This is a genomic window from Mycobacteroides sp. H003 (genome assembly GCF_001440135.1).
In the GTDB taxonomy this organism is placed as follows: Bacteria; Actinomycetota; Actinomycetes; order Mycobacteriales; family Mycobacteriaceae; genus Mycobacterium; species Mycobacterium gwanakae.
Window position 1 is genome coordinate 57,672 of record NZ_LJYL01000022.1, and the last position, 51,696, is coordinate 109,367.

Here is a 51,696-nt window from a genome sequence, read left to right on the forward strand (position 1 = left end):
CAATTTCGAGTGGTTGCGCGACGAAGGCTATCACCAGTTGCTGTCGCGAACAGTGTTGGTGATCAACCACATTCGCCCGGCGCGCAATCGGAAGGATCGTAAGGAGGCGGCCAAACTGGTCGCCACACTCAGGGAGCATTTCGGGAGCTGGGTCAAAAACGATCGCATTATCGAGGTACCCTTTGACCCCCACATCGCCTCGGCGGGCGAGTTGGACCTTCGAAGGGTCAACCCTAAGACCGCCAGGGCGGTGCTTAAGACCGCCGCCGCATTGGCGGCAGGGTTCTCGACAGCGGCCGATGCCCGATGACCACCGCCAATTCCGCACAACAGGCGCCGGAAGTCCCTCGGCTGTGCAAGGTTCATTTGCTGGTCGGGGATGACACGCTCATCGATTACGTCCTGCCTGCTGGGGTGGCGTTGATTGCGGTGATCGAGGACCTCATCCCGCGGGTCAATGCGATTCTCAAAGATCGCGGGCGGGCACCTCTTGATGACACGTTGACCTTTCAACTGTGCCGTGCAGACGCCACTCCGCTCGATCCGCAGCGATCCCTTGATGACAGCCGTGTCTACGACGGGGACTTGTTGTGTCTCTTGCCTACTGACGCCACCGAACGCTTCGCACCTGTCATTGAGGAGGTGTCGACGGCGCTGGCTCGTTCAGCACGCCAGCAGTTCGCCACAGTCGATGTCACGGTCGCGCGTCGGGTAGCCGGGGGGCTTTTCGCAGCGCTGGTCGCGTGGGCCGAGGTGATGTTGGCGCAGTTGTGGTGGCAACAGCACGGCTGGCTGCCCGCGGCGGTGTCGTGGGGATTAGCCGCCGTTTTCTTGGTGTCGGCGAGGGCGGCGACGCGGGCACGAGATGAGCAGCGACGCCGATCGGCGGACTTCCTGGTGTGGTCGGCGCTGATTTGCGCCGGTGCAGGCGCGGCGATGTCGGTGCCGGGACCACCCGGTGGCTGGCATGTGGTGGCCGCGACGGCCACCGTGTTGGCCGGCGTGGCGGCATTGACGATGCTGACCGGCCGCTATCTGACTGTGTTTGCGGGGATGGCTGTGGTCGGGTTATCTGCGGGCGCGGTGGCGGCGATCCACGCCAGCGGTTGGCGAGTGCTGCCAGCGCATCTGGCGGTCGTCTTCTTGGTAGCGGACCTGGTGCTAGTGACGTTTGCAACCAGCATCGGGATCGTGGGGGCCGGAGTGCCCGGGCCATGGTTTCCTTCGGTCACTAACCGGGGGGTGTTTGAGACTCGAGAAGGCGCTGCCCTAAACACGGTGTCGCCGGTGGAGCGTCCGGGCAATGAAACCGTTGAGCAGATCGCGACGTGGGCTCGGCGCGGCACCGCCATCGTGACGGGTCTGCTGGCTGGCGGCGCTGTGGTGTTGGTGGCGGCCGCGCGCTATGCAGTGATGCCCGAAACTGGCGGCGGGTGGCGGTTTTTGGCATTCACGTTGGGGATTTGCGCAATCTTTCTGCTCCGGGCGCGCTCGTTTGTTGATCGCAATCAATCGGTGATGCTGGCCGTTGGTGCGGTCGTCGCGGTAGCGGTGGTGATCGGACGATACGCAAGCGCTCCCAACCCGGCTTCGCCGGTTGTCACCCTGATATGTGTTGGCGCAGCGCTAATGTTGGCCGGGGCGGGCCTGCTTGGAGCGCTGGTGGTGCCCAATGCGCGGATCAGCGCACCGGTAAACCGCGCCGTCGAAGTCAGCGAGTACATTCTGCTGATTTTCGTTGTGCCATGGGCGATCTGGCTGCTGAATCTGCTGTGGGTGGTACGAAATGCGGTCCACGGCTGATGATTAAAGCCGTGAGTACGCTGGGCGCGATCGGGCTCGCCGCAGCACTGGTTGCCGTATCTGGCGGCGTGGCCGGCGCGATTGATCCCCCGGTGGTGCCGCCTGGGCCACCCCCGCCCGATCCCGCACCCGGGCCGGATCAGCCGATGCGCCAGATCGCGGCGTGCACAACAACCGGCGTGTTGCCCGGCAGTGATTTGCGTGAGTTGCCCGCGGCGCTGCAGCTGATGAACATGCCAGAAGCGTGGAAAGAATCCACCGGTGTTGGCGTGGTCGTCGGGGTTATCGATACCGGCGTGGCTGCACAACCTCGGCTGCCGCACCTAGTTTCTGGCGGGGACTATGTCATGGGCCCGTTTGGCGACGGCTTATCGGATTGCGACGGGCACGGCACAGTAGTGGCTTCACTGATTGGGGCGGCGCCTTCAGGGCTCGCACTGGTCCCCAAGCCGGCGTGGGCGGCGCCTGCGGCCCCGCCGGCCGGGGCTCCGCCGCCGCGCGCGATTCCACCGCCACCGCCTCCGCCGACGGTCACGGTGACCCAAACGGTGGCGCCGCCGCCGCCACCACCGCCGCCGCCGCCGCCGCCCGACGAGCCATCATGGGTGGGTATGCCGCCGTCTCCGGTTACTCTCGGCCACGCTCGCGGGCCGGCGCCGCTGGAACCGTCGCCCGGTGGTGGTCCAGACGGGCTGATCGGCATCGCCCCAGACGCGGTGCTGCTGTCGATTCGCCAGACCGCGCAGACTTTCGGCCTGGTTGATCCCGGCGTGGTCGACAACCCCGAGGATGTTCGCCGCGCCGGTGACATCAATTCGTTGGCTCGCGCGATCGTGCACGCGGCGAATCTGGGCGTCAAAGTGATCAACATCAGTGTGGTGTCGTGCATCTCGACAGCCAAGCCCCAGGATCAAAGCGCCTTGGCCGACGCGGTCCACTATGCCGCGGTTGACCGCGACGTGGTGATCGTGACCGCGGCGGGCAACGTTCATGCCCAGGGCTGCAATGGGCAAAACCCGGACCCATTACCGGGTGATCCCACTCGGGGGTGGTCGTCAGTCAAAACGATCGCCACCCCAGCATGGTTTAGCGACTACGCGTTGGCGGTGTCGGCCACCGATTCGACCGGCGTTCCCGCCAGCGGCGACGCCGCCTCATTGCACGGCCCGTGGGTAGGACTGGCTGCGCCGGGAGCCGACATCGTGGGGCTGTCGACGAGCGGGCAGGTGATCAACGGTTCAGTCGATGACGACAAGCTGCACCCTATCGCTGGTAGCTCGTTTAGCTCGGCGTTCGTCGGGGGAGTGGCGGCTTTGGTGCGGGCCAAATTTCCCAACCTGACAGCCCATCAAGTGATCCACCGGTTAGAGGCCACCGCGCACCCTCCCGCTGGTGGACGTGACAACGTGGTCGGTTATGGAACTGTGGACCCCGTTGCGGCGCTGACCTGGGATGTGCCGCCGGGTGAGACGTTTGCCCCCGGGGTTCAGCGCGCCCAGTTGAAAGTGCCGGCCCCGCCCCCGCCACGCGACGCACGTCCGGGCTGGGTCGCGATGGCCATCACCGGTCTCGCCGTCGTCAGCGTATTGGGACTTGCTGTGGGCCTGACCGTCTCGCGTCGCAGGGAGCGAATCTGATGAAGCAACGGTTTGTCTCGGCCCGTATCGCACCCCGCGCCGTGGTCACCGGCGAAGTGGTCGCAGGTCTGGTTGCGCTGGCACTGAGCGCCACGCTGGATTCGTGGCCGATCGCCGTCGCCAGCGGCGCCGCGACCGGACTGGTGATCTGTGTGCTGACCTTCCGGGAGCGCACCGTGTGGCAGTGGGCGTGGCGGGCCATGTCCTGGACGCGCCGCCGGGTGCGCAGACTCCAGCTGCCTCAACCGGTCGATGTCACCCTCAACGAGCACACAGTCGGTGTTGTGATCGACGGGCACACCGTGTCCACGATGATCACTGTGCTGGGCAAGCCTTACATCCCCACCCTATTGCACGCCGACCACACCAAAACACTTAATACCGTGCCGATTAGCGTAATCGCACAAGAGATGCAGCGCTGCGGGTTGAGTGTTGATGTCGACATCATCTGCGAGGGCAGCCGCACAGCCAGAGACAACTATGCCGAACTGTATGAAGCGGCGCTACGGGGGCTGCCGGCGGCCGGTCAGCGTAGCGTGACGTTGGTAGTCCGCTTCGATACGCGCAGCGACCGCATTCTGCCTGGACTGCTGTGGCGGCGAGACACGATCGGCGCGGCGGTGGCGGCTTCTCAGCGCATCACCAGAGCGCTGTGCCAAACAAACTGTCGTGCAAGGCTTTTGACCGCAGCGCAGATGAACGACGCGGTAGCGGCCAGCCTGGGTGGGCCCGAAAACGCGACAGCTTCTTACCAGGACCGCTGGACGAATCTGCAGCGCGGCGGGAAGGCCTATGTCACAGCGTATTTCTTCAGCGCCAGTGACGTGCGCTCTGCTCAACTCGACGACGTGTGGGCCTACCAGAGCGACCACACGACCCTGGTGATCGCGTTGCGCAGCGATCCTGCCGGCGTGCGGGCTTCAGCCCTCGTCCGGTTGACCACCGTGCAACCGCTTGCCAGCTCGCCGCGGCTGGTGCTCAACCCGATGGCGGGCCGACAGTGGGAAGCGTTGGCGCTGACCTTGCCTGGGTGCAGGCGGCTGAGGTTGCCATCAACGCCAGTAACTACCGAACTCAACACAGCTGTCGTAGCCGGCGCATCGGGTGTTCTGCTGGGTGAACTGCGAGACGCTATGCTGTTGATGCCGATATCAGATCCCGCGGCCCCCACCCGAATTGCTCTGCACGCCGATGATGACCAGGCGGTGAAACGGCTGATTCGCCGGGCGGCCGCAGCAGGCGAACAGGTCGCCGTTTACGACCCCACTGGGCGTTGGACAATGACGTCTGCTTCCCCACGGATCTGGACGACGCGCGACGTCACAGCCCAGCCGCCACGTCCTCCGACGATGGTGGTACACAATGGTCGCGTCAACAACTACCCACCCGCGCGCACATCGATCACGGTCGGCGATGTGCCCGCCAGCGCTGCACCCGATATCCGTATCGAACAGCGGGGCGAGCGAATCACCGTGAAAACACAGCGTTTTCGCACCACGTTGAGGTCTGTGACATTCCGCAACGAGGATGCTTATCTGCGGTAATCGATCCTCCCAATGTGGCTGACTTTGGTAGACGAATACCGGGGTGGGAGTGCACGATTGCGGGTATGGCTTGCGATAGCGCCCGCAGCACTCCCGCCGATACCGATCCGAAAACCCACCGGCGCGCAGTGCGTTTCTTTTGGGTGGTGTTGATAGGAGCAAGCGCGGCCTCGATCGCTGGCAACGCGTTACACGCGATCGTGCAGGCCGATCACGTCGCCCCGGCGCTGGCGGCCGCGGTGGCCACGGCCCCACCTCTGGTATTGCTCGGGTCCACGGAAGGGCTCTCGCTGCTCATCAAGGTGCACCGCCGGCCCACCTTGACGTTCTGGGCGGCGGTGATCATGACGCTGTTACTGGGGGCCGGTGCGTTTCGCCTGTCATTTGATGCGTTGTGCAGCTTGGCTATCCGGTGCGGTATCCGCCCAAGCTTGGCATGGTTGTGGCCGCTGATCATTGACGTCACGACCGCGCAGGCCACCGTTGCGCTGGTAGCCCTGACCCGGCTCCTACACAGCCGCGCCGAGGCGCCGCCGGCCCTCGTCGAGGAGGACGTCCCGGTGTCCCTGTCGGCGACACCTCTGCCAGTCGCTGGGTCCTCAGCAGGTGAGCGTGATAGGGCCATGGTGGCGGTCGAGCCGGACCGGTCGCTGTCATCGGTTCCAAGAGTGGACGCCGCTGTGCCCCCGCGAGAGCGTCATGAACACGCCGTACGCACAGTGATGGCATCGAAAAGAACCAAGCAGCCTGCAGAAATCATTGACGCTGTGCTGCGCCGCCACGCTGACGGGCAAAAGCCGGGTGAAATCTCAGAGGAACTCAAGCTGCACCACACAACGGTGAACCGGATACTGGCGACGGCGCTCCACTCGGCAGCGGCGGTGTAAACCCGAAGCTTCCGCCGCAGTGACCTACGTCCGGCGATCGCGAATGTCGCTGCTTTGATAGACGTTCGCGGCCAGTGGCGCCCATGATGACGTAGTGGTCAACGAACCGTACACCCCGTACTGCGGCCTCACCTACAATCGCCAAAACGTTGCCGTGCGTGCGGAGACAGCACCTCACATTCTGGTAAGCGCACCAACACGTACGGGTAAAACACGCAGGATTTTGGCCCCGGCGGCGCTCGTGCATCCTGGGCCGGAAGTTTTGGTGTCGTCGAAACCCGACCTGGCAGAGCTTGTTCTAACACGACGCAATATCGGGATTACCGGTGTGATTGATCTGCGGCCTGAGCACACTGAGGTATGGCCGGCCGGGGTTAGGCGTATGGTCACCGACCCGACCCGCACGATCGCCAGCGCCCATGAAGCACTGACCGTTGCTGAGACCATGCTCGCGACCTCGGGCGTGGGTTTCAGTGGCGCATCGGGCGGCAACGCTGTTGCTGCGGGCGGGCTTTGGGAAAGTCAGGCCGCACCGCCGTTGGCATGCCTGCTGTACGCGGCCAGCCCGCAGGGCAACAGTTTGGGAATGCCCTGGGTGCTCGATGCCGTGCAGGATTTCGGTATCGACGAAACCGGCGGCGACCAACCCATCCCCGAGCTCGGACGCCCGTCGTGGCTGACCGCTTACGGGCTTTGCGAACAACCGAAACTCGCGGCCCCGCTGTATTCTGTTATCGCCGGGATGGATTCCCGGCTGCGTGACAGCATCAAGATCACGGTGTCCAAGGCCGTAACACCGTGGCTGCGCTTGGGTTTGAGCGCCGACGAGGGAGCACCGTACTTGAGCGCGGTCGAACGTGTCGCTGTGGAGTCATTCGACGTCCACATGCTTGATGAGCCGGACGCCACATTGTTTGTGATCGCCCCGAACACCGGCTCGGTCGCCGGAGCCGCGGTGGCTCTGATCGATTCCATCGTGCGTCATTTCCGCCGCAAGATGGCCAATCATCAACTGACGCATCCGCTGCTGCTGGAACTCGACGAGGTATGTAACTCATGTCCGTTGCCGGATCTGTTGACCTACGTGGGGGAGTCAGCGGGACTGGGTGTCAACATCTTGGCGACGGTGCAGGCGTCGGCGCATTTCGACGTTGTATTTGGGTCCAAGTACGCTGAAGCGCTGCGGGAGATGTTTCCGGGCACGCTGATCATGTATGGAGCTCACGAGCGCCATTTGCTCGAACAGGCCTCACATTGGCTGGGAGAGACAACCCGACGTACCGAAGCCTATGAGCCCACAGGGGGGAGTCGGGGCCAATCGTCGCAATTCGGCCAGGCGATCGGTTGGCAGGAACTGCTTCCCCAAAGCCGGGAAGAAGCCCAGCTGTTGCAGCGCGGCACGGCTGGCGAGCGAGTTCATATTCCAGACTGGACCGAGTTCCTGGCTCTGTTCGACCAGGCGGTTCAGCGGCGAATCAAAAAGGCGCAGTGGGGTTGACGGGCGGTTGCCGCGACGGGCGCAATCTATGACTGACGCATTGGTCTCGGTGCTCGCGTCCAGCTTCCCAAGTGCGACCGCTGGGCAGCTCCGGGTAGCTGCACCGTGTAATCTGCCTGTGCTGCAACTAATTTGCTGTCGACGCGATCAAGCGTTTCTCGACGCTGGCCGTGTCCGCAGTAGCACTCCAGCTGCGGACCTACCGACGAATGTTGCCCTCACATGACCCTGGGTCCTGACGCGTGTTTTTCACGATATCGCTTGCGTCTGAGGCGATTTGACGCAGGATCTTCAAGAACAGCACTTGCCCGGCCGAGGTGTTGAGATACCACGGCGGATCGCTGAGCATGGCAATGATCTGTTGCCGCATCGCCTCGAGCGACTGCGAACCCGGCGGCGTGTCACAAACCTGGCCAGCTCGCTCGAGCGCGGCTAACACCCGATGCACAACTGCGTCTACGGTCGTACCCCGATCCATACCTTGAACCGTATCTGTGCCGCCACCCCCCGCTCACACCCCAATTTTTGCAAAGCGGTGTAGGCATCAGCGCGCCAGAGTTGGCCCCGAGCAGCGAACTCAGTTCGCGAATAGCTGCATCGAGGTTGACCGGGAGCTGACCGTGTCGAGGTGCTGGTTGGTGGAGCCGAACAGGACGCTGATTGCGCAAATGAGACACCAGATGGAGATCGCTGCGATGACCGCAGTCCCGCCAAGGATGGGGACCCAGTGGATAGGTGGTGGGGTTCGCCGGCGCGCGTGCAGGGATGGCGGTATGCGGCGGGCGGAGCCCGGTTCGGGGAGTGGATCTAAGACGGTGGTGATGGGCAGCGTCGGCCCGAGAATGAGGTCGTCGTCAACCTCGACAGCTTGGGGTGTCAGTGGCCACCAGTCGCTGGATCCTTCCACGGCTAGCCAGCCTTCGAGGACCCCGCAGACGGCTGCGGTGAGCAGGGTTGCGGGCAGTTGTGTTAGAAGCCAGGGGATGATCAGCTCGCCCCAGAGACTAGGGGAGGGGTTATAGAACGGCAAGGGCAGCGCTGCGAGCGCGGCGCCCCAGAGCAGTGCCGGTATCGGGTAAGCGCGGAGCCGCTCGGGGATGAGCGTGACGATTAGTCCGTAGGCGAGTTTGCCGGCCAACCAGCCCAGCGGCGCGATGGCCGCACAGGTTAGCACCAGTGCGACTTCAAATGATCCGCTGGCTGAGGTGGCGGAGCGCATCGGTAGTGGCAGGGCGACGACGTCGTCGTGTGGGTCGGGTCGGGCACCAACATGGCTGCGTGTGCGAGCGCGAATCTTTTTGGCGAGCAGCTCGGCGCGACGCTTTTGGAAGACAAATATCCCAGCGTGTGCGGCTATCCATGCTCGGCGTTGGTCGTCGAAAATGTCAGCGGGCATGCTCGGCCGGGTCCCGGCTTGTCAGGAGTTCGGTGAGCAGCTGACGGGCGTCGGCCAAGATTGAGTGGCATTGCTCGACGAGGCCTTCGACGGCGTGCAAAACGGTGTGTACGTGGGTGTCTTGGGGCGGTGGTGTGGCTGGGACCCCGCCGTCAAGGATCGCCCTTGACGACCCGTGGGCCCACCCGAGCGCCTCATCGAGTCGGGCCAGCGTGGCCAGCGACATGGTGCGTGAGCCGTTACTGGATTTGTGCAGTGTCGAGCGGTTGGGTCCGCCGCGGCGGGCCAGTTCGACACGGGACATGTGCAGGACCGCCAGCCGTTCAGAGACGAAGTAGTCGAGTCGCGCTGGCCCATCATTAGGTGCAATCACGCCCACAAAACTACCTAAACGCAACCATTATCGTCTAACCATGTGGACAACCTTGCCTATTACCGCTTACGGTTGCGTGCATAGGCGCCCACCCGATTTAGCGGCGCCGAGACGACGAAGGGACACCGCGATGAAGGGGCTTGTGGCGACGGCCGCAGTGCTGATGACAGTCATCGCCGCGATCGTGTTGGCGATCGTCGAACTGCTCATCAAACTCGCTCCGTTGCTGGTCGCGGCGGCGTGCTTGTGGGGAGCGGCCAAGCTAATAGGCGCACACCGCGCCCGAGGGGCGGCCGACGAGGAGCGTCTTAAGCAGGACTGGAGCCGGACCGCTCCCCAAGGCCCACCGCAGGCGGCGCCATCCACACCGCTGCCGCCGGTAATTGCTCATCGCGAACGCATGTATGTGGTGCGCGGTGAGGACACCGGCTTGGCCTCTGACCGCGACGACGGCTATGTCAAGGTTTCGGCGACGGCATTGCCGCGTGTGCAGCGTTTGCCGGCCACCTACCATCACCGGCGCAAATTCACGCCGCGCCGGGCTAGCGGGCACCGTTCGGGGCGGCGGCGGCCGTGAGCTCGGTTTCTGATCAGCAATGGCTGCGTCAGATTGGGGTGAATCTCGACGCCGATGCAGAACACGACCAAGACACCCTCGACAGCGGCGCGGCCGGGGAGTCAGCCGACGAGCATCCCGATGATGATGGCGCGATCAGCGACAACGACGCCGCACCCTTCGGCGAGGATCAAAGTGCCGACGCCTTTGCGGGTGCGTTCGTTTCCGACGGCGACGACCACACCGACTCGGCAGAAAACGAAAGCCCCGGTGCCGACGCTGATTTAGATCACGAGGCGGAGCGGCGTACGCGCCGATTTACGCCGTGGGTACTCGGCGCGTTCGCTGGCGTCGTGTTGTTGGCAACGGTGATAACCACGCTGGGCGTCACACTCTCAGGTCCCGACAACCCTTCGCCGAGTCTGCGCCAGCACGCAGTCAAATCGGGCCCCGCACCGACAATGGCGGCAGCACCAGCGCCGACTCCTGCTGATGGCGGCGATCACCCACTGCCGTTTACCGCCTCAGCCGACTGCCCGGCGGGCGCCTCAACTTCGGCGAAATCGATTGCCGATCCCGACAAGCCATCGCCGTGGATCTGCGTGCGGCATACGGATGGACAACCGCTCTATATCACGCTCGGGCCCGCCGGAATCGAACGCGCTTACGTGATCACGGCGGTCAGTATCGTGCCGGGGGATACTGCTGCGGCCCAGGGGTCCGGCGGTGACCCATGGCTACAGCATCGGGTGGTCACGTTGCTGCAGTGGCAGTTCAATGACACTGCGCACACGGTCGTCGACCAGGACACCGGCAATGCTCACGGCGAAGCGGTCAAACTGATTCCCGGGATCAGCGCCTCAAAAATCACTGTGATCATTCGGCACACCAGCCGTCCGGTCGCAGCCCCCCAGCCCAGCGTGTCGGCCCCAGACGGCGGACCGTTCGGCGGAATCCTGGGTGGGCCCACCCCGGCCACCGGCCCGGAACCGACCAACGGGCCTGACCCGACCGGCTTTGGGTCGGGACACGACACCGATCCCAGTGATGGAACCTTCGCGGTGTCGAGCATCAAAGTCATTGGGCACCAGGCGACATGAGGACGATGTGGTGAGAATCAGCAACGTATGGAAGAAGCGCATCACGGTGCTGGGCCACAGCGCCGGCCGGGTCGCTCTTGTGATTCTTGTGGCCAGTTCGTCCATCAACGGTATCGCCCTGCTGTGGGGGTTTGTCTTTCCCCCTGAACCAGCACCAGTGGCGGCGGTGGCCCGCGACGTGATCAACGAGACCGATCCCGTGAAGGCTTTCGCCGTGAATTGCGTGAAAGGGCTACTTGTCGGAACCACCTCGGGTGCTTCGAATTTGACACGCTGCTTTCCCGGGGGACAAAAGTACGAGTTGCCCACGACATCGTCGATGACGGTGTCGAACCCGGCGGCGTGGGCATCTAAGCGCAAGACCTCTTCCAACGACATCGTGCTCTATAGCGTGAAGGTTCAAATCGACGAACTGCCCTACCCGTCGGCGCCGCCGACGACGGCTTTCTACCAGCTGCCGGTGGCGGTATACCGGGATATGGGCATTCAGGCTCTTGATCGGATCAGCAGAGTCGATATGCCGCCTCCGGGAGCCTATGTGCCGCTGGGCTATTCAGCACCAATCGCTGCCAACAGCCCACTTTTTACGATGCTGTCTGGGTTTGCGACGTCGTTTTTAACCACCTCGGGTGGACTGGAACGGTTTATCACCACCGACTCGGGCATCACAGCCGTAGGGTCGTACTCCTCGGCCACAGTGACTGCTGCTCAGGCCGACAACACTCCACCCGATGCTCCCTCCGATAACAACGAATTAGCCACGCACATCGATGTTTCGGCGCGCCGATCCGATTACACCCTCGTATCGCTGTCTTATTCCCTGACGCTGCGTTCGGTGGGCGGCACCTGGTTTGTTGCCCAGATCGACGCGATCCCGCTGTTGGCTGACGCGACACCGACACCGGTGCCCACCACGGCGGTAGCACCGCACTGACCATCACTCACGTTGAGAGAAAGAGGGATTGATCATGATTAGACAGCTAACATTACAGACGTTGGCTACCCACACGACAAATGTGGCTGCCGGGGCCGGCGTGATCAACATGAGCCACGAAGTGCTTTACATCATCGTCGCAGTCGGCGGCACATACTTCCTGGGCAGCGGCATCGTGCGCGGTATGAGAGACCATTGGAAGCGCGGCACCGGTGCCGGATTGTCGGCAATCGCCGGCGGGGTGGCTCTTGCAGTTGTCGTAGCCCACATCGTCGGGCTGTATCAGCGCGGTAACCAGGAATTTGAGCACCTGCCCGGCAGCGTTGGCCACTCCAATACCCGCGGATGGTGACCACCGGCCCAGTTGCCCCACCACGGCCCGTCGACAAGGCCGAAGCGTGGTCGGGCATCCGCGACATCGACATCCAGATCGGGGAAGCCGCTCCCGGGCAGGAATGGCCCGGCGGGCCCTACCGCGGGGTGGAATGGGTGGCCATTGCCGCGATCGCGGGTCCCACGCTGCTATGGGTCGACAGCCAGCCCGCCGGAACCACGCTTCCGGTCCTCGCCGGCGGGGTGGTGCTCTGTGTGGTGACCGTTGGGCTGATGCGGCTACTTTTGCCCAAGGGACGTCCATCTCTTTCAGCACGTCTCGTTTTTGCCCGCAACACTATTCGGCCACCTCACCTGATCACCTCGCAGCCTCGTGCCGCTGAGAGGAAGCTGCGTGTTGACTCCAGTTTTGACCCTCCTGAACGTGTCGAGGACAATCTGGTCTTCACCGGCGGAGGCGTCTATGCCGAATTCTTGATCGATGGTTTGTCGGTCAATATGCGCTCGCTTGACGTCCACCGGCGAGCCGCCAGGCTGACGCGGAACTTGGGGCGCTACCTGCCCTCAGGCTCGCAAGTGCGCGGGTTGCTGGTCGCCGAGGACCAAAACGCCATCATGCGGGCAATGGTGGGTCCGCACACCAACAAGTCGACATGGATTGGGCAGTGCAAGCACTGGGTCCCAACTATCGCCCAAGCGAACAAGTGGATCACCAAGGGATATCGCGGTCCCGTGCGCCCACGGTTTTGGCTAACGGTGCCAGTCGATGCTGGCACCGCGGGACGCACACCGCTCGGACAGGGCAGGCGGGCTTGGGACTGGGTCAGCGGGCGTGACAAAGACTCAAGCACATCGATTCAGCACTACGCCAGTGTTGCCCGCCAGATCTGTGGTGCCCTACCTGATGAGTTTCACGTTCGCGCGGCTAGTCCAGCGCAAATCCATTGGTATCGGCGACATCGCGCCATGCTCGGCGTCATCCATGAGCCGATGCCAGCGGCCAGCACGGGGCCGTCCTCACTGAGCGCTCACGATTTCCCTACCATCGCTTTCGATGAAGGCGACAACGCCGGGCGGCCATGGTGGCGACCCAGTTTCAAAGCCTTGGTTCGCGTCTATGATCCCCACGAGCCCACCTGCAGATCGAGCTACCAGTCGTTTTTGACCGTCGAGCACTTCCCGGAGACAGGCCTGGCCTTTCCACGCGCTTCGTATCTGAATGCGCTGCTCAACGTGAACACCCAGGCCAGTATTGAGTGGACCCAACATATTTACATTCGCACACCCCAGGATGCGCAAGCCCGCAATTTCCGCTACACCAAAAACATCAAAGACCAGATGCGTCAGCGTGGTCACCGCGGAGCTGAAAACGACGAATTGCCAAGGAAGCTAGCGCGCACGCGGGCCTACACATCGCATCTGAACGGCAATCCCGCCGAACGCGAGCTTGACCACACGGTGATGATTGCGGTCGGTGCCGACTCACCGCGGGTCTTGGAGGATGCGGTCAAACAGGTCCGCCAGGAGCTTGACACAGTCGGCATCGCTGTCAAACGCCACCGTGGCGCCCAGGCGTTGCTGTGGAAGGCATTCAATACCGGAAGTGAAAACACCTGCCCGCTCGATGAATTTCGCAATCCCACCAGCGCACATAAGTGGTCGCTGTTCTTGCCGCTGATTTCGGGCCGCGTGGGCAACGTCAAGGGCAGTGCGCTGGCCATCGACCAGACCACGATGCGACCGGCGATCATCCTTCACGATCCCGAGGGAACTGCGCGCCGAAACAAGAACACCGGGCTGGCCGTCGTCGGCGATCCCGGCGGCGGGAAGTCCAACCGCACCAAACTCTCGGCGTATGAACTGATCCTGCGTGGCGGACGCGTTGTGGTGTTCGAGCCAGACACAATCGCTGAATGGAAGCAGGCCCTCACACCCATCGAGGGTGTACGGTTCATCGACCCGACAACGCCGCAGTACTTGTATGACCCGCTGGTGATCTTCCCAGCGCACCTGGCAGGGCGCATCGCGGCCTCGCACATCCTGCCCTGGATTGGGCTGTCTTATGACAGCCTGCTTGCCAAGCGTTACCGACGTTTGGTGCGACCGGAAACCCGGGCCAGGCAAGGGATTACGAGCCACCGCACACTGCTGGACTATCTGCGTTCACAGCCGGACGCCGACAACGACGAGTTGCTGCTGCGCTTAGAAACAGCCCAGGAGGATTTTCCCGGGCTTTTCGATGACCACTTGCCGCCCTACCGGCCAGAAGACTCCCCGGCCACGGTCTACCTGACCGGCAACCTGGGCTTGCCCAGCACCGAGGATCTCACCAACGCCGATCTCTACGCGAAACTGTCGGGGACCCAGCGCGCCGGAATGGCTATCTATGGCCTGCTCATTGAGCTAGAGCAGCGATACATGTTCGACCGCCTCGACGTATTCGACGTCATGATCTTCGAGGAGTGCGCCGAACTGCTTGCCTTTCCCACCACGGCACGCATTGCGCACAAATTCACTCGGCGGGGCCGTAAGCACGCGAGTGGAATCTGGTTCATCACACAGGATTTCAGGGACCTTGCCCGCATGGGGGATGAGTTTGTCACACAAAAATGGATCTTTCGTGTTCAAGACCCTGAACTGGCCTACGCGACACTGAAGTGGGCGCGCATCGACCCAGAAATGTATCCAGAGCTTGTCAGCGCACTAAGCGAGGACACCAGTCCTGGCTCCACCGCTGATGAAGACGTGTTCTCTGATCGCGGGGAATGGGGCGGCTACGCCACCGAGGCCGGGGCGGTCGATCGTGCCCGACTCGGCGAGGGATTCTTAGTCGACGAACTTGGACGTCCCGCACGCGTTCAATTTTTCGGCGCGCCAACCGAAGAGCAGGCACGCGCATTCGATAGCACCGCATCGGTGATCGCATGACTGCCAGCGATTCCCTCGCAGTCTGGCTAGTTGAGCACCCACGGTTGCGCCGCGTGATCGGCGCGATGACAGGTGTCTACGTGCTGTGTCTGTGGGCGGTGGTGGCCGCACCTAAAGCCTCGGCGGCGGTGGGTGCCGCTGCTCTGGGGTGGACGGGACTGCATGACTTGGACAACGTGCCGATCGCTGACTACTTCCTCTCGATGGTCGATACCACCGAAGCCACCTTCAACAACGGCCAACACGTCAGCGCGTTCGATCCCGAATCGTGGGGGTCGTGGATCGTCAAAGCCACCCAAACCGCGATCGCGCATACCACCGCAGCCTGGTGGCTGACCAATGAAGCTGCTCTTGTCGTATTCGCTATCGGGATTGCGCTGTGGCTTCTGCGATTTGCAATGTCGAGCTCGTGGCTCTTGGCCCTCGTTCAAATCGGGCGCCCCGTTTTCGCTACAGTGAACATGCTCGTCAACCAGATGTGGCTGGGGCCATTGGCGGTCGCGGTTTGTGTGGTGTTGGCGGGGTATCACCAACAGCGAGGGCGGCCGGCCCAGGCCCGCAATCTGCTAGGCACCGCCGCGGTGCTAGCTGCATTGGTGTGGACGGTCTTTCGTGACCCCATTGACGATCTAGTCAGCGATCACGGCCTGCTGGGCATGGGTCGAGCGACAGGCTTTCAGATCGCCCAGGACGCCCGCCAGAGTTCGTACGCTCCGGGCCAGTCATTGGATACCCAGCTCGACGCCCTGCTGGCGCAGCTGGTGTCTTCGACGGCGCGACCAGCTCTACAGTTACAGAACTTCGGCATGGTCGTTGATGATGTGGGCACCTGCCGCCAGGCCTGGTCCCAGGCCATCTTGGCCGCGCATAGCCAAGGTCCTGGACCGGCGCACGCGATGGCCGGATGCGGTGCTCCCCAAGCCTTGGCGCACGCTCAACAATTGGGGGCCAACGACTTTGTGCTGGGGCTGGTGTTCTTGTTCGCCGCGTTTTGGATCGGCCTGTTCATCTGGTACGTCGGGGTGAGCACGTTGCTGGTCGGTGCCAAAGCCACCTACTACTGCATCGTGGTGGTTCCCGCGGCGATGGTCGGCATGAGCGGTTGGCAGCGCGGCAAGAAATACGCGGTGCGCTGCGTCTCGCAGGTGTTGTTGCATGGCGTCGAGATGATGATCTTCACTGTCTTTTTGGCGTTGAGTGCGGTCGGGATGGGGTGGGCGCTCACCACGCCGCAACTGGGGCATGGCGCCACCGCGGTCCCGCGCCTGTTGTTGGTGAGCCTGGGTTCGGTCGTAGGCATCTTCTTGTTCCATTACATCGACAAGCATTTCTACACAGACAGTTTGGGCACGATCGCCCACCACATCACTGGGGCGTGGTGCTCCACAAGCGGCGCTGTGCGCGATGAGTACAACGATTACGCCGAGGCGGGACGCAAAGCGCGCGGGCTGTTTCGACGGGTCGCGCGACGCGGCGATAGCGATGGCGCCGGCGACGATGACGGTTCTAACGGCGACGCCGACACCTCAACGCCGGGGTTCGATGCGGTCAAACCTCGGCCCAGCCGGATGCGCGGTGAGGAGGAGACCACGGCGACCCGGACGACCGGGGCCACCACCACCCGGATGGCAGCAGAAAAGGCCGGGGCGAGCGAGGCCGCGGCGACCGCAGGTGGACATGCCGCGGCTGCGGCAGCAGAGGGGGCCGGCGCCACAGCGGCAGAAGGCGCCGCCGCGGCCGCCGCGCCAGAGGTGGTGATTCCCGCCGTCATCACCGAAAAGACCGTCCAGCACATCCGCGGACACCACCACCGCAACGGCTCAGACCCCGGGTCCCAACAAGGCGTCCCGGACAGCGACACCAGCCCGCACCTGGCGGCGTCCAATGCCCTCAGCAACGGCCAGCCAGGGGAACCAGATCAAGGCGAGGTGGCGCCGATGGCCGGCTCAGATGGGCTGCCATCGCTACCGAGCCATCCGCGCCGCCCGGCCCAGGGCGTGGGTCGCCACCAGGCGCCCCCGTCGGCAACCCCTGATGAGGACCCCGGCCTGCCGCTAGATACATCATCTGAGCAGCAGCGATCGTTCGAGCTGTCTGAGTCGCCCGTAGAATTTCCGTCACCACCTCGACCACGAGCAAGGGACTATCACCAGTGAGTGCCCGTGACTATTTCGACATCGGGATTAGCCGCCTGGGCTTCGGTGGGCCCGTGGCCGATCACGCGGGAGCGCGCGAAGCCTTCACGCAGGCCACCGACATGGATCCCGGCATGTGCGACGCGTGGATGGGGTTGGCGGTTGCTGGCGACGTCAGCCTTAACACCATGCGCGGCGCATATGATGCGCTATCGACTTTGCATCGCGAAACGCGTCGGATTGGCCTGGCAGATTCTGCGCTAGCGCCAACCGTGTCTACGCCATTCCTCATTGACCTTTACCCGCACACTCCGACCGGGATCACCATCGCCTACGCGGCGACACTTGTTAGCCAAGGCGACTACGACCAGGCCGAAAAGATCCTCGACGGGGTTGACCTCACCGTCGAGCCCGCGCAAGCGCAGATACACCGGTTCATCGGGGCCACAATGTTTTTCCTGACGCGCCGCTGGCCAGACTTGTTGACGTGGACCTCGCAGGCCTCGTCGAGCAGCGGTGGAATCGTGGAGGCCGCCACACGGCTGCTCAAAGGAATCGCCCAAACCGGGCTGGGACAGTTCGAGGCGGCGCTGGCCACATTGACATCCGTCGTGACGCAGGCCGACCAGGCCAAGCTCGACCAGAGCGGCATCGATACCTCGCACCTGCTGGCCGAGGCGGCCGTATATCGCGGCTTGTGCCACCGCGCGTTGGGGGACGAGGCCGCCGCCCGCAAAGAGTTCAGCGCAGCCAGCGTAGACGGTCAACTGCGCCCGGACGCCGCCGCCGCGCTCGATGACCCCGGCTACGGCGTCACCGTCACGACCCCAGACGTGATTGCCGCCCGGTCCAATCGGTGGGACCCGGATTCTGGACCGAGCGTGGCCGACCTGCGCAGAGCCCGGCAACGCAAGGAAGCCGTACGTGTGCTGGAGCGCGCCGAACGCGAACTCGACGAATTCATTGGGCTCCGCCGCGTCAAAGAGCATGTCAAGGAACTCAAGTTCGTCAAGGTCTACGACCAGAAGATGGCCGAGCGCGGCGTCCAGATCGGTGAGCGCGACACCTTGCACATGACTCTGGTCGGCCCGCCGGGGACCGCGAAAACCTCGATAGCACGGCTGATTTGCGAGATGTATTTCGGCCTGGGCATCCTCGAATCGCCAGAATTCATCGAAGTCTCCCGCAAGGATCTTGTCGACGAGCACATCGGTGGCACCGAGAAGAAAACATCAGCGATCTTGCAAGCTGCCAAAGGCTGTGCACTGTTCATCGACGAGGCACCCGAACTCTACAAACCGGATAATGAGCGCGATTTCGGCCACATCGCCGTTGACGTCATCATGAAGTGGGCAGAAGACCATCGCCACGACACAATGATCGCCATGGCTGGCTACGCCAGCCCAATGAACCGGCTTTTGAGCGCTAACCCGGGACTGCGGTCACGGTTCCCGTTCCAGCTCGAATTCACCTCCTGCGACACCGACGACCTGGTACGGATCGCTGAGCTGTTCGCAGCGCGGTTCCATGTGGCCATCGAACCCTCCGCTCTTTCGCGCTTCAGCAGCAACGCTGAGTGGCTATGCAACACGCCAAGTACACGCCCCGGTGAACCACACATGCTCATCGATGTCGCCGCCAACGGCCGGTTCGCCCGAACCGTCATTGAACAAGCCCTGCGCAAAGCCAAAGCCCGCATCGCAGCGGACCCGACGGTGGACTTGCTCACCGCCGACCTGAGCAGCATTAGCACAATCACGCTGGCAGACATGGACGCTGCCCTCACCGACGTCCTGGCGGCCTTTGAGCTCGTCACGCCCTAAGCCCATCGTGGGCGCTGAAATGCGGATCGTTGTAGGCCACACTGATGCTGGGGATGCTGTCCAGGTGGACGTGGGTCAGCATGGCCTCGTGGTGGTCGCCGGCCGTGAGCTCGTCGGTGCGACGTTCATCGACTACCTCGCACTTGTGTCGGCTGCCAGGTGAAAGGGACCACTTCAGAGCTGGTTTTGCCATGAGCATGGGACCACCTGTTTGCCATTGATGGGACCACCTGACTGGCTGTTTTGCCAGTTATGGGACCACCCCGGCGTGGCGTGGGTTCTTCCGGTTGTTGGGCCGCTGTATTGGCCTGATGAGCTACCGGGAGGTATCGGTGATCGAGATCGTGGAAATGCTGCGGCTGTGGCTGCAGGGGTTGGGGTTGCGGGAGGTGGCCCGGCTCTCGGGCACCGATCGTAAAACGGTGCGACGCTACGTCGACCGGGCACGGGCCTGCGGGCTCGACCGTGACGGCGGAGACAGTCAGCTCACCGATGAGCTGCTCGCGGCGGTGATCGCCGAGGTTCGCCCGCACCGGCCGACTGGCAAGAGCCTTGCCTGGGAGACGATCGCCGCTGAGCATGAGCAGATCAAGGCGTGGCTCAAAGACGGGTTGACGTTGACCAAGATCCACACGCTGCTTGGCCGCCGGGGTGTGGTGGTGTCGTATCGGACGTTGCACCGTTACGCCACAACTGAATTGGGATTCGGGCGGCGCCAAGCCACGGTGCCGGTGGCCGACTGCGAACCCGGTGCGGAGGTGCAGGTCGACTTCGGCCGCCTCGGTCTGCTCATCGATGCTGGTGATGGGCGGCGCCGGGTGGTGCACGGGTTGATCTTCACCGCGGTGTATTCGCGGCACATGTTCGTCTGGCCCACCTACCGCCAGACCCTTAACGATGTGATCGCCGGGTTCGAAGCGGCGTGGGTGTTCTTCGGCGGGGTGTTCGCGGTGGTGATCCCCGACAACATGAAAGCCATCGTCACCACCGCACACGCGACCGAACCCCGGCTCAATGACGCGTTCCGGGAGTATGCCCAGGCCCGCGGGTTCGCTGTTGACCCGACGCGGGTCCGCAGCCCCAAAGATAAGCCGCGGGTAGAACGCATGGTGCAGTACGTGCGGTCGAATTTCTATGCCGGAGAACACTTCCGGGATCTCGGGGATTGCCGGGAACGGGCGCGGCTGTGGTGTGCGCAGACCGCCGGGTTGCGGATTCATGGCACCACCCGGCTGCGCCCGGCCGAGGTGTTCGCCGCCGAGGAACTCCCTGCGCTGGGACCGGTGCCTGAGGATGTGTTCGACATCCCGGTCTGGACCCATCCCAAGGTCGCCTCAGACCGGCATGTGCAGATCGCCAAAGCGCTCTACAGCGTGCCCGGCGAGTTGGTCGGCAAGCGGATCGAGGCCCGCACGGATGCGCACGCGGTGAAGCTGTACTGGCGTGGTGAGTTGATCAAGGTCCACCCCGTCATGGCCCCGGGCCGGCGGCACACCGACCCCGCTGATCTGCCCGCGCACGTGTCGGTCTATGCGATGCGCGACATCAATGCGCTGCAGCGCAAGGCTGCTGCCCACGGCACCCACGTCGGCACCTACGCCGCCGCCGTGTTGGAACACCCGCTGCCGTGGACCAAGATGCGCCAGGTCTATCGGCTGCTGGGGCTGGTGCGCCGCCACAGCGCCGCCGCCGTGGAGGACGCCTGCCGGCGTGCCTTGGATGCCGAAGTCATCGACGTCGGACTGATCGAGCGGATCGTGACCCGCGGCGGCGGTGAACAGATGCCCCTGATACCGAAACCACCCGGGGCGGCGTCCAGGTTCGTGCGGGATGGCTCCGACTTCTCGGTCCGCAGGCCCTCATGAGCCCGGCCCGCCCCGATGCCGTGCCGGCGGTCAAACCGATCGAGGTCTCCGGCGAGCTCAAAGCGTTGATGCGCCGCCTCAAACTCGGTCAGCTGCTCGACACCCTCCCGGAGCGGCTGGCGCTGGCCCGCACCAACCGGCTGCCGCACCACGACTTTTTGGAGCTGTTGTTCGCTGATGAGGTCACCCGCCGCGACCGCGAGTCCGCGACGCGGCGGGCCAAGGCTGCCCACCTCGATCCTGCGATGCAACTCCAAGCCTGGGACGACTCCACCGCCGTGGCGTTCGATCAGCAATTGTGGGCCGAGCTGATCTCGCTGCGGTTCCTCGCCGATGCCTACAACGTGCTCGTCATGGGCCCGGTCGGCGTGGGAAAGACGTTCCTGGCCAACGCCTTAGGCCACATCGCGGTACGACGGCTTCACAGCGTGCACACCGAACGGGCCGACAAACTGTTCAAACGCCTGCGTGGAGCACGCCTGGACGGCAGCTACGAAGACGAGATGCGCAAACTGCACCGCGTCGAGCTATTGATCATCGACGATCTGGCACTGCACCGCCTGGAAGCCACCGAGACTACCGACTTCTACGAGATCATCGTCGAACGCCACCGCAAGGCTTCGACGATCATCACCAGCAACCGCGAACCGCCCGAGATCCTGACCATGATGGCCGATCCTCTGCTGGCTCAATCCGCGATGGACCGCCTGCAATCAGCGGCCTACGAACTCGTCGTCGAAGGCCAGTCCTACCGGCAACGCCAAAAGCCCCGACCGGAAAAGCCGGCCCCTCCGACTCCGTCGGATTGACCGGCAACCACCCCATCGGTCACCATCAACGCACGGCCTACAACCGGAACAACCCGGTCCCATGCTCATGGCAAACCAGAGGTCCCATCACCCTGGCAGGCGACACACTTGGCTGCATCCGCTATCACACCTGGCGATCTAGATGTCTGGGTAGTCCGGTCGGGCCTGCCCGAGCCGGGCGCGGCAGCCGCAGCCTTCGAAGAACTGCAGCAACAACTGCCCACCTCGGACCTTCAGATCGTCTACGACGATATGAGTCGCGACCGTGACCGCTTCGACGCTCTCACAATGCTTTCCGCGCTGCCGAGAGTCGCGACTGCGATGGGACCTGTGGTCGACGAGCCCGACATCACGGACTACCGCCTTGGCACGCCAGAACCATCGGAGGTCTGTAAGGCTGTCCCCGACGATTAGAGAGGTGGACGGGATCCTGAGTGCGACTCTGGATGTCAGCTGCTTGGCGGGGTTGTTCGCCCGAGCTCTTCTTCAAGGGCAGACAGCTGTTGTCGGGCGGTGTTGATGAACGTTCGAGCGCAATCGCTGCAGTAGTGGGCAGTGTCACGGTCGACCTTGACGATAAGTATCGGGTCGCCCTTATTGAGCACGTGGTTTTTGTCTGACCGACACGGGTGCCGTCGTCCTGCCGTGCCAATCGACAGCGTTCGCAGCAGTGAGCGGGGCTTACCCATGTCGCAGTTCCTCCTCGACCGCAGCAACGATCTGAGGCAACCGCGCGATGAGGTAGTCGCAGTCGTCCGCGGTGTAATCCTTCCTATTGGTGGCACCGCTGGGAACCATTGTCTTGATCCGCCTGTCGATGGCCGATTTCACGGTGACGAAGTTCTCCCGGGTGCGGTCCAGCTCGCGGCCAACGCGATTGAGGCTGTGTTTGGCCAGAAACTTGCCAGCCTCGTTCTTCACCAAATCGTCGAGCAGGGTCTTTTTGGATCGACGTGTCTGTTGTTTGGTGGGCTGGACGCGTTGTAGCTGATCGAATTTGACTCCGGTGTCGATACCCTTTTCCTTGAGCACGGTCAGGGCCTGCGCAACATCTGGGTCGGCGCTGAGGGCGATCAGGGTCAGGTTTTCGAGTTGGATGTCGGCCTGGCCAGTGATCACCGGCAGCGGAGCGTTCTGGCCACCTCCAGGTGGGGGTTCGCGAGTGGGCAGGGGTTCAACAACGGTCTCGTCGATGAGCTGCGCGAAGAACTCTTGGTCTGCTTCGGCGAACTCCTGGAAGTCGTTCCAGACCCCGGTGATGTTGCCGCCGACGTGAAAAACGACGACGCCATCGTTGACGGCATCGAAGGGGTCAACATCTGGAATCACCCGCATGATGCGCCCCACGAACTGCATGAAAGGGCTGAGGTTGTTGAAGATGCTGAAGACAGCGGCGACGCTGAGATACGGGTGGTCGTATCCTTCACCGAGTTTGCGCACCTGTACGATCACGTCGAGTTCGTGGTTCTCCAACCGCTGGTAAACTCGCTCGTTCGCTTTGCTCTTGCCTTCGATCAGGCTGTGAACGAAGTCGGCGCGGAGCCCCAGTTCGCGGAACTTGGCGACGACCTGTTTGCAGTGCTCCATGTTCAACGCCGCCGCAATGATCTTAAGCCTGGCCTCGCCGGTCTTTTCCCGCAGCTCGAACAATTTCTGGCGGGAGGCCTCGGCGATGGTGGTGAGGGTGGCGTCTGAGCTCACGACGCTGCGCCGGAAGCCTGCGTCGCGCTCGCCGAGGCGGCGGACCTCTTCCAAGGACACCTCGACTTCGGTGTTGTCGTCAGGGCGCCGGACGTAGTGCAGCGTGGTCGGGTTGAGGCGGTAGCCGTTGATGCGCTTGACGTATCCCTTCTCCACCGCGCGAGAGATGGGGTAGCTGTAGATGATTTCACCGGCCATGATTCGCCCGTCGGCACGACCGGGGGTGGCGCTCACGTTCACGATGCGTGCGTCCGGGAAGTGCCGCCGCAGAGTGTCCCAGCTCTCGGCCACGTTGTGATGGCCTTCGTCGAACATGATCAGATCGAAGAAGTCGGCAGGAAGCTTTGCAAGCCAGGTGTTTTCGGCTCGCTGGAGCTGATGAATATTCGTCACCACGATGTCAGCCACTTCGAGATCGGTGACGTTGGTCGACGTGCCTCGGATTTCTGCGGGCTCTGGGAACGGCGCGGAGTCCAACACTTTGCGCTTAAGGTAGAAGAACTTCGGGTCGCTAGGTGTCAGATCCTTCAGCAGCTGGTCGGCGATCTTGAGGTTCGGTGCGACCAGCAGTGCGCGGTGAGACTGTGCGGCGAACGGCGTGAGAGCCAGGAGGCCTGACTTCCCGCAGCCCACCGGCAGCACGACGGAGACTTCGCGGCCCTCGGGAGCGTCGAAGTCGTGCCCGGTGAGCGTTTCGTATGCCTCGATCTGCGGCTCGCGCAAGGACGCATTGCCCGTCACGGTGGGTCGCAGGGTGACGTACTGGTCGATTTTCATAAAGCTACCCCTTTTGTGGAAAACGTTGTCGGCAAGGCGATCTGGTTCAGGATGCGGAACTCTTCGGAGGCCGCAGCTTCTCGACGCCGCTACGGATCGCGGGGGGCAGCGTGCGGATCGCGAAATCGCTGATCGACCACTCGACGTCATCGGCGTCGGCCGCCCGCAACGCTTCCACTGCTGCCGAGGCCATCTCGTCAGACTTGACCTCCTGCAGGATCTTGACCAGGACGTCACGCACGTGCCACCGGTTGTGGCGGGGCCCCAGCGACGCGAGCGCGCCCACGCTCATCCGCATCACGCTGGAGTCCTTCGTCTCGGCCACGACAATGCGGGTGAAGTCAGCCAGCACGTCGCAGTACTCGAACGAGAAGTTCCCATGCCTCAGAAAGTCGGTGAACCGCTGGTAGACGCGCTGGAACGCGCCCCGCTGTTCGCTCCAGAGGAATTTGACGGACCCTCGAGTGCACCAGGGCAGCACTCGGGTCAGCACGTGCATGTCGTCGTGGCTGGACTCATCCAACGCGGCTGCCCACTCGATCATCTCGATCAAGTCCGCGTCGGCGACCGACGGACTGCGCATGCGGTCCTGCAGGCGCTCCGCTGCCTCTTCCTTCGACTCGTTGGCCACGTATTCCTCGTGTGCATCAACAGCACGCTCGAGTGCATTCATGAAGTGCTCGATCGACTGGTAACGGCGATCAGGCGAGTTGGCGATCGCGGTCTCGATGACAGGTCGCAGCGGGCCGGGCTCCACCTCGTTGTTCACTGGGAAGTCCTGAGTCACGAGCTCCTGCAGGATCTTGCCCAGACCGTAGATGTCGGAACGGTGGTCGGCGCTTCGGGCCCGTTGCCACTGCTCCGGTGCTGTGTAGACCCACGTGCCCAACCCTTGTCGCAGCGTTGAGGTCAGCGGGTCGGTGTGCCGCTCGGCCTCAACGGCAAGCCCGAAATCCGATACCGCCCAATCGCCGTTGCTCAGCCGCAAAACGTTGGCCGGCTTGAGATCTCGGTGATAGATGCCCCGATCATGGACGTAACCGAGCCCCGTGCAGATCTGACGCATGATGTCGACGATCAATCGCGCTTGGCCGCCCACCGTGTCGACGTAGTCGGTCAGGCTGCCCTGCGCCAACGGCATCGCATACCAGATGTTGTCGTCGTCGGTCTCGCCGTGGGCAAGCACCGAAATAACGTTGGGGTGGTGCAGGTCTTCGAGGAGCCGAAGCTCACGCCGAAACCTCTTGATGGCTTCGGGGTCAACCGCGACGGTGTCCTTCAGCACTTTGACGGCGACCAGTTCGCTGGTCTTGCGGTCGGTGGCACGGAAGACGTCGGCGAAGCCGCCACCACCGATCCGAGCGTGTTCCAGCAGGAATCGCCCACCCAGCGTGCGGGTCTTCTCGTCCGACTTCGGCCTGCCGGCCTTGGTCTGACGGAGGCCTGAGCTGTTCCATCCAGCGACAACATCGAGGTCCCAGATAGGGCCCTGCGCAATCTCCCCCACCGCGTCGGGGAAGTCGTTTCGCTGCCGCAGTGTCGCGATGCGCTGAGTGCTCACGCCGAGCTCCTCGGCCACCTCCGATATTCCGCCAAGACGCACGGTTGCCTCCAGAAATAGTTGTTCTCAAATCAAGTATAACACCGAATTGGTTGTGGTTGGCTCAACTATTTATCGCGTCGTCGCCGAGCGGCGACAAAACCGGTTGCCCACGTCCGCGCGTCGTAGCACGGTGGGGACGACGACGAGTCGGTAATTTGGCTGCGAGAGACCCCGAACGGAACGGATCCCTGTTCTAAGCAGATCACTCAGTCATCGGTGATGCCGATTTCTGGAGATTGTTGCTTGGCGTGGGGGCCGCGTTCGCGAAGCCAGGTGGCCTCAAGGTGTCGCTGGTAGGCGGCGTGGATGGTGGCGTGGAGCTGGGCGGCGCGTGCGAGGCTGTCGCGCAGTCGCTCGTCGAGTATGGCTGGGTGCAGGCGCCCTGCCTGGGTGAGCGCGGGGTCGAGGTCGGGCGGGGTCCCGCGGTTGATGACAGCCGACGTTGGGGGCGCGCCGATGGTTGTCGTCCAGGGTAATTCGGTGGCGACGAGTCGCAGGAGCCGCTGGGCAGGCTTGGGTGGCCACGTTTGGCCGGTCGTGTCGAGCAGGACAAGGCCGGACTGGTTGGCCGCGGCGTGTTCGGCGAGGTCGGCGATTATTGCAGGGTCGGCGCTGGCGGCGTCGTCGATGATGATGAGACTGCCGGGGGGTAACGGCGACTGCGACTTTTTGTTGGTGATGGTGGCGTGGGTTTCGGTGATGGTGGCAGCGGTGTCGGCGAGCTCGTTGGTCACGGCGTCCTCGGCTTGTTCGCGAGTAGGGCTGCACCACAGGATCTTTCGTTCGGAGGCTGCAGCCGCGCTGTGCAGGGTGTGCAGGGCGGCGCGGCGCTCGGGCGAGGGTTGGGCGTGCACGACCGTGACGGCGAAGGGCAGCCTTGCGGTGCTGGTGATGGCGGCGGCTATGGCGGGGGAGAGGTCGGCGGCGGCACTGTTGGCAAGGCTGAGGGGGCGGTGCGGTTGGAAGCGGCTGGCGGCTTCGAGCACGCGTAGCTCGATGGCCAGTTGGCCGAGTTGGGCGGTGATGTGCTCGGCCGAACGGGTTTCGGCGGCCGCGAACGCGGCGGCGGCAGCCAGTTCTGCGCGGTCAAGGTCACGGCGCAGCTGGCTGGAGCGCCGGCGGGCGGCCAGCACGGCGCGATCGTCTTCGGATCGTGCTTCGGCGATGACGTTGTCGACGTCGTCACCGCTGATGACGCGGTCCGCGCCGCCGGCGGCCTTTGCACGCGCCGCGAGTGCTTCGCGAAGCGCAGCCTGATAGCGCTCGGCGGGCGCAGTGTCGGGGAGTGCCATGAGTCGCAGTTGGACATCGAGTTTGGCCGAGGCGATGTCAAGTGGGTCGACGTCAGGTTGAGCCTGCAGCTCGTCGAGCTGGTTGCGCGCCCAGTCGACATGGCTTAGCGCTGTCTCGTATTCGGCTTCGGCGTCGGCCCATTCGGCGGTCACGTCGTGAACGGCGATCAAGTAGGGGCGGTCGGCGTCGGCGCGCTGGCGCAGTTCGCGGATGCGCGGGGTGGCTTGGCGCATTGCCGGTCCGTCACCAATTGCGGCGCGGGCATGCAGGGCCTGATGGTCGGCCAGCGCCTGCTGGTATTGGGTCCGCAAGCTGGTGAGGTCAAGCAGAGCGGCCGGCAGTGGCGGGGGTGCCACGCGGTGGCGGGGGAGGTCGTCGAAGTCCAGGCCGGCGAGTTCGTCGGCGGTCTCAAGCGGGGTGTTGGTCGGGTCGGGCTCAACGAGTTCGGGGTGCCACGGTTGCGTAGACAGGTCGGTGGCAGGCATGTCAATCCTGGTTGCGTGGGGGTCGGGGGGAAGTTGTTCTTCTTCCTCGGGGTGCAGTGGGGGTTGTTCGGGTAGCGGGTGGTCGGCGTGGTCGTGGTGGCCGCCGATCAGGTCGACGGTGTAGGTGATGGTGCGGGCGTATTGGTAGGCGGGGATGGTGTGGTCGGGGTCGACGTCGGCCAGGTGCTCGGCGGCGACGTGAAGAAGGTCGGCGGGGGTCCAGCGGGTGGGGTCGGCGGCATTGACAGCTGAGACGAGGCCGGGCCAGGCGGGATCGGCGACGATGGATTGCGCGGTTGCTGACCCAAAGACGTTGTGCAAGTCAGCGATCCAGGCAGGGCGCAGGCCGGTGTGGGGGGCATCGACGGTGGCCGCGGGCGTGAGTTCGGCGGCAAGACGCCACCACAGCGCGGCGGCGGGCAGCTCGTCGGGGAGCGGACGTTGGATGGCGGCCGCGCGAACGAGGCCGGGCAGGTCGGGCCGGCTGGTGGCGGCTTGGGCGAGGTGGGCGGCCAGTTGGGGCCAGTACCCGTCGGCGCGGATGCGCGGATCGATGGAGTCGATCAGCTGCTCAAAGCGGCGAGCATGCGGGCTTTGGGTGCGCACCACCGCTTGAGCCCGGTTTTCGAGGAGTTTTTGGATGGTGCGGGCGCGCACGGCGTATTGGGGTGGGCCGAGCAGGGTGGTGTCTTCGGCAACCACGTTGTGGGCGGCGCGGAAGACCGCGATTTCGGCGGCGAGTTGGGGGTTGGCGGCCAGCACGGGTTTGGCCCAGGCCGGCGCGGTCGCCGGTGTCCATTGGTGGGTGACGGTTTCACGGATCTGGTCTGCCAGCTCGGCAACCAGCACGGCGCGACCGGTCAGGCAGTTCTCCCATGCGGGGTCGTTGGCCAGCAAAGTGGGAGTGGCGGGCAGCCAGCGCAGCGGCCCGATACCGGCAGAGTGTCCGCCGGTGGGGTCGATGCGCCAGTCGAGCACCGCGGCGGGATCGTGGGCACTGAAAAGCTCGCCTACGCTGGCGGCCTCGGTCAGTGTGGCGAACGGGTCGCGCCCGTCGGCGCCGATGATCGCCAAGTGTTTGCAGAGCACTGGCCATGCTTCGGCGCGGGTCAACCCTGGATAGAGCTGATCGGCGGTGATGTGCAGTTGGGCCAGCAGGGCCGGGGAAGCCAGGGCCTGGGCGGCGTCGCCCAAGGCGTTGTAGTACATCGCCGCGGCCGGGCCCAACCGCACGAAGGGGTCGCGGGCTTCGCGTGCGGCACTGGTGGCCGAGACTTGTGCGCCGTCGCGTGACAGCGTTTTGGTCAGGACATCGACGGCCGTTTCGGGGTGAGTTGCTTTGGGCGACAACACCCGGTGCGGGTCGGATTCCGCGGTGGATAGATAGATGTGGTTTTCGATGCGGCCGCGAGTTAATGCCACGTAGAGCAGTTGGCGAGTGAGACTCCCGGCACCGACGATGTGGCAGGCGTGTCCGGCGGTGAGTCCTTGTGCGGAGTCAATGGTTGCCGCATAGCCGAGGGTGACGTGCTTTATGACGTAGTGGGCGGGGAGGCGCACTGTTTGGCCGCTGCCGAGGTGGCGGGCTTTGATGCTGCCGTTTCGGTGGATTTCCAGGATTTGGAAGCGGTAGCCGTTGCGCACGTAATCGGTGGGGCTCAAGCGCAGCCGGCGGGCATTGCGGCGGGTGCGAATAAGGTCGCCGGGAGAGGCGGCAAGCCGATCAGAAAGGGTGATTTCGTGGCCGCGCCGTGTTGCCGGGTCAGCCGCGGCGAGGCGATCGAGTCGGGCTCGGGCGTTGAGGGTATCGACGATGGCGTTGGTGGGTGCTAACAGGAGGGAATCGCGGCCCGCGTCGAGGTCGGCGGCCCACGCGGTGTAGGCCATGTCGGCGGCGGTGTGATCGGCACCGACGTGCACACGCTGGTGGTCGATGTAAAACCCGAGTCCAGAGGGGTCTCCTCTGCGGATCGCCAGGGTCGCTGCGCTTTCGGCGGTGGAGCCAAAGCGAACCAACTGAGACAGCGTCAGTGAATCGGTCTTGTGGGCGATGTTGCGCAGCACGCCACCGGCTGAGATCGACGCGAGTTGGCAGTCATCACCGACCAGCCGGATGCTGGCGCCACGGGCTAAGGCGTGGGTGATCACCGCATCAAGTTCGAGCGTTCCGGCTTTGCCGGCCTCGTCGATGATGATGAGCGTGTCGCGTCCGACGTTGGTGAACCATGGCGGTGGGGCAGAGCGACTCGACCCGCTGGCCGGGTCGGCCGACCAGACGTATTTGGCGATGGTGTCGGTCGGGGCCGACAGATCCTCGCCCAGTTCGATGGCTGCCGCCGCGGTGGGGGCTAAGCCGACGATGGTCGCGCCCGAGGAGCGCCACGCATGCGACAGCGCGGCCATCGCCGTGGTCTTCCCGGTACCGGCCGGGGCCAGCGCCAACGCCACTCGGCGCCCGCTGCTTGCCATTTCCCGGACCAGTGCGACCTGGCCCTCGTTGAGTTGCTTATCGCGTGCGGCCGAGTCTGCCAGCGCCAGCTCGATATCGATGTCCTCGACCGTGCGCCCGCCGCGTCGGAGGGCGGCAGCAACGATGCGTCGCTCAGCGGCCAGCAGCTCCTGAGAGGTGTAGGTAGCGCTGCCGTGGCGGCTATGCACGCTGGTTCCATCGCGGCGACGCAGCTGCGCAGGTTCTCCCATTTCACCGTCGTCGATATCGATGTGCTGAACCGACAGCGGCTCGGCCAAAGCAGTCTCGGTGATCTTGTCGGCCAGCGTCTCGTCGGCGGCGTGCCCGCTGCCACGAACGAGGCGCTGCGCCTCGGCGAACACGTGGTGGCGTTGCCAGGTCGCGCGGGACCGGGCAACCGTGGCGATGACTTGGGCAGCGCGCGCGGTGATCCAGTCGTCATCGACAGCATCGATTTGGGGCGCCGGCGCGGACAAGACGGTGCCCAGCATCGCGGTCAGCTCCCGCACAGCGCCGAGCACCTCGATCGCTTGGCCGCGCCACATGTGGCGCTGCTCGGCGAATGATCGGGGTTCGTGTTTGGCTTCGCGGGTCTCTAGGGTCGCTTGTTGAGCCAACGCGATGGTTTCCACGTGGGTCGGCTCGCGGCCGTGGGCGGCTTGAAACTGCTTGGCCAGATCGGCGGTGCGGGCTTCGATGGCCAGCCGCCGCGACGACCACGCGGCCATCAGCTCGACTGAGATTCCCACGATTTCACGCACCGGCCTCTTGCCGCGGCCCTCGCCGACCACATCAGCGAACCGCAGCTGCAGTCGCTGTCCAAGGTGGGCTTCCAGGCGCGTGTTGTACAGCTCGGAGGCGGCCACGGTGAACTGGTGCACAGGCTGCCCGTCAAGCGCCAGCCAACGCAACACACCGTCAGGGCCCACCGTGGCGACCTTGTTGGAGATCGCGACATGGGTGTGCAGATCAGGATCGCCAGCGCGTGAATCGCGGTGGGTGAACGCCGCCCCGAGCAGCCCGGTGGTGTCGACCTGGGCGACACCACCCTTACCTGAACGGGTAAATGCGGCGTGAGTTTCTAGCCACGCCAGCGCATCACCGACCGCTACGTCGTGACATTCCTCTACCACTGTTGCGACGGCGCGCGGTGCGATCGCCCACAGCGTCGACACTGACTTCACGGGCGAAAACGTCAAGTCGTAGCCGGCGACCGCGGTCGTGCGCGCGCGAGTTTCCCGCGCGATAAACCCACTGAGTTCGCGATCGTCGGCGGGCGCGCGCTTGTACTGCTCAGCGAACATTCGGCGCGCGACAACGGTGCGGATCGCGGCGCGCGTGGGCGCGGCGATGGGCGCGTTCCAGTGCAGGCCGGCTTCTTCGTTGTGATCGCGGTAGGCCACTGCCAGGGCGCGCACAAAGGTGGTTTCGCTGTCGCGGATATGGAACTTGCGGCCCAGTTTGGCGGCTTCGGCGGCCGCGAGGCCGCGCACGCCGCATTCGGCGACATACTTGGTGATCGCATCGGCGTTGGGGTGCAAGCCTTCCCCGAACAGGGCCTTCATTTGGGCCTCGGTGACCGGCGAATCAACCGGTACGGCCCAAACTTTCGCGAGGTCTTCGGGGGGCACCGGACGTGCCCTTGTCGAGGACAGCGATGCCAGACCCGATCCCACCCATCGGCCCGGAGATTCGCCTTTGGTCGAGTAGTAGTCGATCAGCGGGGCCCGGCCGCGCGCGGTGGTGTCGACAGCAGCGACTTGCCGGATCAGGTACTGGTAACCGTCTCCGGCGGTGAGCTTGTGGCTAGTCATCGTCACTGCAGTGCAATCCCTTTCGAGGCGCACGTTAGAGACGACACCGCAGATCTGTCCTACACAGATCAGGCGGTTCTTAGGAAACTGTGACCTTAATGCAAGAGGTGTGTGGTGTCTGGGGTGGTTCAGAACGGTTGATGCCGGTGGTCATTGGTGTGTGGTGCATGAGGGTGGGATCGGCTTATGTTGTGGGACTGGGGGATCGGGAAACATTGGTGGTGGACAAATGTGGACGCACTGATGTTGGTCAGTGTGGTAGAGCGGGACAGCCGGTTCGTCGTATGGTGCGGCGATGGGAACGATCAACTCGAAATCAGCGGCGCGTAGGCGGGTTCGCGAGGCGCAGCTTAGAGCGAACGAGGCACGCGTGGAGTGCGAGCGGCAAAACGTCGATGACGCGGCGTCGTTACTCGTTGAGCTGGGTCGCCTGGCGGCCGTGGAGGAGTGGGAGGCAACTCGCATCCTCGAGATTCGGGCAGAGGCAGAGCGGCGTCGGCACACGCACCGCCAGGCCGGCGGCATCGCGGTGGCTCGAATGCAGGGTCGCGGCGAATCACTCGCGGCGATAGCGGAATTGGCTGGGGTCAAAGTCGGTAGCGTTCGGATGATGTTAAAGGCGGCGAGCGCGCACACTGGCGCGGCGGTGCAAGCACTAGGTGAGGGCAACGGCGCGGCGGCCCCTGGCGCGGCGCCGTTGGCACTAGGTGCGAACGGCGTTACTGCGCATGACGATGGCGCGGCGGCGCAAGCACTAGGTGCGAATGGCGCTGCGGCGCATGACGAAGGTGTCGGTGGCCGGGTTTAGCGTGGGCGCGTGCGTGTTCATCTGGGGATGCCGCTGTGGGTCGATCCTGTTGTGCACGCCGACGAATGCCGGCGCTTTGACTCCGACGTGGTGCAAGGACCCGGCGCTGACGACTGCGATTTTTTCACGGGGGCTATCGGTAAAGACGGATATGGCCGGTTCTTCATTTACCGTGGGGGTAAAGGGATTTGCGTGCGGCCGCACCGGTACGCGCTGGCGCGTCGACTCAGTGTGCTCCTTCAGCCAGACGAGTTGGGCCTGCACGAGTGCGATAGCCCGCTGTGCGTGAAAGTCTGTGCGGCCGAGGCGACATTCCAGCATGTGGTAATCGGCACTCAGAGTGAAAATATGCGACGAATGGCCCGGATGCGGCGCGGAGGAGGCCGCAGGTCGATTCCCAGTGATGGGTTATGGGCTCGGCGGGAGCGCTCGGTCGCGTTGCACACGGTGTTGCGGGAACGCGGCTGGGATCGGGCCGCAGTGGAGGCGGCGCGCCTCGGTGATATGCCGATGTTGTGGTGAGGGTGTAAGCACTGTTGGTGATTTAGCCGGCGAGTACTGCCGGTCGTGCTGCGCTGCTGTGGGAACGGGGTGGATGCGATCCAGCCGATAGACGGCGGTATGCATCGCCCAGTAGACGGCGACGATGTTGGCCCCGGGTATCACGCTGGCTAAGACGGGCCCGCACGTCGGCCGGATTGCTTCACCGTATGCGGCTGCGGCGCACTGCTCGGGGCTGGGAAGAACCCTGGCCGGGGCGCTGTGGGCGGTGTGAGGCGACGCTTGGCGCCAACAGGGTGCTTGTCGGACTAGTTCAGTGCACTTGCGGGTCGATGCACCGTACTCACTTCTGCCGCAGGACGAGCGGAATTGCATCTGCTGCAACATAATTGCTCGGTTGAGAGCGAGTATAGCGCCCAGTAAAGCGCGTCCCGCGGACATCGGATCACACCTCAGAAAGGGCGCTGTCTCGACACTTACGTCTGGCGCATCATTGTCGCATCTAGTACAACAGGATGGTGGGCGTCGAGTTGCCGGGGTCAGCAGCGCTGTCGCTGGTGTCGAAAGTGCTTCCGTTGGATCCAGAAGCCACGGTCTTCACCGCGATGCTGTCTGGCTGGGCTGATCAGCAGCGAGCCCGGGTGTGCAAGCCACCGACGGTGCAGGCGCGGGCGAGCGTGGTGCGCCGTTTCGCCGAGTTCACCGGGACGTATCCCTGGCAGTGGCAAGCAGATGACGCGGATGCGTTTTTCTCCCAACTGCTTTCCGGTGCGGAGCCAAAAGCTGACTCGACGGTACGGGGATACCAAAACGCATTGCGGTTGTTCGGCGACTTCGTTACTGACACGCGATATGGATGGGCGTCTTTGTGCGCTGAGCGGTTCGGGCAGGCCCCGGCACAGATCCTGCATGACTGGAACACCGTGCGTCACGTCAACGAGTTTGAGGGGCGGCCGGGACGGCGCCCGCTGAGCTATGACGAGGTTCAAGAGCTCTTCGATGCCGCCGATGGCTTGGTAGATCAGGCGCGACTTCGCCACCGCAAGGGAGCGTTGTCAGCGTTGCGGGACTCGACGCTGCTGAAGACCGTCTACGCGTATGGGCTGCTCTCCGGGGCTCAACCAGATGCAGCGGCGTGATTCTCTGAGTTTGTGCAGTTCAGAAGCTGATGTTGGGATGCTATCTGCTGCAACAGGTGTGGTGCAAGTCGACTCGCGGTTTCAGCGGGGCCGGCCTGGCGCGTTGAGTCGGGCCATGAGTTCGCGGTTGGTAGCGCGGGCGGCGGCGAGGTCTTCGTCGCGTTCGTCGAGTTGTTGTTGTTGGTCGAGGACCTGCTGTTCGAGATGGGTGATCCGTTGGTGGAGTGCATCGATGTCGGTTGGGGCGTCGAGCCCGGACTCGCGCCATGTTTGTTCGCCGAGTGCTTGGGAGAGCCGCTGCTCGAGTTGGCGGATGCGGGCGTTGAGCCGGGCGGCGCGTTCGTGGGCGGCGAGCAGGTCGGCCTGCAGTGAGGCTTGGGTGACCGTGGGGCCGGTGTGTTCGTCGGGGACTGGATCTGTTTGCAGCGCATGGATTTTCTCGAGTAGGTCGCGGTACCGATAGAGGAATGTGCGGTCGACTCCGGCCGCACGAGCGATCGCGGCCGCGCTGAGCCGGTCGCCGGCGGCTGCGGCTTGGTCGATCGCGGCCAGCACGCGCCGGCGTCGGCGCATCGAGTCGCCGCGACGGCCGTCGAGCATCGATCGGGTGCGTGTGCTCGACGAGACAGATTGTGCGCGTGTGTGATTCGACGTGGTGTCGGTGGTTGTGGTCATGCGGTGGCCTCCGAAGCGGGGGTTGCTGGTGCGGGTGGGGTGGCGGCGAGGGTGGGCATGCCGAGCGGGACCGTGTGGGCCGCACGATGACGACGCACGATGGCGACCGCGTCGTTGATCTGCGCTCGCTCCGTGTCGTCGAGTTCGGCGATGTCGCCTTTGATCCTGTTGATCAGTCGCCGGATTCGGGTGATCTCCTCCTCGGTGGGGGTGGCGTCGGCGCGGGCCCATTCGTCCACTCCGTCGATGGTGGCGGCCAGCCGTTCGCGGGTGCGCAGCAGGTCGTCCAGGTATGCCTGCAGGTCGGGCAGGAAGGCGATGTTGGTGCGGAAGTGATCGCAGCCGACGCAGCGGAATCGGATCGGGCAGGCACCGCCGCCGGCCTTGACGTTGGTTGGTTCGGTGCAGGTGCCGTCGGGGACGGCGACCTCGCCGATGGCGTGGCGGGCGCGCTCGGAGTCCAGCAGGGCGTGTGCGTCACGCCAGATCCGGTTGCCGTGCCGGTCGAAGCTGAGCGTGGTGACCGTGTCGACGGCGTCGCGGCGGCGGTCCTCGCCGATGCGGTAGTAGCGGCGGGTCACCGAATAGCTTCGGTGATCGAGCAGTTCGGCCAGGACGTCGATCGGGATGCCGGCGTCGGCGTGGCGTTGGGCGTAGGAATGGCTTGTCTCCGCAGTGGCTGTGTGCGGTCGGGTTCGTGTTGCGTTTGACGTGGCCGATTCTCGGCGTGGAGTTCGTGACGCTGATCGCCGTTCGTGTGGCGATAACGCGAAACCGATTGTGATGGACGTCACTGCCGGGTCGGTCAGCATGGTCCCATTACCCTCTGCTGGTATTTCGGGCGATTCGACGCGAGGCGGGTGATGCCTGCCGCCGGGTCGTTGGCCGTGCGGAGCCGAAGGATCTCGTCGTGCTGGGCAGCGATCCGGGCCAGGGCCTGGCTTCGGAAGTTGGTGAGCTCCTGGATTGTCGAGTTGACGTGGGCGAGGTTGTTTTTCAGCTTCTCGACCTCCGTCTTGAGGCGTTCGATCTGTGCGGTTTTCGGGTCCGGGGTTTCTCCGGCCTGCTGAAGCTGCTGGAGGCGGTGCTCGAATTCGGCGCGTAGGTGTGCGTAGGGCCGGGTGCCGTAGAAGGCGGTGCGGTCGACCCCGGCTGATAGTGCGAGGGTCTTGATATCGCAGTTGCCGCCGGGTGAGATCTCGCCGCGCAGAAGCCGGTCCATGGCGGCGCGGATGCGGTTCTCGTTGTGGATGCGTTGGGCGGCAGTGATTCTCATGCCTGTTCCTCGGGTGCGCTGGTTCCTGTGGCAGTGTCGATGCTGGTGATGACCTGGACGGCGCGGTCGTAGTCGGCCTGCAGACGAGCGCGTTCGGCGGTTCGGGTTTTGCCGAGTTGGCCGAGGAAGGTTTTGGTGCGTTCGGCGTGCTCGGCCCAGACGGGCCGGTGGTGCTGGTGGTGGGTGGCCTGCGGGCAGCGTGCGGAGTCACACATGCCGATCATCGGCCGGTCCGCGGTCAGGGTGCCTGCAAGTTTCAGGCAGAGCGCGCGGGAGGGGTCGGTGAACCAGCAGTAGTTCGCTGGGCCGAGGTGCAGCGCCGTGGCGCGTTTGGACAGCAGGTTGAGGATGTCGCGGTCGTTGCGCTGGATCTTCGGCGCCGCAGTGGCTTTGGTGTTCGGGTCGGTGTCGATGGTGGCGAAGAATTCGGTCAGGCTGCGGGCGCCGGGTCCGGCGGGCAGGATGCCTTGCTGGTAGTTGCGGAACTCGGCCAGCACGAGCTTGAGTATGTGGTCGGCCTCGAGCTTGTTGACCTCGGCCAGCAACTCTGCTTGAGCGCCGCCCGGTCGAGCCGCGTAGCCTTCCGTTGTCGCCGCGGCGATATGTTTGAGGTGCAGTTTTGCGGCGAGGACACCGCCAGGCCGGTAAGCCATCTCCAGGGCAACCGTTCTTCTGAGCATACGCAGTGCTACTGGTTCGTCGGGGATCGGGACGAGTCCGAGACGGGCTCCGGCCGGGGAATTCACCCAGGCGCGGAACCAGAGGTAGCGGACTCGGAAGCTGAACCGGGACAGCAGGAGAACACCGTCACGCGGGTCGTCGTGGAGCTGCTCGATGAGTTCGATCGCGCGGTGGACCGGTTCGATGACGACCCATTCGTCGTCGGTGCCGCCGAGGCCCTGACCTTTGATGATTTTGCTGGCGATGCGATAGCACTTCAGGCCGGAGATCGGTTCCTCGACCGGGCGGCAGCCGACCCGCAGTTCCATCAGCTCACTGGCCCGCATTCCGGACGCGCCAGCCAGGACAACGATCGCTGCGGTGCGGGCGATGCCGACCATGGCGACCGCTTCGGACCGGTGCACTGGCAGTGTCCAAGGCAGCAAGGTCGCACCATCGGCGGCCGGGACTTCGGCGGCGTTGCGGCCGAAGATCTTCTCGACTCCGACGGTGTTGAGGGTGTCGATCAGCGGTTTGCGCAGTGTGGGCATCCATTTCGCCCAGAACTGGACGTATCCGGCCTGCCGCGCCAGGGTCCCGGTGGAGACCGGCAGCAGCGGGTCGTTCGCGTCCCAGCCAGCCTTGAGTCTGCGGTTGACGTCGTGTTCTTCGAGCATCGGCAGCGGTGTGTCGGTCGCCCTGTGGTCGGCCAGCAGCATCGTGATGTCGCTGACCATCGCCGGGGAGCCGTGACGAAGCCCGGGGGCTCCGGTAGCCCAGACACGGTCGATCTTGCGGATCTGCTCGTTCAGCTCGACAACGTGCGGGCCGAGGATCTGCACCAGGTGCAGGGCCGCGGCCAGCATCGGCTGCAGCACTTCGGCAGGAACGGCAGGTGTCTTGTTTCCGTCGCGACCAGAAGGCATTTCGGCGACCGCGGATGCTGTTGCGCCGCCCCAGGGGCGCAGATCGGCCGGAACCCGGTCGGCGGTGAACAGGTCACGGTAGTCGACCAGATCGACGATCATCTGCGCGGCTGCGCGCCGGACGCCTGGGCTCTGCTCGCCAACGATGACGCCGTCGGGGTCGATCACGTAGCGTCGGAACGCCAGGTATTCCTCGCAGAGGTGGGTGTCGAGCTCGGTGAGGGCAGTGATGCCCCGCTGATCGAGCCAGCCGAAGAACTTGCCGGCCTCGTAGAGGCGGCTGTAGCAGCTGGTCAGATGCAGTGGGGTGCGGTAGGCGCGTGGCAGACGGACCACGGCATTGTGATTCGGGGCCAGCAGCGCCAGGATCAGCTCCTTGGCGACCAGCCGCCAGCGGGTGTCGGTGATGGTGGTGAAGTCGAATCGGCGTCGGTAAAGGGCCATTTGGACCGGGAGCCCGACCACGTCGGTGAAATCCCACAGGTCGTCGTCGAATACCGGTCGTGGCGTGCCGCCCGGCAGCGTGAGCCCGGCGTCGCGGCAGATGTCCGCGCCGGTGAACGGCGACCGTGGTTGAACGCCGGGTGCTGCGGTCGCGATTGTGCTCGTCATGCGGTGCGTTCCTCTGGGCGCAAGGGGATTTCGTCGTCGCTGTCGGTGACGCGTGCGGCTGCGACAGCGAGTTCGGCGGGGTCGAAGCGGTCGAGGATCTGGTCGATCCGGGCGGCGTAGGGGCCGAAGACGGTCATGAAGTGGGCGGCGGGCATCTGCTGCCACTGGCGCGAGAAGAATGCCTTGAGCCGCAGCAGGTTCACTGCGTGCCGCGGAGCGAACACCGCCAGCGGGCAGAGCAGGCAGACCCAGGGACGTGCCGGGCATGGTTTGCCTGCCGGCCCGTGTAACCCGGCCAGCTGATCGGCGCAGGCTGCGGTGAACACATCCCGCGCGCCACCGACCAGCTCGGCGAGCACGCCTTCGTCGAGCTTCATCACCGCCAGCAGCTGCGGGTAACCCTCGGCGAGCGCCGCCGCGTCTTCCTCGGTGATCACGGCCGGAGGGTGCGCGCGGCGGAGGATGTCGTGCTGGGCGTCGGCGATGATCGTCTCGACGGCGTGGCGTTGACCGGGAGTCGTCGCCGACAGGTAGTGGTCACCCTCGACCGCGGGCGTGTGGTTCGGGTCGATCGTGGCGCGCGCATTCCCGGTCCAGGACTTCTTGTCCCGCATCGCGTGATGGGTGGTGCGGATGCGGGACCGGTGCAGTTTCATCGGCTGACCGTCGTCGCCGACGATGCCATGGCGGCGCATCCACCGGCCAATCGCGGACCGGTTCACGTCATCGAGGCGGCGGGAGTAGCCGGGCTGGCTCATCCCCAACCACAGCGTGGTGCGCTCGTCCGGCGGCACGAAGCTGCGCAACAGCGCCGAGTGCGCCAGCCACTGCTCGAGCAACCGCACCGCCGGCCGCGGCAACGTCGCGCTCTCGGCGGCGGTGCGCCGTTTGATATAGGACAGCAGAACAGTCGAATCCCCGGCCCAGTCGATGTCCCCGATGTCCAAGTCGGCGATGCCGTCGGGGACGATGCCGGAATAGATCCCGAACAGCAGCCGGTAGGCGATCACGACCTCGAGATGCGGGAACATCGCCAGCGCAGCCTCGTGGAAGACAGCGATGACTCCTCGATGACGGAAAACGTTGATGGACATGCCAATTTCCTCAGCAGCTTCGCTGCTGCCAAGCGGGCCGAGTGTCGACAACAGCCAGCAGAAGTTCTGATGAGTCCACGCACCCGTGCCCGGATGCCGCCCTCCGGCGGCGGACGCCAGCGCGCGCCGATGTGCCGCGTAGGAGTCGTCGACCTGCTGTCGGCAGGCCATGGTCAGCCGCTGCCATGCGCCCTCGGAATAGGGCGGCAACGGGCGCCGATTGCGCTGAATGTTGAAGTGCCGCCCTGCGGCCAGCTCCAGCACCCCCTCGCCGAGACGGCCGCCGGATCGCGCATAACCTTCCACCAAGTACCGAGTCAGCGCCTCCAGCCAGTTCGGGCCCGCCATCCAGAACTGCGCCAGCTGTCCGCGCCGCAGATCGCCGACACCGCCGGTGAAACCCTGATCAGAAAGTGTTCGCACCATCCTGTGCAACCCACGCACGTACTGGTCGACGGTGCCAGCAGTATCGACGCTGCCGTGAGGATGGATCAGCTCCACCAACCCGGTGGCCAGATCACGCACCAACCCGGGGTTCGGCAACCCCGTGAGATCGAATGCAGCTCTGCTGCCGTCGCTGAACACGCAGGCCAAACGCAGCGGATCATCGAGCACCGTCGTCGGCATCACAGCTCCTCTTCGGTGTCGTCGTCGAACTCGGCGTCGGCTTCCCGCTGTGCGGCGGTATCCTCGGTGAGTCCCGCTGCGGCTCCGGCGGTTTCGTAGGCTTGCCGGTAAATCCGCGTCGTATCAAGACGTTTCAGGTATTTCTCGGTCGTCAGAACCGTGGAATGCCCGAGCAAATCGCGCAGCACCAGCAGCGGGTCGGCCTTGGTCAGGTAGAACACCAGCGCTGCGTCGGCGTCGGTGTCGCATACCAGCTTCGCTGCCTGTCGGTAATAGCCGGTCACCAGATATTCCAGCGTCTGCATCGAGAACGAGTGGCGGAGTCGGTGCGGGTGGACGTGCGGGAACCGTGGTTCGAACCGTGCGCGGATCCGGTCGGAGGTGCGTTCGAACACCGTCGCCCACGCCGTGAACGGGCCACCATCACCCTTCACCGCTAGCAGGCACGACCCGCCCTCGGGTGCCACCAGCCGCCGTCGCTCGGCCGGGGTGAGCGACTCCCAGGACCGGCGGACGCCGTTGATCCGGCCGCCACGGGCGTCCGGTTCGGTGACCTGCAGCGGTTCGCCCCGGCGTCGTGGTGGCCGCCAGGCCGATCCGTCGGTGACGGCAGCGCGGTCGAGCTGCAGGTAGTCGTGCAGCCCGGCCAAGGCGTCGTAGGAGATCCAGGTGGTTCTGAACTTGCGGCCCTTGGTGATTCCCGCAGGCACCGGAAACGGGATCGGGATCACCGTCGGCGCCGGCGGCAGAGCCGGGATTTCCCACGGCAGCAGATGTGTGAACTCGCCCAGCCGCAACCCGGTCGCCAGCGCGAGGTCCCCGATCGCGGCGTTGCGGGTCATCTCCCGGCCCGCGAACCCGGTGTCGCGGGTGCCATCCGGCGCCAAACCGCGCAACCCCTTCCGGAACAGGTCGGTGAAGTCCGGCTCCAAATACTTGATGGTCACATGCGGTTTCGGGGTGCGGCGCACCGCCAAGTTCACCCGGACATCGCGGCCGGTGCCGGCGAAGACCGCTCGCGCGGATCGGTAGGTGAACGGCTCCGCCTCGGCGTATCCCTCGTCCATCGCCCACCGGTAGAACAGCGACAGGATGCTCATGTGCTGCGCCCACGTGGTCGCCGCGAATCTCGCCCGGATTGCTCCGGCGGCGCGGTGCTCGGCGTATCGGCTCAGCCCTGCCTTGAGCCGGTCTCGCGAATCGAACAGGCCCACACCGTGTTCGGCGAGGAATTCCGTCCATTCCTTGACCGCCCGCGCGTAGTTCTCCCACGAACTCGGCGCCGGAGCCCCGCTGGCCGGAAGCAGCCGCAACCACCGATTGATCACCGTCGTCGGCCGCGGCACGGCCGGGCCGTCCTCGAACAGCAAGTCGTCATCGATCAGCACCGGCATCCCCTCTGGGATCACCGGCCGGTGCTCGACACCCCAGGACTGCCAGCCCTGCGACGAGAAAAAGCTCAAGATCACGACTGGAGACCATACAAACACCACACGGCCTCACCAAAGCAGAAACGCCGAGCACGCCCGGGCCTTTCAGGCCAATCGCAACACGGGAACTAAGCGGGGACAATGTGCCGGTAGGCGTAGGGCACGATCTTGGTCATGTCAAACTCGACTCCATCGCGGGTGCGCAGTGTCGGCAGGTCGGCCACCCAGTCGCGGTGGCGCGCCTGCAGGGTGGTTCTGCTGATTGCCTTGTGCCCGTCGGGATTTCGATAGGGCGTGGGCAGCAGCTTCAGCTTCGCGGCCAGGGTGTGGGGGAAGCGTTGACGGATTCGTTGTTGTTGGCCGGTGATCACCGCGGCGGTGGCCGTGCTGATCGGCAGCCGTCGGCCGAGCCGGTTGGCTTTGATGTTGTCGTAGACCAGTACGTCGCCGCCGTCTTTGTCGCGGGCCAGGCAATCCAGCGGCAGATTGAGGATGTCCTCGGGGCGGCGGCCGGTGTCGATGCCGATCTGGGTGGCGACCCTGACCTCGACGGGTTCGAGGGAGTCGAGGTTGGCGCACAGGACGGCCATGATCTCCGGTGGCAGGCATCGGCCGGGCTCGCCGCGTTCGGGGTCGGCGGGGATGTCGGCGCGTTCGATGGCGCAGTCGCCGGGCAACCCGGCCGCCGGCCGTCCGGTTCTCGTCAGCCCCAGGGATCGGATCCCGGCCAACACCTGCCGCATGTCACGGCAGATCATGTTGCGGCGGTAGCGACCGATCTGGCCGGTGAACTCCAGATGGCCGAGCCGGTTGAGGAATCCCTCCAAGTCGGTCCGGCCCAGCGCGGTCGGGTCAAGCCCGTGATCGGGTCGGCGATGCAAGTGCTCGGACAGCAGCCCGATGCTGTTGATCTTGCCGCGAACGCGAGAGGCGCCGCTGCCGCGGTGCTGGGGCAGTTGCTCGGCAGCCCACCGCTTCGCGGCCCCGGCCAGCCAGGGCTGGGTGATCTTGGTGAACGACAGCGTGCCGGGGTACCGAAGATCGCCAGATCCCAGCGGTCCTTATCCTGCTCGACACCCGGATCGGCCAACACGCGGCGGGCGTCGCGGGCGAACGAGGCCAGCACCGAGCGTGCACGCTTGCCGGGAGCCAGGCCCGGATCGCAGTCGTGGATCGAGCCGACCTGGTGGCGACGCAGCGTGTCGCAGACCGCTCGCAGCACAACGTCGGTGAGCCGCAAGCCATCCCTAACACGGGTCTGCAAGCCCGTCAGCACTTCCACAACTACCAGGGAAGGCAGCGCCCGCAGGTTGACCTGCCCCGGCTCGGCCACGCCCGATTCCCGGACCCGCCACCACTGTTCATCGAGTTCGGCATGCTCTTGCTGGTCCACGCTCCATCGCTGATAGTGGGTCGTGCAGTAGCCGATCGCGCCGTCGGCCGTGCGGGTGCACGCCGGCACCAGGCATGCCGGCAGCGGCGGCCTTGGCCGCACTCGCGGATCGCTCACGAACTGTTCCAGCGAGATCGGGATGCGCCTGCCCCGGAACTGTTGGGCGTGCGGTTCACACATCACCGCGTCCCGCACCGTCGGCGTGCACCGGCACTGCGGGACGGCGCAGCGTTCCGCGGGAACCGGTGCGGCGGGCAGGCTTTCGGCAGCGGCGATGTCCTCGACGCTCATGCCCATGCCGGTCAGCCTGGTGAAACATCGGTGGCAGATCTCGGGGGCGTCGTTGTGGACGGTTCCGACGCATCGTTCCACCCGGCACACCTTCCGGCCGAGCAGCCGATGCTGCGCGGGCAAGTACAGCACCCGGGTCACCGGATCCCATCCGGCCTCGTCAAGCAGTCCTTGGTCCAGCGCCCTGGCCAGGTGCGTGGCCGCGCCACTCAGGGCGGCCCCGTCCAACACATGCGCGAACTTGCAGGATTCCTCATCGCCCGGGATCGTCCTGGCCGACGTCACGGCGGTCACCGGCTCGCTCCGGTCTGTTCGCGGGGGCTGGGCACCGCGTCCACCGCGGCCCGCAGTCGAGATGCGTCCGGATGCAGGTAGATCTGGGACGAGGAGACAGCCGCGTGTCCGAGCAAATCAGCGACCACGTCGATACCGGCCCCGGCGTCGACGACGTTGCTGCCGTAGGCGTGTCGCAGCTGGTGCGGGCGGACCGGGGTGTCCAATCCGGCCCGGCGGGAGACCGCTGCCATCAGCTCGCCGATCGCGTCGGGCCGCATCGGCGCGCCGACGCGGCCGCGGAACAGGTTGACGAACACGAAATCACTACCCGCCGCGGCCGGAACTCGCATGCGCTCGAACTCGTAGACGTCGAATGCTTGCACGACAAGGAAATCCAGCGGCACCACCCGCTGTCGGCGCGATTTGGCCCACGCCCCGTTCGGGTTGTCGTCTCGGCGCACCACATGCAGATGCGCCCGAGCGACCTCGCATCCCAACCGGCGCGAATCCACCAGCAGGTGCACATCACTGCGCCGCAGCCCGCACACCTCGCCCCGACGCAGCCCGCCCCTGGCCATCAGCAGCACGATCAGCTTGTCCCGCGTGGACCGGCAGGCCCGCAGCAGCGCGACGATCTGCTCATCGCTGGCCCGATCGATCGTCGTTTCCGGTTCCCGCAACCGGTGCCGGGCCCGCATCCGCCATGCCAGGTGGCCATCGTCGTTGCGGGCTTCCGCCGGCAGGTCTCGGTCATCGGCCACCTCGTACAGCATCGACACCAAACCCGCCGAGCCGTTGCCGGTCGCGACCGCGTGCACCACCATCCCCCGCACCGCGGTGAGCACCCCGTTGATCCGCGATGGGCCCCGCGCCGGGGCGGCCCCCGGACCGGCCAACACCACTCCCGAAGCGACGTCATCGACGCCCGCTGGCCAGCGGTCCGGCATGGGCCAGCCACGTCATGAACAACGCGAACTGCTCGACACCGGCCTGCCAGGACCGGCCCGTCCTGGCGCACCAGCGCAGGAACAACGCGATCGCGTGTGCATACGCCTTCGTCGTGGATTCCGCGCCGTCGCGGCCGAACCGCTGATGCCGCAGATACTCATCGGCGATGCCGACTACCTGCAGATCCTCATCCAGCACCGTCCAATACCGTTGCCCGGACGGCAAACTCACCGGAAACGCTCGCATGGGCCCTCGCTTTCAAGTCGACAGTCAGAAACGACTACCAGCCACGAGCACCACACCCACGGAGAAACGCCGCACCGCCCACCAGATCACCCACTACGAGCGACGTCATGCAACAGGTCGCAGACCCCCGGAGAAGGCTTGCGGCGCCAAGAGGCGGTGGGGCTAGACCTGGTGGATCTGAGATCGAATCCAAAGCTACCGTCCTACGGGCGTTTTGGCGGCGTATTCGTCCGATTCGGAAAAGCGTCCCGCGGTAGTTCGCCGAAGCGACGCGTCGTGCTGACGGTGCCGGAAATGGACTGGATTGTCCAGGTTTTCGAGTCCTACCTGGAGGAGGTTCGTCCATGCTTTCGAGCGGGCCGGCATCCGGCGTTATGGGTCACCGAACGTTGCGGCCGTCTCTCCAGACGCGCCGCGAACGAGGCCTTTGTGGCTGCGCGTGACGCCGCGGGGTTGCCGCAGGAGCTGGACCTGCATTCGCTGCGCCAGACCCTACGTCACACACCTGACCGAATTCGATTACCCGGAGCGCTTCGTGCAAGTTCTCTCGAGCCCGCACAGGGGTGTCCACGACGTGCAACACGCACGTGGCGTTGGCGGCGATCTTCGTGGCGGAGGTGGTTATCTGCAGCGGTCCATCACGCAGATTCCACGGAGGTTTGATGCTTGTGCAACGGGTACTGATGCCCACTTCGTCGCTTGAATCCTGGACGGTCCTCGGCGACGGAGGCGGCTCGGTGGAGCCAATCGAGCGCTACCTGGCCTATCTGACCGACATCGAGCGGTCCCCGAACACGGTCAAGGCCTATGCGCACGACCTGAAGGACTGGTTCGTCTTCCTCGACGCTCGCAGCCTGAACTGGCGCGAGGTCCGATTGGAGGATCTCGGGGAGTTCGTGTCCTGGCTGCGGCTGCCGCCGGCTGGCCGGGCTGGCGCAGTGGTGCTGTTGCCCTCGGCTGAGCATCACTGCTCTGCGGGAACCGTCAACCGGAAGCTGGCGGCGATCAGCGGCCTCTACACGTTTCACGCCCGGCACGGAGTCGACCTCGGCGACTTGGTCACTGAACTGCACCCAGGTCGGCGCCGGCGCTCGGGATGGAAGCCGTTCCTCTACCACCTGAGCAGCGGCCAGCCGGAGCGGCGGCGCACGATCAAGCTCCGGACCCCGCGTCAGCATCCGACCATTCTGACCGCCGGTCAGGTGCAGGCGATCCTAGATGCCTGCATCCACCTGCGGGATCGCTTGTTGTGGGCGTTGTTGTGGGACACAGGGATTCGGATTGGTGAAGCGCTAGGTCTGCGTCACGAGGACGTGGCCGCTGCCGAGGGTGAGTTGACGGTCGCGCCGCGATCCAACGACAACAGGGCGCGCGCCAAGTCGGCGACACCGCGCACCATCCCGATCAGCCCGCAGCTCATCCGCCTCTACGCCGACTACCTGCACGACGAATACGGCGATCTGGACTCCGACTACGTGTTCGTCAACCTCTGGGGCGAACCGTTCGGGCACCCGTGGGGCTATCCCGCGGTCTACGACCTGGTGTTGCGGCTGCGCCGGAGCACCGGCATCGACTTCGATCCCCACTGGTATCGGCACACCTACGCCACGCGTTTGCTCCGCCAGAACACCCCGATCGAGGTCGTCAGCACGCTGCTGGGACACTCCTCGATCGCGACCACGATGGACATTTACGGGCATCTGTCCGTCGAGGACGCCCGCCGGGCTCTGGAGGCGGCCGGCTTCCTGACCGGGCAGGAGGTGCAGTGGTGACCGCGGCAGTCCCGCCGCTACCGTCGGCTGCGGCTCCGGGCTTGCTGCGCAAGCTGGTGGCCGCGGTTCGACCGGAGTTCCGGGTGGACATCCTCGTTCCCGAGCGTGGTGCGCTGGTGTTCGACACCGCGCCGTGCCGGGTGCCGGGCTGCGTGCGCCAACCGCGCACCCGCGGGCTCTGCAAAGGCCACTACGTCGGTTGGCAGCAAGAAGGCCGCCCGGACATCGACGTGTTCGCCACGACTGCAGCACCGGAAGGGCTCGGGCGCAAAGAGCTCACGGTCTGCGCCGTCCAGGGCTGCCGGTACGGAGGTGCTCGCCGGGGTTTATGCCCACGCCACCAAGGGTTTTGGGAACGGTCCGGCATCGCCGACCGAGACGTATGGCTGGCTGCCGTTGCTCCGGTGGATGATCCCGATCATCCCGTCTGCGCGTTGTCCTATTGCACGCTATGGACGCAGGGACGGTCGCCGTTCTGCGTCAATCATCGGTCCCGATGGGCAGCGGTGGGATGTCCCGACATCGACGAGTTCATCGTGCTCTGCGAGTCCTATGGCGACGACCGGTTCGACTTCCGACCGTTCGGTGATCGCCGACAGCTCAAATTGGAGATGCAGTACGCGCTGCAGTGCCGGCACGATGAACGCCAGGTCAAGACTCCCGCTGCCGTCGCGCGTCCTGTCATCGCACTCACGGCCGCCAGTGGGGTGGCCTCGCTGCTGGACTGGCCGATGGCACGTTGGATCGAGTTCTTCGACGCCAACCACGCTGCGCAACACGGCCAGAACGGACAGCTGGCGTTTCTGCGTTACGCCTATCGCTGTCTGGAGGACCTGCACTGCGGCAGCGGGTGGGAGGCCGAGTTCCCGCGCGACGTGTGGGAGCTGCACCGGCTCGGCGTCGAGGGCCGCAAGCGGCTGCGCTTCGACGGCATTGCGCAACCGTGGCTGCGGGATCTGGCCAAGCGGTTCGCCCGCTGGCGGTTAAGCATCGGACGCAGCCCCAACCAGACCTACATCGACGTCCAGGCGGTGACGCGTTTGGCCGGCTTCTTGGCGTCCCCGCCGGTCGACATCACCAGCCTGGCCGGCATCAACCGCGCGGTATTGGAGCGCTACCTGGCCGACCTGTCCACCGACCCCCGGGCACTGCACTCCCGCAGCCGCGACATCAGCTCGCTCGGTGCGTTCCTCGACGCGATCCGCCGCCACGAGTGGGACCACGACCTGCCCGCGAGTGCCGCGTTCTATCCCGACGACTTCCCCAAACCCGCGAAACGCCTGCCCCGCGGGCTGGCCGAGCACATCATGGCCCAGGTCGAACAGCCCGCGAACCTCGACGGATGGAACAACCCCGAGAGTCGGCTGCTCACGATCATCCTGATGCGCTGCGGACTGCGCGTCGGTGACGCCACCAAGATCGCCTTCGACTGCGTCATCCGTGGCGGCGACGGAGCTCCCTATCTGCGCTACACCAACGGCAAGATGAAACGCGAAGCTCTCGTCCCGATCGACGAGGAAGTCGAGCAGGCCATCGCCGAGCAACAACAGCGGATCCTGCGCCGCTGGACCAACGGCAGCCCCTGGCTGTTCGCCGCTCCGAAGATGAACCCAGACGGCCGCCGGCCGCTGACTACGCCCTCCTACCGCGGCCAGCTACGGGACTGGCTGGCGCGCTGCGAGATCCGCGACGAGCACGGCCGTCCAGTGCATCTGACTCCGCACCAATGGCGGCACACCTTTGGAACACGGTTGATCAACCGGGACGTGCCGCAAGAAGTCGTACGGGTGTTACTCGATCACTCCAGCGGTGAGATGACAGCTCACTACGCCCGCCTTCACGACACCACCGTCCGCCGGCACTGGGAGTCCGCCCGCAAGGTCGATGCCAGGGGCCAAACCGTTGCGATCGACCCCGACGGCCCACTGGCCGAAGCGAACTGGGCCAAGCAACGGCTCGGGCGCGTGACCCAAGCATTGCCCAACGGCTTCTGCGGGCTGCCAGTTCAAAAGACCTGCCCGCATGCCAATGCTTGTCTGACATGTCCGATGTTCGTGACTACGCCCGAGTTCCTGCCGCAACACCACGAACACCGTCAGCAAGTCCTGCAGATCATCTCCGCTGCCGAGGCGCGCGGTCAGTTACGCCTCGTCGAGATGAACCAACAAGTCCTGGGAAACCTCGACACCATCATCACCACACTCGAAACCGACTCCGGTTCAGAGGAATTGGATTCTGCTGATGCGGGCTGACAACACCCGGCACCTCATCGTCGCCGCCCGACAACGCCACGAACTCACCCGAGCCAAGGCGATCCAGGCATTGAGGACCCTCGACGCCGAAGGGCGCCCGGTCACCTTCGAGGCCGTGGCTCAAGCAGCGGCGGTGTCTCGGTCCTGGCTCTACGCGCAATCCGACGTCCGAGCTGAGATCGAACGGCTTCGCGCTGCCCACCGTCGAGCACCCGCGACACCGGTCCCCGCGCGGCAACGAACCTCGGACGCCTCACTGCTACGCAGGCTCGAAGCCGCCAACCAGCGCAACCGGAAATTGGCCGAGGAGAACCGCACGCTCCGAGACCAACTCGCCCGAGCACTCGGCCAGCAGCGCACCGCATCCGAAACCACGTCAACCCGCACCCCCCGGAAACGTCTCAGCTCGATAACGATCGGTCCCTGCTGAAAGGCCTCCCCCATGACCCCACCTCAAACGTCGACGACAACGTCCACAACGAAACACCGCAGGTCAAAGCCCCGAATAGGCCAGCGGCTCAAGATAATTCAACACCAAGTCGGACATTCCTATGCGAGCACCACGTCGATCTATAGCCACGTCTGACGAGTACCGCAACCGTTTGCTCCGTGAAGCGCTCACCAAACGCGGCATTGCCGTCGGGGAGGATCAACCGTGATCAAGAAGATGGGTTATCAGTGGCGGCTGCGGGCGCTGATGGCGCAACGGGAGCTGTACCAGACGACTGATCTGGTTCCGCTGTTGGCCGAACGTGGCGTGGTCCTGTCGCGAGAGCAAGTGTTTCGCCTGGTCACTGCGCCTCCCCAACGGCTCTCAATGGACGTGCTGGCAGCGTTGTGCGACATCTTGGAATGCTCGCCCAACGACCTGATCGAAATCGAAGCCGTCAATCAATCGGTGAAGAAGGCGGCCGGGGACTCACCGCGGGAGGTGCCGAAGGTGCGGCGCACGACTGTGCGTCGACCTGACCGCAGCTCATGAGAGGATCGGCGAACTTCAGGCCCGACGCGTGGGATCGAGTCCGCGCTCACGTAGTCCGCGCTCTTGGCGACCTATCGCTTGCAGATGCCGACCGCCTCCTGAAAGCTGCTCGTGTCGACCGGCCGAAAACGCTCAATCAGGTCGACGCGTACCTGGCCGCTCATGGCGACGGAGTGCTCAACCCGGACGCGTCCTGCCCGCGGGGGCTTATGCGCTTGACGCACGTACTGGTGGCTGATGGCCACGCGTCGGTGAAGCCGCCGGCCTGTACGAATTGTCAACAGCGCGTGTCTCTGACCGCGATCGGTCCGACCGGCCGCATTTGTGGTCGCTGCAGAGATCTCGATCGATCGTTCACGTGCGCGCGATGCGCAAAGACCTCTGTCAGCAGACGCGTCAATCTTCCCGACGGACCCGTGTGCACGAACTGTTACAGCCGCGACCCGTTGTCGCGCAAGGAATGTAGCATCTGCGGACGCCTCCGTCCCCGGGCACGTCGACTCGTCGACGGCGGCGTGCTGTGTCCCACGTGCGCGCCACCGCGCCTATACACCTGCTCGGGATGCGGACAACGGCGCCGCGCCCCGTACGTGGCATCGGAAGGACGCATCTGCACGAACTGCTACGCCAAAGCCAGCACCGTGTGGGTATGCGGATTATGCGGAGCCACCCGGCGCCGCCAAAGCAGCAGCGTCCTCGGCCCGCACTTGTGCGGCACCTGCCGCGCCATCACAACGAGGACCTATTCCGGGATACGTTCACCACACTCGAAATCCACCTGCGCGTTCTGCCGACAACGGCGCGTTGTAGCCCGCCATTGGCCAGCGGGGCCTGTCTGCACACCGTGCGTGCGCAAGGCGAAGATGTACCCGTCACCATGCGCGGCGTGCGGCCAGCAGGCGGTGCTGATCGGATTTGACCCCGACGAGCGCCAAATCTGCGGGCCATGTTCTGGCTCCACGCTCGACTACCGCTGCGCCAATTGCGGTCAACCGGGTATTCGCGCGCATAATCGATGTAGCCGCTGCCACACCGCCGAATTACTGCACAACGCCTTAGCCGGGCCGGATGGCCAGATACCGGCGCAACTGAAGCCACTGGCGGACGCTCTTGCCAACGCCAATGATCCACGCAGCGTCGCCGTCTGGCTCGGCAAGAGCGCCGCCGCGGAGCTCCTCATGAATCTGGCGCGCACCGGACAGACCATCACTCACCACGCACTCGATCAGCTCCCACCCGGTGGGCATGTCAACTACGTACGTGAAATCCTCGTTCGCACAGCAGTATTGACGCCGCGTAACGAATACCTCGAACGTATCGAGCCATGGGTGGATCGCCACCTAGCCAACTATCCCGCCGAACACGCACGGCTGGTCCGCAGCTACACCATCTGGTACCTCCTGCACCGAGCCCGCCGAGCCAAACAACCACTAAGCAATCCCGGGTGTCAACGGCGGGGTGGCTTCTAGTCAACGTCGCAACAGTTGATGGTCTGGTGAGGTTAGCAGCGCGGTGAAAAGTTCGGCGGGACTGCGGTCTTCGAGGGTGTGGCGGGGGCGGTTATTGATCTCGTATTCGACAGCGCGCAGATGGTCGGGTGTGTAGGTGCTTAGGCTGGTGCCCTTGGGGAAATATTGGCGTAGCAGCCCGTTCGCGTTCTCGTTGCTGCCGCGCTGCCACGGCGAGCGGGAGTCGCAAAAGTAGACCGGCACGCCGAGGTCTGCGGTGATGTCGGTGTGTCGGGCCATTTCGATGCCCTGATCCCAGGTGATCGATCGGATCAAGTTCGATGGCAGGCCACCCATGGTCGTGGCGATCGCGATACGCAGGGAGTCGGCGTCACGGGTGGGAAGGTGCATCAGCCGAATCAGGCGGGTCTGGCGCTCGACCAGGGTCCCGATCGCCGAGCGCTGGTTCTTGCCGACGATGTAGGGGTCGGACCGGGGCGCGGTGCCGGGATTGCTCCTGGCCCGTTTCCCCGGCCCGCCCTCCGCACCGGACGTGCGACTCTCGTCGCATCCGGC

At 64.8% G+C, this 51,696-nt stretch carries 43 protein-coding genes and 1 pseudogene (1 of these 44 cut by a window edge); 26 read left to right on the top strand and 18 right to left on the bottom strand.

All coding sequences use genetic code 11. The features are described from left to right. From AOT87_RS28865 to AOT87_RS16095, 6 genes are all read left to right on the top strand, one after another. Positions 1–310, top strand: the 3' portion of a protein-coding gene (locus AOT87_RS28865) for a MinD/ParA family protein (protein WP_007172156.1). It extends 572 nt beyond the left edge of the window; only the last 310 of its 882 coding nucleotides appear in the window; its start codon lies off the left edge, out of view; its stop codon occupies positions 308–310. After that, a complete protein-coding gene (gene eccD / locus AOT87_RS16075) occupies positions 307–1,803 on the top strand; it encodes a type VII secretion integral membrane protein EccD (protein WP_007172157.1) in 1,497 nt (498 codons plus the stop codon). The genes AOT87_RS28865 and eccD overlap by 4 nt, the downstream gene beginning before the upstream one ends. A gap of 11 nt (positions 1,804–1,814) precedes the next feature. Further along, entirely contained in the window at positions 1,815–3,440 is a 1,626-nt protein-coding gene (locus AOT87_RS16080) for a S8 family serine peptidase (protein ID WP_007172158.1), read from the top strand. Then, entirely contained in the window at positions 3,440–4,984 is a 1,545-nt protein-coding gene (eccE, locus tag AOT87_RS16085) for a type VII secretion protein EccE (protein ID WP_007172159.1), read from the top strand. The genes AOT87_RS16080 and eccE overlap by 1 nt, the downstream gene beginning before the upstream one ends. A gap of 65 nt (positions 4,985–5,049) precedes the next feature. Further along, entirely contained in the window at positions 5,050–5,871 is an 822-nt protein-coding gene (locus AOT87_RS16090; RefSeq protein ID WP_080691135.1) for a DUF2637 domain-containing protein, read from the top strand. A gap of 94 nt (positions 5,872–5,965) precedes the next feature. After that, positions 5,966–7,369 carry a TraM recognition domain-containing protein gene (locus AOT87_RS16095; RefSeq protein ID WP_040624275.1) on the top strand — a complete coding sequence of 468 codons (1,404 nt, stop codon included), beginning with the start codon at positions 5,966–5,968 and terminating at the stop codon, positions 7,367–7,369. Between the two features lie 199 nt (positions 7,370–7,568). Here AOT87_RS16095 and AOT87_RS28710 read toward each other — a convergent pair whose 3' ends face one another. From AOT87_RS28710 to AOT87_RS16105, 3 genes are all read right to left on the bottom strand, one after another. Beyond that, on the bottom strand, positions 7,569–7,808 hold the full coding sequence (locus AOT87_RS28710) for a hypothetical protein (protein WP_040624276.1): 240 nt from the start codon (positions 7,806–7,808) through the stop codon (positions 7,569–7,571). 138 nt (positions 7,809–7,946) lie between these two features. Beyond that, positions 7,947–8,765, bottom strand: coding sequence for a hypothetical protein (locus AOT87_RS16100; RefSeq protein ID WP_007172163.1), 819 nt, complete (start codon positions 8,763–8,765; stop codon positions 7,947–7,949). Then, positions 8,755–9,138: a helix-turn-helix transcriptional regulator gene (locus AOT87_RS16105; protein ID WP_073877511.1), complete on the bottom strand. Its 384-nt coding sequence runs from the start codon at positions 9,136–9,138 to the stop codon at positions 8,755–8,757. Before AOT87_RS16105 ends, AOT87_RS16100 begins: the two co-directional genes overlap by 11 nt. Positions 9,139–9,268: 130 nt before the next feature. On the opposite strand from AOT87_RS16105, the gene AOT87_RS16110 reads away from it, so the two are divergent. From AOT87_RS16110 to AOT87_RS16140, 7 genes are read left to right on the top strand one after another with little or no spacing between them, the layout of a single operon-like run. Next, positions 9,269–9,715, top strand: a complete 447-nt coding sequence (locus AOT87_RS16110) for a hypothetical protein (protein WP_007172165.1) — start codon at positions 9,269–9,271, stop codon at positions 9,713–9,715. Then, entirely contained in the window at positions 9,712–10,794 is a 1,083-nt protein-coding gene (locus tag AOT87_RS16115; protein ID WP_046182038.1) for a hypothetical protein, read from the top strand. Before AOT87_RS16110 ends, AOT87_RS16115 begins: the two co-directional genes overlap by 4 nt. Before the next feature lie 10 nt (positions 10,795–10,804). Continuing rightward, on the top strand, positions 10,805–11,728 hold the full coding sequence (locus AOT87_RS16120) for a conjugal transfer protein (RefSeq protein ID WP_073877513.1): 924 nt from the start codon (positions 10,805–10,807) through the stop codon (positions 11,726–11,728). 34 nt (positions 11,729–11,762) lie between these two features. Continuing rightward, a complete protein-coding gene (locus AOT87_RS16125; protein WP_234796476.1) occupies positions 11,763–12,080 on the top strand; it encodes a hypothetical protein in 318 nt (105 codons plus the stop codon). Continuing rightward, entirely contained in the window at positions 12,077–14,989 is a 2,913-nt protein-coding gene (locus AOT87_RS16130; RefSeq protein ID WP_234797260.1) for an ATP-binding protein, read from the top strand. Before AOT87_RS16125 ends, AOT87_RS16130 begins: the two co-directional genes overlap by 4 nt. Beyond that, the gene (locus AOT87_RS16135; RefSeq protein WP_007172171.1) at positions 14,986–17,145 is read left to right on the top strand and encodes a hypothetical protein; all 2,160 of its coding nucleotides are present in this window, start codon (positions 14,986–14,988) and stop codon (positions 17,143–17,145) included. The genes AOT87_RS16130 and AOT87_RS16135 overlap by 4 nt, the downstream gene beginning before the upstream one ends. After that, complete coding sequence (locus tag AOT87_RS16140) at positions 17,142–18,947, top strand: AAA family ATPase (protein ID WP_007172172.1); 1,806 nt, start codon at positions 17,142–17,144, stop codon at positions 18,945–18,947. The genes AOT87_RS16135 and AOT87_RS16140 overlap by 4 nt, the downstream gene beginning before the upstream one ends. Here AOT87_RS16140 and AOT87_RS28715 read toward each other — a convergent pair. Beyond that, a complete protein-coding gene (locus AOT87_RS28715) occupies positions 18,937–19,140 on the bottom strand; it encodes a hypothetical protein (protein ID WP_131727272.1) in 204 nt (67 codons plus the stop codon). The genes AOT87_RS16140 and AOT87_RS28715 overlap by 11 nt on opposite strands. 118 nt (positions 19,141–19,258) lie before the next feature. Between AOT87_RS28715 and istA the strand changes: the two genes are divergently transcribed. The 3 genes from istA to AOT87_RS16155 all read left to right on the top strand — a co-directional run bounded on the left by istA (position 19,259) and on the right by AOT87_RS16155 (position 22,035). Next, the gene (gene istA, locus AOT87_RS16145) at positions 19,259–20,812 is read left to right on the top strand and encodes an IS21 family transposase (RefSeq protein ID WP_033711544.1); all 1,554 of its coding nucleotides are present in this window, start codon (positions 19,259–19,261) and stop codon (positions 20,810–20,812) included. Next, on the top strand, positions 20,809–21,621 hold the full coding sequence (locus AOT87_RS16150; RefSeq protein WP_033711543.1) for an ATP-binding protein: 813 nt from the start codon (positions 20,809–20,811) through the stop codon (positions 21,619–21,621). Before istA ends, AOT87_RS16150 begins: the two co-directional genes overlap by 4 nt. A 108-nt stretch (positions 21,622–21,729) precedes the next feature. Then, positions 21,730–22,035: a hypothetical protein gene (locus AOT87_RS16155; protein WP_047324006.1), complete on the top strand. Its 306-nt coding sequence runs from the start codon at positions 21,730–21,732 to the stop codon at positions 22,033–22,035. 267 nt (positions 22,036–22,302) lie between these two features. Here the strand turns inward: AOT87_RS16155 and AOT87_RS16160 are convergent, their stop codons facing one another. The 3 genes from AOT87_RS16160 to mobF all read right to left on the bottom strand — a co-directional run bounded on the left by AOT87_RS16160 (position 22,303) and on the right by mobF (position 31,764). Next, positions 22,303–24,099, bottom strand: a complete 1,797-nt coding sequence (locus AOT87_RS16160) for a DEAD/DEAH box helicase family protein (RefSeq protein WP_007172175.1) — start codon at positions 24,097–24,099, stop codon at positions 22,303–22,305. A 46-nt stretch (positions 24,100–24,145) separates the two neighbouring features. Continuing rightward, positions 24,146–25,702, bottom strand: a complete 1,557-nt coding sequence (locus AOT87_RS16165) for a serine/threonine-protein kinase (protein ID WP_007172176.1) — start codon at positions 25,700–25,702, stop codon at positions 24,146–24,148. Between the two features lie 206 nt (positions 25,703–25,908). Beyond that, positions 25,909–31,764, bottom strand: coding sequence for a MobF family relaxase (gene mobF, locus AOT87_RS16170; RefSeq protein ID WP_047324008.1), 5,856 nt, complete (start codon positions 31,762–31,764; stop codon positions 25,909–25,911). A 295-nt stretch (positions 31,765–32,059) separates the two neighbouring features. On the opposite strand from mobF, the gene AOT87_RS16175 reads away from it, so the two are divergent. The 4 genes from AOT87_RS16175 to AOT87_RS16185 all read left to right on the top strand — a co-directional run bounded on the left by AOT87_RS16175 (position 32,060) and on the right by AOT87_RS16185 (position 34,212). Continuing rightward, on the top strand, positions 32,060–32,572 hold the full coding sequence (locus AOT87_RS16175; protein WP_007172179.1) for a hypothetical protein: 513 nt from the start codon (positions 32,060–32,062) through the stop codon (positions 32,570–32,572). Between the two features lie 9 nt (positions 32,573–32,581). Continuing rightward, positions 32,582–33,094 carry a hypothetical protein gene (locus AOT87_RS16180; protein WP_225325864.1) on the top strand — a complete coding sequence of 171 codons (513 nt, stop codon included), beginning with the start codon at positions 32,582–32,584 and terminating at the stop codon, positions 33,092–33,094. A 124-nt stretch (positions 33,095–33,218) separates the two neighbouring features. Beyond that, positions 33,219–33,347 (top strand): hypothetical protein, encoded by a 129-nt coding sequence (locus tag AOT87_RS29515; protein ID WP_256380170.1) that lies wholly within the window; start codon positions 33,219–33,221, stop codon positions 33,345–33,347. 241 nt (positions 33,348–33,588) lie between these two features. Then, complete coding sequence (locus AOT87_RS16185) at positions 33,589–34,212, top strand: hypothetical protein (protein ID WP_007172181.1); 624 nt, start codon at positions 33,589–33,591, stop codon at positions 34,210–34,212. A gap of 81 nt (positions 34,213–34,293) precedes the next feature. Here the strand turns inward: AOT87_RS16185 and AOT87_RS16190 are convergent, their stop codons facing one another. The 10 genes from AOT87_RS16190 to AOT87_RS29370 all read right to left on the bottom strand — a co-directional run bounded on the left by AOT87_RS16190 (position 34,294) and on the right by AOT87_RS29370 (position 44,666). Beyond that, complete coding sequence (locus AOT87_RS16190) at positions 34,294–34,887, bottom strand: hypothetical protein (RefSeq protein WP_007172182.1); 594 nt, start codon at positions 34,885–34,887, stop codon at positions 34,294–34,296. Then, the gene (locus AOT87_RS16195) at positions 34,884–35,699 is read right to left on the bottom strand and encodes a transposase (protein ID WP_231588340.1); all 816 of its coding nucleotides are present in this window, start codon (positions 35,697–35,699) and stop codon (positions 34,884–34,886) included. The genes AOT87_RS16190 and AOT87_RS16195 overlap by 4 nt, the downstream gene beginning before the upstream one ends. Beyond that, positions 35,693–36,163 (bottom strand): hypothetical protein, encoded by a 471-nt coding sequence (locus AOT87_RS16200; RefSeq protein ID WP_007172184.1) that lies wholly within the window; start codon positions 36,161–36,163, stop codon positions 35,693–35,695. Before AOT87_RS16200 ends, AOT87_RS16195 begins: the two co-directional genes overlap by 7 nt. Next, positions 36,160–38,361, bottom strand: a complete 2,202-nt coding sequence (locus tag AOT87_RS16205; RefSeq protein ID WP_047324007.1) for a site-specific integrase — start codon at positions 38,359–38,361, stop codon at positions 36,160–36,162. The genes AOT87_RS16200 and AOT87_RS16205 overlap by 4 nt, the downstream gene beginning before the upstream one ends. Then, positions 38,358–40,082 carry a hypothetical protein gene (locus tag AOT87_RS16210; protein WP_007172186.1) on the bottom strand — a complete coding sequence of 575 codons (1,725 nt, stop codon included), beginning with the start codon at positions 40,080–40,082 and terminating at the stop codon, positions 38,358–38,360. Before AOT87_RS16210 ends, AOT87_RS16205 begins: the two co-directional genes overlap by 4 nt. Next, complete coding sequence (locus tag AOT87_RS16215; protein WP_162839945.1) at positions 40,082–41,551, bottom strand: site-specific integrase; 1,470 nt, start codon at positions 41,549–41,551, stop codon at positions 40,082–40,084. Before AOT87_RS16215 ends, AOT87_RS16210 begins: the two co-directional genes overlap by 1 nt. Before the next feature lie 89 nt (positions 41,552–41,640). Continuing rightward, positions 41,641–42,270 (bottom strand): hypothetical protein, encoded by a 630-nt coding sequence (locus tag AOT87_RS29365; RefSeq protein ID WP_007172188.1) that lies wholly within the window; start codon positions 42,268–42,270, stop codon positions 41,641–41,643. Beyond that, on the bottom strand, positions 42,267–43,490 hold the full coding sequence (locus AOT87_RS16225) for a hypothetical protein (protein WP_007172189.1): 1,224 nt from the start codon (positions 43,488–43,490) through the stop codon (positions 42,267–42,269). The genes AOT87_RS29365 and AOT87_RS16225 overlap by 4 nt, the downstream gene beginning before the upstream one ends. After that, positions 43,487–44,419, bottom strand: coding sequence for a tyrosine-type recombinase/integrase (locus tag AOT87_RS16230; RefSeq protein WP_007172190.1), 933 nt, complete (start codon positions 44,417–44,419; stop codon positions 43,487–43,489). The genes AOT87_RS16225 and AOT87_RS16230 overlap by 4 nt, the downstream gene beginning before the upstream one ends. Next, a complete protein-coding gene (locus AOT87_RS29370) occupies positions 44,388–44,666 on the bottom strand; it encodes a hypothetical protein (RefSeq protein ID WP_007172191.1) in 279 nt (92 codons plus the stop codon). The genes AOT87_RS16230 and AOT87_RS29370 overlap by 32 nt, the downstream gene beginning before the upstream one ends. Positions 44,667–44,801: 135 nt before the next feature. On the opposite strand from AOT87_RS29370, the pseudogene AOT87_RS29375 reads away from it, so the two are divergent. The 6 genes and pseudogenes from AOT87_RS29375 to AOT87_RS16255 form a co-directional block, all read left to right on the top strand. After that, positions 44,802–45,369: pseudogene (locus tag AOT87_RS29375) on the top strand (tyrosine-type recombinase/integrase); the annotation flags it as partial. Beyond that, positions 45,329–46,438 carry a tyrosine-type recombinase/integrase gene (locus tag AOT87_RS16235; RefSeq protein ID WP_007172192.1) on the top strand — a complete coding sequence of 370 codons (1,110 nt, stop codon included), beginning with the start codon at positions 45,329–45,331 and terminating at the stop codon, positions 46,436–46,438. The pseudogene AOT87_RS29375 and the gene AOT87_RS16235, both read left to right, overlap by 41 nt. Beyond that, a complete protein-coding gene (locus tag AOT87_RS16240) occupies positions 46,435–48,690 on the top strand; it encodes a tyrosine-type recombinase/integrase (protein ID WP_007172193.1) in 2,256 nt (751 codons plus the stop codon). The genes AOT87_RS16235 and AOT87_RS16240 overlap by 4 nt, the downstream gene beginning before the upstream one ends. Then, the gene (locus AOT87_RS16245; protein ID WP_007172194.1) at positions 48,680–49,120 is read left to right on the top strand and encodes a DUF6262 family protein; all 441 of its coding nucleotides are present in this window, start codon (positions 48,680–48,682) and stop codon (positions 49,118–49,120) included. The genes AOT87_RS16240 and AOT87_RS16245 overlap by 11 nt, the downstream gene beginning before the upstream one ends. Positions 49,121–49,345: 225 nt before the next feature. Continuing rightward, on the top strand, positions 49,346–49,672 hold the full coding sequence (locus tag AOT87_RS16250; RefSeq protein WP_007172195.1) for a helix-turn-helix transcriptional regulator: 327 nt from the start codon (positions 49,346–49,348) through the stop codon (positions 49,670–49,672). Positions 49,673–50,535: 863 nt separating this feature from the next. Further along, entirely contained in the window at positions 50,536–51,141 is a 606-nt protein-coding gene (locus AOT87_RS16255) for a hypothetical protein (RefSeq protein ID WP_131727352.1), read from the top strand. On the opposite strand, the gene AOT87_RS16260 is transcribed toward AOT87_RS16255, so the two are convergent. Next, positions 51,142–51,696: IS30 family transposase (locus tag AOT87_RS16260; protein WP_240483256.1), on the bottom strand; the 555-nt coding region annotated here is incomplete at its 5' end. It abuts the gene before it with no gap.

What these genes read in the sequence shown, in the direction of transcription:
- eccE (WP_007172159.1), top strand. Translation starts at nt 3,440, where the DNA reads ATGAAGCAACGGTTTGTCTCGGCCCGTATCGCACCCCGCGCCGTGGTC.
- AOT87_RS16110 (WP_007172165.1), top strand. Translation starts at nt 9,269, where the DNA reads ATGAAGGGGCTTGTGGCGACGGCCGCAGTGCTGATGACAGTCATCGCC.
- AOT87_RS16185 (WP_007172181.1), top strand. Translation starts at nt 33,589, where the DNA reads ATGGTGGGCGTCGAGTTGCCGGGGTCAGCAGCGCTGTCGCTGGTGTCG.
- AOT87_RS16135 (WP_007172171.1), top strand. Translation starts at nt 14,986, where the DNA reads ATGACTGCCAGCGATTCCCTCGCAGTCTGGCTAGTTGAGCACCCACGG.
- AOT87_RS16125 (WP_234796476.1), top strand. Translation starts at nt 11,763, where the DNA reads ATGATTAGACAGCTAACATTACAGACGTTGGCTACCCACACGACAAAT.
- AOT87_RS29370 (WP_007172191.1), bottom strand. Translation starts at nt 44,666, where the DNA reads ATGCGAGCGTTTCCGGTGAGTTTGCCGTCCGGGCAACGGTATTGGACG.
- AOT87_RS16245 (WP_007172194.1), top strand. Translation starts at nt 48,680, where the DNA reads ATGCGGGCTGACAACACCCGGCACCTCATCGTCGCCGCCCGACAACGC.
- AOT87_RS16160 (WP_007172175.1), bottom strand. Translation starts at nt 24,099, where the DNA reads ATGAAAATCGACCAGTACGTCACCCTGCGACCCACCGTGACGGGCAAT.
- mobF (WP_047324008.1), bottom strand. Translation starts at nt 31,764, where the DNA reads ATGACTAGCCACAAGCTCACCGCCGGAGACGGTTACCAGTACCTGATC.
- AOT87_RS28715 (WP_131727272.1), bottom strand. Translation starts at nt 19,140, where the DNA reads ATGGCAAAACCAGCTCTGAAGTGGTCCCTTTCACCTGGCAGCCGACAC.
- AOT87_RS16090 (WP_080691135.1), top strand. Translation starts at nt 5,050, where the DNA reads ATGGCTTGCGATAGCGCCCGCAGCACTCCCGCCGATACCGATCCGAAA.
- AOT87_RS16205 (WP_047324007.1), bottom strand. Translation starts at nt 38,361, where the DNA reads ATGACGAGCACAATCGCGACCGCAGCACCCGGCGTTCAACCACGGTCG.
- AOT87_RS16195 (WP_231588340.1), bottom strand. Translation starts at nt 35,699, where the DNA reads ATGCTGACCGACCCGGCAGTGACGTCCATCACAATCGGTTTCGCGTTA.
- AOT87_RS16175 (WP_007172179.1), top strand. Translation starts at nt 32,060, where the DNA reads ATGGGAACGATCAACTCGAAATCAGCGGCGCGTAGGCGGGTTCGCGAG.
- AOT87_RS16235 (WP_007172192.1), top strand. Translation starts at nt 45,329, where the DNA reads ATGCTTGTGCAACGGGTACTGATGCCCACTTCGTCGCTTGAATCCTGG.
- eccD (WP_007172157.1), top strand. Translation starts at nt 307, where the DNA reads ATGACCACCGCCAATTCCGCACAACAGGCGCCGGAAGTCCCTCGGCTG.
- AOT87_RS16230 (WP_007172190.1), bottom strand. Translation starts at nt 44,419, where the DNA reads ATGCCGGACCGCTGGCCAGCGGGCGTCGATGACGTCGCTTCGGGAGTG.
- AOT87_RS16100 (WP_007172163.1), bottom strand. Translation starts at nt 8,765, where the DNA reads ATGCCCGCTGACATTTTCGACGACCAACGCCGAGCATGGATAGCCGCA.
- AOT87_RS29515 (WP_256380170.1), top strand. Translation starts at nt 33,219, where the DNA reads ATGTTGGCCCCGGGTATCACGCTGGCTAAGACGGGCCCGCACGTCGGC.
- AOT87_RS29365 (WP_007172188.1), bottom strand. Translation starts at nt 42,270, where the DNA reads ATGATCTGCCGTGACATGCGGCAGGTGTTGGCCGGGATCCGATCCCTG.
- istA (WP_033711544.1), top strand. Translation starts at nt 19,259, where the DNA reads ATGAGCTACCGGGAGGTATCGGTGATCGAGATCGTGGAAATGCTGCGG.
- AOT87_RS16200 (WP_007172184.1), bottom strand. Translation starts at nt 36,163, where the DNA reads ATGAGAATCACTGCCGCCCAACGCATCCACAACGAGAACCGCATCCGC.
- AOT87_RS16150 (WP_033711543.1), top strand. Translation starts at nt 20,809, where the DNA reads ATGAGCCCGGCCCGCCCCGATGCCGTGCCGGCGGTCAAACCGATCGAG.
- AOT87_RS16190 (WP_007172182.1), bottom strand. Translation starts at nt 34,887, where the DNA reads ATGACCACAACCACCGACACCACGTCGAATCACACACGCGCACAATCT.
- AOT87_RS16255 (WP_131727352.1), top strand. Translation starts at nt 50,536, where the DNA reads ATGTACCCGTCACCATGCGCGGCGTGCGGCCAGCAGGCGGTGCTGATC.
- AOT87_RS16210 (WP_007172186.1), bottom strand. Translation starts at nt 40,082, where the DNA reads ATGCCGACGACGGTGCTCGATGATCCGCTGCGTTTGGCCTGCGTGTTC.